The sequence below is a fragment of the Bifidobacterium sp. LH_389 genome (genome assembly GCF_056357235.1).
In genome coordinates this window covers 459072-516742 of the sequence record NZ_JBKEVR010000001.1, presented here as the reverse complement: position 1 = coordinate 516742, position 57671 = coordinate 459072, and the positions used below count along the sequence as shown (strand labels likewise).

At 66.6% G+C, this 57671-nt stretch carries 47 protein-coding genes and 1 pseudogene (1 of these 48 only partly in view); 38 read left to right on the top strand and 10 right to left on the bottom strand.

Translation table 11 applies throughout. The features are described 5' to 3' along the window. From AC1AZA_RS02280 to pyrE, 16 genes and pseudogenes are all read left to right on the top strand, one after another. On the top strand, positions 1–1720 hold the 3' portion of the coding sequence (locus tag AC1AZA_RS02280; RefSeq protein ID WP_476513108.1) for a hypothetical protein. The gene continues 47 nt to the left of window position 1, outside the view; only the last 1720 of its 1767 coding nucleotides appear in the window; the start codon falls outside the window, past its left edge; the stop codon is at positions 1718–1720. Between the two features lie 274 nt (positions 1721–1994). Continuing rightward, a complete protein-coding gene (locus AC1AZA_RS02275; RefSeq protein WP_476513107.1) occupies positions 1995–4121 on the top strand; it encodes a DUF2075 domain-containing protein in 2127 nt (708 codons plus the stop codon). A gap of 227 nt (positions 4122–4348) precedes the next feature. After that, positions 4349–5383: pseudogene (locus AC1AZA_RS02270) on the top strand (tRNA (adenine-N1)-methyltransferase); the annotation flags it as partial. Between the two features lie 182 nt (positions 5384–5565). Then, the gene (locus AC1AZA_RS02265) at positions 5566–6123 is read left to right on the top strand and encodes a SixA phosphatase family protein (RefSeq protein ID WP_476513106.1); all 558 of its coding nucleotides are present in this window, start codon (positions 5566–5568) and stop codon (positions 6121–6123) included. Between the two features lie 228 nt (positions 6124–6351). After that, positions 6352–6657 carry a type II toxin-antitoxin system RelE/ParE family toxin gene (locus tag AC1AZA_RS02260; RefSeq protein ID WP_476513105.1) on the top strand — a complete coding sequence of 102 codons (306 nt, stop codon included), beginning with the start codon at positions 6352–6354 and terminating at the stop codon, positions 6655–6657. Then, a complete protein-coding gene (locus tag AC1AZA_RS02255; RefSeq protein WP_476513104.1) occupies positions 6654–6938 on the top strand; it encodes an addiction module antidote protein in 285 nt (94 codons plus the stop codon). Before AC1AZA_RS02260 ends, AC1AZA_RS02255 begins: the two co-directional genes overlap by 4 nt. 234 nt (positions 6939–7172) lie before the next feature. Beyond that, entirely contained in the window at positions 7173–9485 is a 2313-nt protein-coding gene (gene metE, locus AC1AZA_RS02250; RefSeq protein ID WP_476513103.1) for a 5-methyltetrahydropteroyltriglutamate--homocysteine S-methyltransferase, read from the top strand. A 101-nt stretch (positions 9486–9586) separates the two neighbouring features. After that, the gene (gene metF / locus AC1AZA_RS02245; RefSeq protein ID WP_476513102.1) at positions 9587–10432 is read left to right on the top strand and encodes a methylenetetrahydrofolate reductase [NAD(P)H]; all 846 of its coding nucleotides are present in this window, start codon (positions 9587–9589) and stop codon (positions 10430–10432) included. Positions 10433–10458: 26 nt separating this feature from the next. Further along, a complete protein-coding gene (locus AC1AZA_RS02240) occupies positions 10459–13671 on the top strand; it encodes a bifunctional [glutamine synthetase] adenylyltransferase/[glutamine synthetase]-adenylyl-L-tyrosine phosphorylase (RefSeq protein ID WP_476513101.1) in 3213 nt (1070 codons plus the stop codon). Positions 13672–13825: 154 nt separating this feature from the next. Then, entirely contained in the window at positions 13826–14812 is a 987-nt protein-coding gene (gene pyrB, locus AC1AZA_RS02235; protein ID WP_476513100.1) for an aspartate carbamoyltransferase, read from the top strand. Beyond that, complete coding sequence (locus tag AC1AZA_RS02230) at positions 14812–15231, top strand: aspartate carbamoyltransferase regulatory subunit (RefSeq protein ID WP_476513099.1); 420 nt, start codon at positions 14812–14814, stop codon at positions 15229–15231. Before pyrB ends, AC1AZA_RS02230 begins: the two co-directional genes overlap by 1 nt. A 53-nt stretch (positions 15232–15284) precedes the next feature. Continuing rightward, positions 15285–16808: a dihydroorotase gene (locus tag AC1AZA_RS02225; protein ID WP_476513098.1), complete on the top strand. Its 1524-nt coding sequence runs from the start codon at positions 15285–15287 to the stop codon at positions 16806–16808. Positions 16809–16895: 87 nt separating this feature from the next. Beyond that, positions 16896–17849 (top strand): orotidine-5'-phosphate decarboxylase, encoded by a 954-nt coding sequence (gene pyrF / locus AC1AZA_RS02220; RefSeq protein WP_476513097.1) that lies wholly within the window; start codon positions 16896–16898, stop codon positions 17847–17849. Between the two features lie 89 nt (positions 17850–17938). Beyond that, complete coding sequence (locus tag AC1AZA_RS02215) at positions 17939–18787, top strand: dihydroorotate dehydrogenase electron transfer subunit (protein ID WP_476513096.1); 849 nt, start codon at positions 17939–17941, stop codon at positions 18785–18787. Continuing rightward, positions 18778–19764, top strand: coding sequence for a dihydroorotate dehydrogenase (locus tag AC1AZA_RS02210; protein ID WP_476513095.1), 987 nt, complete (start codon positions 18778–18780; stop codon positions 19762–19764). Before AC1AZA_RS02215 ends, AC1AZA_RS02210 begins: the two co-directional genes overlap by 10 nt. A 67-nt stretch (positions 19765–19831) precedes the next feature. Continuing rightward, on the top strand, positions 19832–20530 hold the full coding sequence (pyrE, locus tag AC1AZA_RS02205) for an orotate phosphoribosyltransferase (protein ID WP_476513094.1): 699 nt from the start codon (positions 19832–19834) through the stop codon (positions 20528–20530). A gap of 316 nt (positions 20531–20846) precedes the next feature. On the opposite strand, the gene AC1AZA_RS02200 is transcribed toward pyrE, so the two are convergent. From AC1AZA_RS02200 to AC1AZA_RS02185, 4 genes are all read right to left on the bottom strand, one after another. Next, on the bottom strand, positions 20847–21413 hold the full coding sequence (locus AC1AZA_RS02200) for an NADPH-dependent FMN reductase (protein ID WP_150353459.1): 567 nt from the start codon (positions 21411–21413) through the stop codon (positions 20847–20849). Between the two features lie 409 nt (positions 21414–21822). Then, the gene (locus tag AC1AZA_RS02195) at positions 21823–22746 is read right to left on the bottom strand and encodes a LysR family transcriptional regulator (RefSeq protein ID WP_476513093.1); all 924 of its coding nucleotides are present in this window, start codon (positions 22744–22746) and stop codon (positions 21823–21825) included. 102 nt (positions 22747–22848) lie between these two features. Beyond that, the gene (locus tag AC1AZA_RS02190) at positions 22849–23451 is read right to left on the bottom strand and encodes a TetR/AcrR family transcriptional regulator (protein WP_476513092.1); all 603 of its coding nucleotides are present in this window, start codon (positions 23449–23451) and stop codon (positions 22849–22851) included. A gap of 94 nt (positions 23452–23545) precedes the next feature. Beyond that, positions 23546–24961 carry an MATE family efflux transporter gene (locus tag AC1AZA_RS02185; RefSeq protein ID WP_476513091.1) on the bottom strand — a complete coding sequence of 472 codons (1416 nt, stop codon included), beginning with the start codon at positions 24959–24961 and terminating at the stop codon, positions 23546–23548. A 524-nt stretch (positions 24962–25485) separates the two neighbouring features. Here AC1AZA_RS02185 and AC1AZA_RS02180 point away from each other — a divergent pair. The 5 genes from AC1AZA_RS02180 (at position 25486) to AC1AZA_RS02160 (ending at position 29280) form a co-directional block, all read left to right on the top strand. Then, positions 25486–25785, top strand: a complete 300-nt coding sequence (locus AC1AZA_RS02180) for a DUF2316 family protein (RefSeq protein ID WP_476513090.1) — start codon at positions 25486–25488, stop codon at positions 25783–25785. A 145-nt stretch (positions 25786–25930) separates the two neighbouring features. Further along, on the top strand, positions 25931–26578 hold the full coding sequence (locus AC1AZA_RS02175; RefSeq protein ID WP_476513089.1) for a pyridoxamine 5'-phosphate oxidase family protein: 648 nt from the start codon (positions 25931–25933) through the stop codon (positions 26576–26578). After that, the gene (locus tag AC1AZA_RS02170; protein ID WP_476513088.1) at positions 26575–27501 is read left to right on the top strand and encodes a deoxyribonuclease IV; all 927 of its coding nucleotides are present in this window, start codon (positions 26575–26577) and stop codon (positions 27499–27501) included. The genes AC1AZA_RS02175 and AC1AZA_RS02170 overlap by 4 nt, the downstream gene beginning before the upstream one ends. A gap of 73 nt (positions 27502–27574) precedes the next feature. Beyond that, positions 27575–28024 (top strand): VOC family protein, encoded by a 450-nt coding sequence (locus tag AC1AZA_RS02165; RefSeq protein ID WP_476513087.1) that lies wholly within the window; start codon positions 27575–27577, stop codon positions 28022–28024. Between the two features lie 224 nt (positions 28025–28248). Then, positions 28249–29280, top strand: a complete 1032-nt coding sequence (locus AC1AZA_RS02160) for a VanZ family protein (protein WP_476513086.1) — start codon at positions 28249–28251, stop codon at positions 29278–29280. A 36-nt stretch (positions 29281–29316) separates the two neighbouring features. Here the strand turns inward: AC1AZA_RS02160 and AC1AZA_RS02155 are convergent, their stop codons facing one another. Continuing rightward, complete coding sequence (locus AC1AZA_RS02155) at positions 29317–30051, bottom strand: SOS response-associated peptidase (protein WP_476513085.1); 735 nt, start codon at positions 30049–30051, stop codon at positions 29317–29319. Between the two features lie 363 nt (positions 30052–30414). Here AC1AZA_RS02155 and AC1AZA_RS02150 point away from each other — a divergent pair, with 363 nt between their 5' ends. From AC1AZA_RS02150 to AC1AZA_RS02110, 9 genes are all read left to right on the top strand, one after another. Continuing rightward, entirely contained in the window at positions 30415–31956 is a 1542-nt protein-coding gene (locus AC1AZA_RS02150) for a DUF3375 family protein (RefSeq protein WP_476513167.1), read from the top strand. Next, positions 31953–32624, top strand: a complete 672-nt coding sequence (locus AC1AZA_RS02145; RefSeq protein ID WP_476513084.1) for a DUF4194 domain-containing protein — start codon at positions 31953–31955, stop codon at positions 32622–32624. Before AC1AZA_RS02150 ends, AC1AZA_RS02145 begins: the two co-directional genes overlap by 4 nt. Further along, the gene (locus AC1AZA_RS02140) at positions 32608–36186 is read left to right on the top strand and encodes an ATP-binding protein (protein WP_476513083.1); all 3579 of its coding nucleotides are present in this window, start codon (positions 32608–32610) and stop codon (positions 36184–36186) included. Before AC1AZA_RS02145 ends, AC1AZA_RS02140 begins: the two co-directional genes overlap by 17 nt. A gap of 1 nt (position 36187) precedes the next feature. Further along, the gene (locus tag AC1AZA_RS02135) at positions 36188–36628 is read left to right on the top strand and encodes a cupin domain-containing protein (RefSeq protein WP_476513082.1); all 441 of its coding nucleotides are present in this window, start codon (positions 36188–36190) and stop codon (positions 36626–36628) included. A gap of 20 nt (positions 36629–36648) precedes the next feature. Beyond that, a complete protein-coding gene (locus tag AC1AZA_RS02130; protein WP_476513081.1) occupies positions 36649–37434 on the top strand; it encodes an SDR family oxidoreductase in 786 nt (261 codons plus the stop codon). Between the two features lie 150 nt (positions 37435–37584). Then, entirely contained in the window at positions 37585–38082 is a 498-nt protein-coding gene (locus AC1AZA_RS02125; protein WP_476513080.1) for a MerR family transcriptional regulator, read from the top strand. A 31-nt stretch (positions 38083–38113) separates the two neighbouring features. After that, positions 38114–38947, top strand: coding sequence for a carboxymuconolactone decarboxylase family protein (locus AC1AZA_RS02120; RefSeq protein WP_476513079.1), 834 nt, complete (start codon positions 38114–38116; stop codon positions 38945–38947). Between the two features lie 72 nt (positions 38948–39019). Then, on the top strand, positions 39020–39307 hold the full coding sequence (locus AC1AZA_RS02115) for a nucleotidyltransferase family protein (protein ID WP_476513166.1): 288 nt from the start codon (positions 39020–39022) through the stop codon (positions 39305–39307). After that, positions 39294–39695 carry an HI0074 family nucleotidyltransferase substrate-binding subunit gene (locus tag AC1AZA_RS02110; protein WP_476513078.1) on the top strand — a complete coding sequence of 134 codons (402 nt, stop codon included), beginning with the start codon at positions 39294–39296 and terminating at the stop codon, positions 39693–39695. Before AC1AZA_RS02115 ends, AC1AZA_RS02110 begins: the two co-directional genes overlap by 14 nt. A gap of 216 nt (positions 39696–39911) precedes the next feature. Here AC1AZA_RS02110 and AC1AZA_RS02105 read toward each other — a convergent pair whose 3' ends face one another. Next, a complete protein-coding gene (locus AC1AZA_RS02105) occupies positions 39912–41513 on the bottom strand; it encodes an ABC-F family ATP-binding cassette domain-containing protein (protein WP_476513077.1) in 1602 nt (533 codons plus the stop codon). Positions 41514–41653: 140 nt separating this feature from the next. Between AC1AZA_RS02105 and AC1AZA_RS02100 the strand changes: the two genes are divergently transcribed. Continuing rightward, positions 41654–42022 (top strand): metallopeptidase family protein, encoded by a 369-nt coding sequence (locus tag AC1AZA_RS02100; RefSeq protein WP_476513076.1) that lies wholly within the window; start codon positions 41654–41656, stop codon positions 42020–42022. 15 nt (positions 42023–42037) lie between these two features. Here the strand turns inward: AC1AZA_RS02100 and AC1AZA_RS02095 are convergent, their stop codons facing one another. Further along, positions 42038–43480, bottom strand: a complete 1443-nt coding sequence (locus AC1AZA_RS02095; RefSeq protein WP_476513075.1) for a sensor histidine kinase — start codon at positions 43478–43480, stop codon at positions 42038–42040. A 23-nt stretch (positions 43481–43503) separates the two neighbouring features. Continuing rightward, positions 43504–44202, bottom strand: a complete 699-nt coding sequence (locus tag AC1AZA_RS02090; RefSeq protein WP_476513074.1) for a response regulator transcription factor — start codon at positions 44200–44202, stop codon at positions 43504–43506. 157 nt (positions 44203–44359) lie between these two features. Here AC1AZA_RS02090 and AC1AZA_RS02085 point away from each other — a divergent pair, with 157 nt between their 5' ends. The 4 genes from AC1AZA_RS02085 (at position 44360) to AC1AZA_RS02070 (ending at position 48205) form a co-directional block, all read left to right on the top strand. Beyond that, positions 44360–45139: a hypothetical protein gene (locus AC1AZA_RS02085; RefSeq protein WP_476513073.1), complete on the top strand. Its 780-nt coding sequence runs from the start codon at positions 44360–44362 to the stop codon at positions 45137–45139. Next, a complete protein-coding gene (locus tag AC1AZA_RS02080; RefSeq protein WP_476513072.1) occupies positions 45136–46152 on the top strand; it encodes a peptidoglycan-binding protein in 1017 nt (338 codons plus the stop codon). Before AC1AZA_RS02085 ends, AC1AZA_RS02080 begins: the two co-directional genes overlap by 4 nt. Positions 46153–46235: 83 nt before the next feature. Beyond that, the gene (locus AC1AZA_RS02075) at positions 46236–47006 is read left to right on the top strand and encodes an ABC transporter ATP-binding protein (protein WP_476513071.1); all 771 of its coding nucleotides are present in this window, start codon (positions 46236–46238) and stop codon (positions 47004–47006) included. Then, a complete protein-coding gene (locus AC1AZA_RS02070) occupies positions 47003–48205 on the top strand; it encodes an ABC transporter permease (protein ID WP_476513070.1) in 1203 nt (400 codons plus the stop codon). The genes AC1AZA_RS02075 and AC1AZA_RS02070 overlap by 4 nt, the downstream gene beginning before the upstream one ends. A 284-nt stretch (positions 48206–48489) precedes the next feature. Here AC1AZA_RS02070 and AC1AZA_RS02065 read toward each other — a convergent pair whose 3' ends face one another. Beyond that, positions 48490–49971 carry an MATE family efflux transporter gene (locus tag AC1AZA_RS02065; protein ID WP_476513069.1) on the bottom strand — a complete coding sequence of 494 codons (1482 nt, stop codon included), beginning with the start codon at positions 49969–49971 and terminating at the stop codon, positions 48490–48492. 182 nt (positions 49972–50153) lie between these two features. Here AC1AZA_RS02065 and AC1AZA_RS02060 point away from each other — a divergent pair, with 182 nt between their 5' ends. Beyond that, on the top strand, positions 50154–50948 hold the full coding sequence (locus tag AC1AZA_RS02060) for a M15 family metallopeptidase (RefSeq protein WP_476513068.1): 795 nt from the start codon (positions 50154–50156) through the stop codon (positions 50946–50948). Here the strand turns inward: AC1AZA_RS02060 and AC1AZA_RS02055 are convergent. Next, on the bottom strand, positions 50945–51883 hold the full coding sequence (locus AC1AZA_RS02055) for an alpha/beta hydrolase (protein ID WP_476513067.1): 939 nt from the start codon (positions 51881–51883) through the stop codon (positions 50945–50947). The two genes, AC1AZA_RS02060 and AC1AZA_RS02055, sit on opposite strands and share 4 nt — an antisense overlap. A 271-nt stretch (positions 51884–52154) precedes the next feature. On the opposite strand from AC1AZA_RS02055, the gene uvrA reads away from it, so the two are divergent. Then, a complete protein-coding gene (gene uvrA / locus AC1AZA_RS02050) occupies positions 52155–55091 on the top strand; it encodes an excinuclease ABC subunit UvrA (protein WP_476513165.1) in 2937 nt (978 codons plus the stop codon). A 270-nt stretch (positions 55092–55361) separates the two neighbouring features. Further along, complete coding sequence (gene uvrC / locus AC1AZA_RS02045) at positions 55362–57629, top strand: excinuclease ABC subunit UvrC (RefSeq protein WP_476513164.1); 2268 nt, start codon at positions 55362–55364, stop codon at positions 57627–57629. Positions 57630–57671 lie beyond the last annotated feature (42 nt).

The window sequence follows — 57671 nt, the reverse complement described above, 5'->3', positions numbered from 1 at the left end:
GTTCTACGACCGTTCTCCTGCGCAACTGCATGCCGCGACCGAACGGTTCTTCGACGAGCTGCGCACTGAGGTGGACCCGACCGCTCCCACGTCGGAGGCGGACCATCTTCAGATGCTGTTCCACGAATGGTTCCTCTTCGACTACCGGCTCAGGGACGGCCGCACGCCTCTCGAGTTCGCCGCCGGCGTGGACGGCGGGCGAGCGATGGGACTGACGCGCAAACAGCGTGACGATCTGGCAGCGGCGGCACACTCGCAGGTGACGGCCGTGTTCTGGGTCGTGGGCGCATCGGCGGCCACCCATCTGGTGACGCTGGAAAACATCGAAACCGGCGAGCGCTACGACGTGTACGACGTGGCGTCCAGCGGCAGGCTCGACGGATGCTCGGACGGGATGATCGCCTGCCGTCTGGTGCACGTGCGCGGCCGATGGTACATGGCCGGCAATCCGGTGACGGAAATGCCCGTCAAGCCCACGGAACGTATGAGGCAGACTCTGCGGGAAGACGGTGGCCGCGGCGGGCATCCCATGAGTTTCATGGATCTTATTCGTATACGGTATGGCCGTAAGTCGGATGCCTCGGAGACTTCAGGGACGTCGGGGACTTCGGGCGCGCTGGGCACGTCCTACGAAACCATCCAGTCCATGACGCCGCAGGCCCTCGTCGAATTCAAGAACCGACTGCGCATGCGGTATTTGGAATACCGGACGCGATACCCTGAGCTTCCCGAATGGATTGAGGTATTCGATGCCATCGGAGAAGAGGACGGTCGCACACCGCCCATGGATGTCTTCCGGCAATTGTTCGGCAACGGTGGTAACGGCAAGGAAGAACTGCCCTTTGCCGGCGAACGTGAATTCCGTGATTTCACCTCCCTGTTCACGGATCTGTGGAATGTGCTGCCACACCGTGCGCTGGACGGATTGAGCCCCAACGAAGCGTTTGCGGGACAGCAGCGTATTGCCGCGTACCGGCATGCCCCCGACCATCCGCGCCCGTGGCTCGACCGACTGGATATGATCGCCGACCCGACGAGCTACGGTTTCGCCTTCGACGTGTTTCCCCGTGTGAAGCCTTACGCAATCATGGGCGTCGAACGCAAGGATCTGGAGGATTTCGCCAAGGATCTTGCGGCGGGGCAACGGCCCGAATTGGCACGCATGCGCGACGACTTCCTCGCCGATCTGCCGCACTTCTATTTCGAGGAGAATGCACTGCATGCCATGCTCATCGGCCGCATGGCGAAGGACCCGGACACGGCGTTCCGCATGCTTGACGCCTTCCTGCCGTACGTCAACAACCGCAAAATCTGCGAATGCCTGAAAGTTCCGGCATTGCACCGAGACCTGGCCGCAACGTACCGGAGGATTGAGCAATGGATCTTCTCCGCCCGGGCGTACACCGTGCGTTTCGCGATCATCACGCTCATGCGCGAATTCAAGGGAACCGACTTCGACGTAGCCCAGGCCTGGCTCGTGGCGGGCGTGACGCTGGGCAACGACGCGTCGACCTCCGATGTGGAGAACGACGTGAAGCTCGCCCGCGAATGGTACTTCGGCGTCAAGCTCGTGGAAGTCCCGGATGCGGTGATCCCGCTGTTCGAGGAGCACATGCTGCCGAAGGAAATCCACAACGCGGCATTGCGGCGTGCCATGAAGTCCAAGCGCATCGACAACGCGCTTCGGGAACGGCTGCGCGGGCTGATCATTGAAAAATGAACGGTTTTCTCCCGCTCAGTGCGGGTGAAAACCGGGCCTCGGAGAAAACTACGTCCCATATTTCCGAGTTGTGCGGTCGATTTCCGCGGAGTGACCGAGTATAAGGCTTCTCATTCCGGCCTTATTGCAATGACGATACTTGGGGGTACCCGCAGAATCGACCGCACAACTCGGAAATACAATCGTCCCGCCCGTCCGTGGCGGCCGAGGACCGCATAGTTGGCCCCATGGCAACGTAGATTGGTCGGTCCGCTTCGGCACGTATGGTTGGGCCATGAGCACAGCGGCTGAACCGATCGTCATCAACCTGCCATACGGCAAGCATTCCTTCAGGGATTTCGCTGAAGCGTACGGCATTGCCTATAACGGGTCGGATCCTGAGTCGGATGCGGGTCGCGGAATGACGTACCTCGAATGGGAGACGTTGGACTTCACACGGAAATCCGCATTGAAATACGTCATCGATTATCCGACGGTGTATGTGGTGTATTCCAATGCGGAGAACCGCTATTCGAAATGCGCCGAGTATACGGCGTACATCGGGGAGACCAACGACATCATCCGCCGTACCGCACAGCATCTGGACATCGACCCCCGCACGCGCGAGGACTGGAAGGTTGTCGCCGATGCGGTCATCCGGAATCCTGACGCGTTCTGCCAGTTTGTCATCGGGCATCCGCTGTTCAACAAGTCGATGACCTTGGATGTGGAGAACCGGCTGATGCACTACATGTCCAGCGTGGAATCGGTCAAGAGGCTCAACAACCGTAGAACGAACGCGCAGGGCGAGTACTACACGTCGGACCGGTTCGACGGCATCTTCTCCGACATCTGGCTGGAACTGCACAGGGAGGATCCGGCCCTGTTCCCGGCGGAGGAGATCATCCGGGACTCCGCACTGTTCAAGGCGTCCCCGTTCCATAGGTTGGGCCCGGGGCAGCTCGATGCCGAGGAGGCCGTCCTGACGCAGGTCGCGGCGCTGTCCGCGCATCCGACGGCGGCCGACCGACCCAGACTGATCTTCGTGCAGGGAGCCGCGGGAACCGGCAAGACCGTACTGCTCAGCCACCTGTTCTACCGGATCGCCACTGAGTTGGGCGAGCCGGACACCCGTGAGACCCCGAACTCCGTGTCATCTGGTCTGGCCTCCTACATTCTGGTCAATCACAATGAGCAGGTGAACGTCTACAACCAGATCGCCACGAAGCTCGGCCTGCAGAAAGAGTCCGGGGAAGTGGTGATGCTTCCCAGCCAGTTCGTCAACCGGTACAGCGAGACCAACGGGCGCGGCCGCGGCATTCCGGACAGGCCCCAGGGATGCGCCGACATCGTGATGGTGGACGAGGCCCATCTGCTCGCCACCCAGGGCAATCAGGGCTATTCGGGCAAGAACCAGCTGTACGACATCCTGCGCCGGGCGCGCATGGTGATCGCGGTGTTCGATCCCGAACAGATTCTGCAGACGCGGCAGCAGTGGCGGCCGGATGTGCTGGAAAGGCTGTTCCCCGAAGGGTTTTCGGGGCATGGTTCAGAGGCCGGCGCGATCGATGGTTTCCGCACGGTGGAGTTGGGCGGAGAGGACGGTCTGGAACCCGTCGAATGCGATGTCGCGCACATTCGGCTGGACAGGCAGTTCCGCATCGCGGCCAGCGAGCAGGTCATTCAATGGCTCGACGATTTCACGGCAGGGCGAGGAATCGGCGTGCTACCCGAGGACCGCGGCGAGCGGAACCCCGACAACACGTTCTCTCGCAGACCTTACGAGGTCAAGGTGTTCGATTCGCCTGTGGATCTGTGGAATGCCATTCGTGCGAAGGCGACGGCCGAGTCCGGCGGGTGGAACGGCGTCGGTCTTTCCCGGTTGCTGGCCACCTACGACTGGCACTATTCCTCCAAAGCGAAAAATCCGGAGGATCCGCACGGATACTGGAACGTGGCGTTGCATTGTGATGCACAGGGCGATTGGTGCATGGGATTGGACGAGAGAGACAGTCGCGGCTATGATCCGGGTGCCGCAGCCGATCCCGACCGATTCTGCCTGCCATGGAACTACCAGCTGCCGGACGCCGACTCCGGTAGGATCGACAAGGATCTGGCTTGGGCAGAGAAGCCCCACACCGTCAACGAGGTCGGCTCGACCTTCACCATTCAGGGATTCGACCTGAACTATGCCGGCGTCATCATCGGGCCGTCCGTGAAGTATCGCGAGGGGCGTCTGGTCTTCGATCCCTCCGCAAGCGAGAACAAACTGGCGACGAACAGGCGCAGGGACCTCGGCGACTTCTCGCAGGACAATCTTCGCCACGAACTGAACGTGCTGCTCAAGCGCGGCGTGCACGGCCTGTTCCTGTTTGCGGTGGATCCGGCGTTGCAACGACGGCTGAAGGAATGCTGCGGCTGAGAGCGTGCTGCCGTGCGCCTGCCGAGCCGAACGTTACGTTTTTGGCGATTCTAAGCGTCAAATGATCGCTGAGGCGATAGATTGACGCTTGGAATTTCGGATTTCGCGACGTTCGGCTTCGCGCAGTGCCAAATGCAACCCGAATGGTAGACTTCACCCGTTTGCAGGACTTGCAGGATTTTACAGGACGTCACGCAGCGAATGCGGGGAAGGAAACCGGGGCGAACATGCGACGCGGACCACTTACGGCGGGCGAGAAGGTGCAGTTCACCGACCGCAGGGGCAAGATGATCACGGACCAGCTCGTGCCCGGCGGCTCCACGCAGACCGAGCACGGGCTCATTCTGCACGATGAGGTGATCGGGCGGACCGAGGGCGTGGTGGTGACCACCGTGCACGCCAAGCGCGAGGCACAGGTGAACCCGGAGCATCCGGAGCGGGACGCCGGCAAGCCGTGGAAGTCGGCGCGGGCGATCGGCGGATGGGACTACGCGGTCATGCGCCCCCGGCTCGCGGATTACGTGCTGTCCATGCCGCGCGGCGCGCAGATCATGTATCCCAAGGACATTGCGCAGGTGCTCTCGCTGGGTGACATTCGCCGCGGCATGCGCGTGCTCGAATCCGGAGCGGGTTCCGGAGCGATGAGCCTGCATCTGCTGGACGCGGTGGGGGAGAAGGGCAACCTCACCACCATCGAGCTGCGTCCGCAGTTCGCGCATGTGGCGCAGGCCAACGCCACCGTGTACTTCGGCGGCATGCCGGACTGGTGGGATCTGAAAACCGGCGATTTCGACTCGGTGGCCGCCACGCTGCCCGAACACTGGTTCGACCGGATCATGCTGGACATGCTCGATCCGTGGAACCGGCTCGGTCAGGCGCATCGCGTGATTGCCCCGGGCGGCGTGCTCGTGGCGTACGTGACCACCACCACGCAGCTGAGCCGCATGGCCGAGGCGTTGCGCGAGAGCCTTCAATGGACCGAGCCGCAGGTGACCGAGACGCTGGAGCGCACGTGGAAGGTGCAGGGCCTTGCCGTGCGGCCCGACCATACGATGGTGGGCCACACCGGATTCCTGCTGGTCTCCCGCGCGATGGCGGACGGCGTGGAGCCGCTGCGCAAGCGGGACCGCGCCACCAAGGACACGTACACCGATGTGGATTCCGAGTCCGCCGAGCAGCGCGACCTCATGGAGCTCGAACTGCGGGACATCTCCGACCGCAAGCTGTCCAAGGTGATTCGCGACCTCGACCGGCAGGTGGCCGCGGTCGGCGCCGCCGGTACCGTTGACTCCGCCGCCGGTGCGCCCTCACCTTCAGCGGCGTCCGGCGATCCGACGGTCCGCGTATCGGACGCGCAACGCCCGGACGATGGCGGTTCCTGCCGTGCCGATGCCGCAGCGACTACACTGGAAGGGTAAAAATCGCACAGGCAGGGGGACCGACGATGGGCGTCAATCTCAAGAAACTCGCCAAGAGGGTGGCCGACCACAAGTACATCCTGATCGTGATGCGCCACGCGAAGGCCGAATCCTTCAGCGCACAGGGCGACCGCGGACGGGAACTGACGGACAAGGGCGTCAAGCAGGCGAAGACCGTGGGCCGCGGGCTTACCGAACTCGGCTTGGTGCCCGACCGGATAGCCGTCTCCGGGGCCACGCGCGCCCAGCAGACGCTCGAACCCATGCTCAAGCTCTTCGGCGACAAGCCCAAGGTGGACAACCGCCAGAGCCTGTACGACGGCGGCGTGCAGGCCGTGCTCGACGAGCTGGCCCACACGCACGGCAAGGACCGCGTGCTCATGGTCCTCGGCCACGAGCCGACCGTGTCGATCAGCAGCCAGTGGCTTGCCTCCTCGGACTCCGACTCGGAACGGCTTGACCTGCTCACGCTTGGCATGCCCACGGCGGGACTGGCGATCTTCGGAGCGGAGAAGCCGTTCGACCAGTGGCAGGTGCATTCGGGCAAACTGCTGGCGGTGCTCAACCCGAAGGACTTCGACTGAGCCGACTGACTGGGCGGACGTGCGGTGGCGTGGGGCGGCGCGTTCAGGGGCACGAGGGGGATTGACCCGGCCCCCGCGACCGGCCGGAGACGGTGGATCGAGGCGAACGTCCGCATCCGACCAATGCATCTCGGAAGAGTGAGGGCGCGAGATGGTTCCGGAATGGTCTTCCCGTTCCTTGCTGGCGATCTCTTGCCCTATTGTATTCCATAGGATACAATAGGGGTCATGGAGATCAAGCAGTCCGCCGAATACGCCAAGTGGTTCCGCAAACTCAGGGACCGGCAGGCGAAGGCCGCCATCGCCGCCCGTCTTGACGCCAGCATTCTCGCCGGACGCCCGGTCGGCGACATCAAGCCTGTCGGAGGGCCGGTCAGCGAGATGCGGTTCCACATCGGAGCCGGATACCGCGTCTACTACGCCATGCAGGGCAGGGTGCTCATGCTGCTGCTCGCGGGCGGCGACAAAAGCACCCAGCAGACCGACATCAGGCGGGCGCACGAGATCCTCGGCGACTACAAGGAGCAGCAATGAGCACTGAATTCACCGACTACGACACCAGCGAATACCTCGAGGACGAGCAGGACGCCATCGCCTACCTCAACGCCGTCGCCGAATATGGCGACCCGAAGCTCATGCAGGTCGCGATCGGCAACGTCGCCAAGGCCCGCGGCATGGGCCAGATCGCCAAGGAAGCCGGCGTCGGGCGCGAAAGCCTGTACAAGAGCCTCAGCCACGACGGCAACCCCAGCTTCGCGACCATCCTCAAGGTCGTCCACGCGCTCGGCGGCCGCATCAGCATCCAACCCGCCTGACCGACGGGAGAGGGTCGGCTTTTCCGTTGCATGGTTCGGGGTAGATTGACGGTATCACTCCGAAATAGAGTGCACTTAGAGTGGACTGCCGTGAGGGAACGGCATGATTCCAACGGTGGCGGCACGGCTTGGTATAAGCAATGCTTATACCGACATGCAAGTTCGTCTGATGAGCGGCAGTTCGGCCATCCGTGGTAGGTTAGCCGGGTTAAGACTGTTCGTTCAGGAGGAAGCATGTCCGTTCTCACCTCGGTTTCCGGATTCCCGCGCATCGGCCAGAACCGCGAGCTGAAGAAGATCATCGAAGGCTATTGGAAGGGCGCCAACGACATCGACGCCGTGCGCGCCACCGCCAAGGAGCTGCGCGCCAAGCACTGGAAGCTGCAGCGGGAAGCCGGCATCGACCTGATTCCGAGCAACGACTTCAGCTACTACGACCAGATGCTGGACACCGCCACCCTGCTCAACGTGGTCCCGCAGCGCTACCAGCGCCTCGGTCTCGACGAGGAGGGCACCCTGTTCGCCATGGCCCGCGGCTACCAGGGCGAGGCCGGCGACGTGACCGCCCTGCCGATGAAGAAGTGGTTCACCACCAACTACCACTACCTGGTGCCCGAATTCGACGCCGCCACCGACGTGAAGCTCAACTCAACCAAGGCGTTCGACGAGTTCGCCGAGGCGAAGGCGCTGGGCATCGACACCAAGCCGGTGTTCATCGGCCCGTACACGTTCCTCAAGCTCGCCCGCAACTCCGAGGCGCAGGAGCTTCAGTTCGACAAGGGCCTTGTGCAGGCCGTGGCCGCCGTGTACGCGCAGGTGCTTGCACGCTTCGCCGAGCTGGGCGCCGCATGGGTGCAGTTCGACGAGCCGTATCTGGTGCTGGACAAGGAGCCGGGCGACGTGGAGCTCTTCAAGACTCTGTACGCCAAGATCCTGCCCGCCCGCGAGTCCGACGGCAAGCGCGTCAGGCTGCTGCTCAACACGTACTTCGGCCACATCGCCGACGTGTACGAGACCGTGAACCTGCTCGGCTTCGACGGCGTGGGCCTCGACCTCAACGAGGGCCGCGAGGAGAACCTCGCCGCCGTGGAGCGCTTCGGCGTCAACGAGGCCACCACCCTCTTCGCCGGCGTGGTCAACGGCCGCAACATCTGGCGTAACAACTATGCCGTGAGCCTCGGGCTCATCGACGCGCTGAAGCAGAAGACCGCCAACGTGGCCGTGGCCACCGCCAGCTCTCTGCTGCACGTGCCGTTCAGCACCGAGGGCGAGACCGGCATCGACCAGGACAAGCTCAGGCACTTCGCGTTCGCCGTGGAGAAGCTCGGCGAGCTCAAGGAGATCGCCGCCCTGGCCGAGGAGGACGACGAGGCGCTCAAGGCCGACGCCGCGCTGGCCGCCAACCAGGCGCTGTTCGACGGCACCCGCACCCTGGCGGATCCGGCCGTGGCCGAGCGCATCGCGGGGCTCACCGACGCCGACTTCACCCGCCAGCCCGCCCGCGCCGAGCGCCAGAAGCTCCAGCGCGAGGCCCTCGGCCTGCCGCTGCTGCCCACCACCACCATCGGCTCCTTCCCGCAGACGCGCGAGATCCGCGCCGAACGCGCCCGGTTCCGCAAGGGCGAGATCACCAAGGAAGCGTACGACGAGTTCATCAAGGCGCAGATCGACGCGTGCATCAGGCATCAGGAGGAGATCGGCCTCGACGTGCTGGTCCACGGCGAGTTCGAGCGCAACGACATGGTCGAGTACTTCGGCCAGAACCTCAATGGCTTCCTGTTCACCAAGAACGCGTGGGTGCAGTCCTACGGCACCCGCTGCGTGAAGCCCCCGATTGTGTGGGGCGACGTCTCCCGCGCCAAGCCGATCACCGTGGAGTGGTCCGCGTACGCGCAGAGCCGCACCGAGCACGTGATGAAGGGCATGCTCACCGGCCCGGTCACCATCCTCAACTGGTCGTGGCCGCGCGAGGACATCACCCACGAGCAGCAGACCCAGCAGCTGGCCCTTGCCATCCGCGACGAGGTGCTCGATCTCGAGGCCGCCGGCATCAAGGTCATCCAGATCGACGAGGCCGCCCTGCGCGAGAAGCTGCCGCTCAGGAAGTCCGACTGGCACGCCAAGTACCTCGACTGGGCCGTCCCCGCGTTCCGTCTGGTGCATTCCGCCGTCAAGCCCACCACACAGATCCACACGCACATGTGCTACTCGGAGTTCAACGACATCATCCGCGACATTGACGCGATGGACGCGGATGTGATCTCCTTCGAGGCGTCCCGTGGCGATCTGGTGGTGCTCGACGCCATCCACGAGGCCAACTTCGAGACCGAGGCCGGTCCGGGCGTGTACGACATCCACTCCCCGCGCATCCCCAGCGAGCAGGAGATCGAGGAGCGCATCTACGAGATCCTCAGGAAGATGGACGTGCAGAAGGTCTGGATCAACCCCGACTGCGGCCTCAAGACCCGCGGCGATGCGGAGACCTGGCCGAGCCTCGAGCATCTGGTGGCCGCCGCCAAGGCCGTGCGCGCCAAGCTCGCCAAGTAACCAACGCATCCAAGCAGCAAGGGCGGTTCCTTCCGAGTGAGGGAGCCGCCCTTGGCTTCCACGGTCCAGCACAGTCCAGCACGGTTCCAAGGAGCAGCACCATGACCACCCCCATGTTTTCCCTCGAAGTCTTCCCGCCCAAGCGCAACGCGCCCGTCGGCACCATCTATGACACGCTCGACGGGCTCGAGGGCCTCAAGCCCGACTTCATCTCCGTCACCTACGGGCACGGCACCGCGTCCGACCGCACGGCCACTGCGCGCATCGCCCACACCATCCGCACCGAGTACGGCATTCCCACCGTCGCCCATCTGACGGCCCTGTACGCGGATCGGGAGGTGATCGACCATGCGCTGGACATGTTCGACGAGGCGGGCGTCACGGCCGTGCTCGCCCTGCGTGGCGACGAACTGCCTGACCGCGAACCCGTGGGCGTGTTCCCGCACGCCAGCGATCTGGTGGCCTACATCCGCGAGAAGCGCCCGAATCTCAAGATCTTCGGCGCCTGCTACCCGGAGGGCCATTACGAGGCCGCGTCGTTGGACGAGGACATCGTCCATCTCAAGGCCAAGGTGGACGCGGGGGCGAGCCACCTGATCTCCCAACTGTTCTACGACAACGACGACTTCTACCGCTTCCTCGACAAGGCGCACGCGGCCGGCATCGACGTACCGATCGAGGCGGGCATCATGCCTGTGCGCGGCGCCAAGTCCGTGCGCCGCATGGCCGAACGCAACGCCTCACGCATCCCCGCCGGGCTCGACCGCATGCTCGATCGCTGGGCGGACGACGCTGAGGCCCTGCGCGCGGCTGGCATCAACTATGCGTCCGGGCAGATCACCGATCTGGTGGCCCACGGCGTGGACGGCATCCACCTGTACACCATGAACCATCCGGGCGGCACCCGCCGCATATGGCAGAATGTGGGACCGCTGTTCACGCGCTGAGACGGCTTCGGGTACCATGTGAGACTATGCCCCAATTCCACGAAGGCGCGGTCAGCGCGCGCGAACTCATCCATGCCGGTCTCCTCGATCTTGACGAGGCGAAACGCCAGTTCGACCAGCTCGCGCAGGCGGGCATGACCCCGGACCAGCTCGCCGTGGTGCTGTCCGCGCTGGAACGCGCCTGCGACCCGGACGTGGCCCTGCGCAACCTCAGGAGCATCGTGGACGCGCTGCCCAGCCGGCGTACGTCGCTGGAGGAGCTCGCCCCCGGCGAGGAGGACCGCCGCCGGCTCATCGCCGTGCTCGGCGCCTCCGACGAAATGGGCAAGCTCATGCGCATTCGTCCTGCGCTCGTGGCCGCCGCGGCCGCCGACCCGTGCCGCAGCAGCCGGCTCACTGCAGCCGAGCGACGGGCGAGCATCCTCAGGGCCGTCGGCGCGGACCCGGATGCGTCCGCGCCCGAGGCCGCGCTCGATCTTGCGGACGCCACGACGGAACTGCGGCGCACCTACCGCCGCCACTTGGCCGCGATCATGGCCATGGACGTGACCGCCAAGGACCCGCTGTACGTGCAGCCGGCCGTCAGCCGCATGCTCTCCGACCTTGCGGACGCCGCACTCGAAGGCGCGCTGGCCGTCGCCCGGCACGAGGTGGAGGGTGCCGATCGCGTCCGGTTCGCGATCATCGGCATGGGCAAGCTGGGCGCGCAGGAACTGAACTACGTGTCCGACGTGGACCTCATCTACGTAGTCGAACCGGTCAAGGCCGCGGGCACGGGCGAGGCCGCGATCGACCACCAGATGCTCATCCGCGTGGGCACGAAGATGGGCACGCTGCTGCAGCGCGTGTGCCAGTCGGTCATCATGGGTTGCGCGGAACCGACCCTGTGGCAGATCGACGGCGGCCTGCGCCCGGAAGGCAAGGACGGCCCGCTGGTGCGCACGCTCGACTCGCACAAGGGTTATTACGAGCATTGGGCGGAAAGCTGGGAGTTTCAGGCCCTGCTCAAGGCCCGTCCGGTGGCCGGCGACCGGGAGCTCGGCCTCGCCTACCGGGATATGACCCGCCCGTTCGTCTGGTCCGCCTCCCAGCGCAAGAACTTCGTGTACGACTGTCAGCAGATGCGCAAGCGCGTGGAGGACCTCATCCCCGCGGCGTTGAAGGACCGCGAGATCAAGCTCGGGCGCGGCGGTCTGCGCGACGTGGAGTTCACCGTGCAGATGCTCCAGCTCGTCCACGGGCGCACCGACGAATCGCTGCGCACCGCGTCCACACTTGAATCCCTGCAGGCCCTGTCCGACGGCGGCTACGTGTCCCGCAAACAGGCGGCGAAGCTCTCCGAGGACTACCGGTTCGAGCGTGTGCTCGAACACCGCCAGCAGATGTGGGCCCTGAAACGCACCCACCTGTTCCCGGACCTTGGCTCCGCCGGCAACGCGGGCGGTATGGAACGCAAACGGCAGGTGGACCGCGAGGCCCTGCAGAGCAACGCGGAGCTGCGCCGGCTCGCCCACGCGTTCGGCATGCACCCCGAGGAGCTCGTGGACCGCTTCGACGCAGTGCGCCGCGAGGTGCGCCACCTGCATCAGGACATCTACTTCCGCCCCATGCTGCCCATCAGCGCGCAGCTCGACTCCGGCGAGATCTCGCTGAGCAGCGCCGCCGCCAAGACGCGGTTCGCCTCCATCGGATTCGCGGACCCGGACGCGGCCATGCGCCACGTGGAGGCGCTGACCAGCGGCGTGTCCCGCGCGGCCAAGATCAACCGGATCATTCTGCCCGCCGTGCTCGAATGGCTCGGCAACGGCCAGAACCCGGACATGGGCCTCTTGGGCTGGCGCAGGCTCGAGGAGCGCTTCGGCACCGAAAGCGAGTACCTTGGCTTCCTGCGAGACTCGCCGAACGCCGCGCAGCGCCTGTGCCACGTGCTGTCCAACTCGCGCTATCTGGGCGACGCGCTGGGCAAGTCCGTCGAATCGGTCACCTGGCTCGGCAACGACGAGGCGCTCAACGCGCGCGGGCGCGCCAGTCTGGACACGCAGTGCACCGCCACGCTGGAACGCTACGCGGACGCCGTGAACGACTTTGCCACGTCGTTGCGCGCCATGCGCCGCCATGAGATCGAGCGCATCGGTCTGGGATGGATGAACGGGCTCATCGACGATGCGACGAGCCTTACGGGCATGACCGACGTATATGATGCGATCATTCAGTCCGCACTCGAATGGTCCGTGGGCCACCGGATGCGCGAGCTGGGGCTTTCTTCCGGTTCCCAGGCTCCGGCAGCGCTCGCCGTGATCGGCATGGGACGCTATGGCGGCGGAGAGGTCAACTTCAGCTCCGACGCGGATGCGATCCTTGTCTACCGGCCGCAGGGCGAGGCGGCGGATGCGGATGCCGGCGCGTTCGCCAAGGCCGTGGTGGACGACATGCGCCAGATCCTCTCCGGACCCGTCACCGTGGAGGCGAAGATCGAACTCGATCTGGACCTGCGCCCCGAAGGCAAGAACGGGCCGATCGTGCGCTCGTTCGCCTCCTGCCGCGAATACTACGCGTCCTGGGCCAGCACGTGGGAACGTCAGGCCCTGCTGCGCGCCCGGTTCGCCGCCGGCGACGAGACGCTGGGGCGCGACTTCCTGCGCCAGATCGCCGACCCGTTGCGCTATGCGGCCACGCCGCTCACCGCGGGCCAGCTGTCGGACATCCGCAAGCTCAAGGCGCGCATGGAGGCCGAACGCCTGCCGCGCGGCGTGCGCCGGGACCGGCATTTGAAGCTTGGCAAGGGCGGATTGTCCGATGTGGAATGGACCGTGCAGCTCCTGCAGCTCCAGCACGCCGGCGAGCATGCGTCGCTGCGCGTGGGCGGCACGCTCGAGGCGCTCGGCCAGCTGGTGAAGCTCGGATTCCTCGAGCAGGGCGACGCGAAGATCCTCGAACATGCGTGGCGCATGTGCACGGCCGCCCGCAACGGCAACTACCTGTGGAACGGGCGGGCGAACCAGGCGGACGTGCTGCCGGATGACATGTATTCGCTCGGCGGCATAGCCGTGTACCTCGGGCACAGCGCCCACCGCGGCCAGCAGTTCGATAACGAGCTCATGGGTGCCATGCGCAAGTGCCGCGAAGTGGTGGAACGCCTGTTCTACGGCATCTCCAAGACCAAGCCCGCCGAGCCGAAGGTACCGCCGCGCGTGCTGTCCGTACGCCCCGGCCGGCGGTACTCGCGGTTCGCGCGGTAGCAAGAGGCGGGAACCGTTTACCCCGGCGTCGCAGAGATGCGACGCCGGGGTAAACGGCGCATGTCGGGCAAGTAGCGTATCCTTGACAAGGTCACATCAACGTGGCCGCCTTGTGAACAACACATTTGTGAACAACACAACTGAAAGGTGAGCCGTGTCAGAACAACCTGAGGTCCCGCTCAAGGGTCGCAGTCTGGTCACTCTTGACGACATTTCTACCCATCAGATCGAGGAATTGCTCCATAAGGCCGCATACATCGACTCGCATCGCCGCGAAGTCGCGCACACCTGCGACGGGCGGGTGCTGGCCACACTGTTCTACGAGCCGTCCACCCGCACGCGCCTGAGCTTCGAAACCGCCATGCTGCGCCTCGGCGGCAGCGTGATCGGCTTCGCCGGCGCCCAGCTGAGCTCCGTTTCCAAGGGTGAATCCATCTCGGACACGCTCAAGACCGTGTCCAACTACGTGGACATCGTCGCCATGCGCCACCCCAAGGAGGGCGCCGCGCTGGTTGCCTCCCGCGCCGCAAGCGTGCCGGTCATCAACGCCGGCGACGGCGGCCACATGCACCCCACGCAGACGCTGGCTGATCTCGCCACGATCATGAGCCGCTTCGGGCGCATCACCGACCTGACCGTCGGCCTGTGCGGCGACCTCACCTTCGGCCGCACGGTCCACTCGCTCATCGAAACCCTGTGCCGTTTCGGCAACGTGCGCTTCGTGCTCATCAGCCCGGACGAGCTCAAGACCCCGCAGTACGTGATCGACCGCATCAAGGCCACGCCGAACTGCTCCTACGAGGAGGTGCGCGACCTCAACGCCGTGATAGGCGATCTGGACGTGCTGTACATGACCCGCGTGCAGCAGGAGCGCTTCTTCAACGAGGACGACTACCTGCGCCTGAGGGACACGTACATCCTCGACGAGGAGAAGCTCTCGCGCGCCAAGGCGGACATGGCCGTGCTCCACCCGCTGCCGCGCATCAACGAGATCGCCGTCGAAGTGGACAACGACCCGCGCGCCGCCTATTTCGAGCAGGTGCGCAACGGCATGCTCATGCGCATGGCGCTCGAAAGCTCGCTGCTCGGCGACGAGCTGCCCGGATACGTTCCGCTCACGCCCAAGGAGGTTCAGGCCTGATGGAAGTCACCAGCATCCAAAACGGCATCATCATCGATCACGTGCCCGCCGGCACCGCGCTCAAGGTGCTCGCGTACCTCAACATCGACCCGGCCACCACCAAGCTGGCGCTCATCATGAACACCGACAGCCAGCTGTACGGCTCCAAGGACATCATCAAGATCGAGGACGCCGAGGACGTGAATCTGGACGTGCTCGGCTTCGTGGCGCGCCAGGCCACCATCGACGTGGTGCGCGGCGGCAGGATCGTGGAGAAGATCAAGCCGAACCTGCCCGAGCACATGGTCAACGTCATCACCTGCGTGAATCCGCGCTGCGTGACCAAGACCGAACGCGGCATCGACCAGATGTTCCACCTCGCCCACACCGCCAAGCAGGAGTACCGCTGCGACTACTGCGACGAGGAAGCCAAGCTGTAGGCCCGCGGGCCGAACGCCGTCCGGGCAGGCACCCGAAGCCCAAGGAGGAACGCATGCTGACCCTGCGCAACATCAAGGTATGGGATACGGACGAGGTGATCGACCTCGCGCTCCCGCTCACACCCGCCGATCGCTCCGGGCGCGAACTGATCGACGAGACCGGCAGGCTGGCCGCCGCCCTCGCCGCCGGCTCGGATACCACGGTGGAGATCGACGCCACGGGCCTGACGCTCGCCCCGGGATTCGCCGACCCGCACGTGCACTTCCGCGACCCCGGGCAGACCACCAAGGAGACCATGGTCACCGGCGCACGGGCGGCCGTCTCCGGCGGGTACACGAACGTGCTCATCATGCCCAACACCGTGCCCGCGATGGACGGCGAACCGGTCACGGCCGGCGAACCCGGAGCGAACGAGGTGCTGGACGCCGGCTACGGGACGGTCATCGACTACCTGCAGCACTACGCCGAGGCGCACGGCACGGGCGAGCTGCCGGTGCGCTACGACCTGTGCGTGTGCGCCTCCAAGGGCCGCGCCGGCCACGAGGCCACCCAGCTGGACCGCTGGCGCCGCTACATGCCCGGCGATCCGTCCGGCGCGGACGACGCGTCCAAGGATGCGGCGCAGCTCGCCCACCCGGTGACCGCGATCAGCGACGACGGTTCGGCCGTCACCCCGGAGACACTGGATGCGGTCTTCGCGCTGGCCAAGGCATCCGGTCTGCCGCTCATCGAGCACTGCGAGCACCACGAGACCGGAGCCGTGAACGAAGGACCCGTCTCCCGCGAACTCGGCGTGCCCGGCATCCCCGAGGACACGGAGCTGAAGATCGTGGCGCGGGACATCGCCAAGGCGCGCGAAACCGGCGTGCACGTGCATTTCCAGCACGTGAGCACGGCCGTGAGCTTCGACGCGATCCGCAAGGCCAAGGCCGAAGGGCTGCCCGTCACCTGCGAAACCGCGCCGCACTACCTGGCGCTGAGCGACCGGGCGCTCCTCGAATACGGCACGCTCGCCAAGATGAACCCGCCCCTGAGGAGCGAGGAGGACCGGCTGACCACCATCGAGGCCATAGCCGACGGCACGGTGGACATGATCGCCACCGACCACGCCCCGCACACCCTCGAGGAGAAGGAGCGCGGATTCCTCGAGGCGCCCAACGGCATCATCGGACTGGAATGCGCGTACGGCGTGTGCCACAGGGTGCTCGTGGACGGCGGGCACATCTCCGACCGCCGGCTCATCGAGCTCATGTCCGTGGCGCCTGAGCGGCTCATGGGCCACGAGGCCACCGACGTGGCCGCGCTCGTGGAGGCGTTCTCCGAGCCCGCGCCCAACGAGACCGACGCCCCGGACGGCAACGCGACGCAGGGACGCAACCGCCTGCTGGACCTGACCCGCGTGGACGACCCGGACGCCGTGGACCTCGTGGTGCTCGGCACGGACGAAGCCTGGAAGGTGGACCCGGAGCGCTTCCACTCCAAGGCGCGCAACACGCCGTTCGGCGGGTGGGACGTGACCGGTCGGCCCCTCGCCACGATCGTCGGATCCCGGGTGGTCTTCAGCCGGCTGCGGTAGCGAGCGCGGCGGCCCGGCCATGCCGTGGCCCGGCGGCAGTGCAAGATACGTCAATTCGAATACGCGGAGCAGAGGAAAGGAACCGAGATGGACCGTCTGATCGAAGCGATCAACGCCAAGGAGAACCCCAGCGTGGTGGGCCTCGACCCCACCGAGGCGCTCGTGCCGCCCCAGGTGGTGGCCGGATTCGCCGATGAGGTGCGCGACGAAGTGGAGACCCCCGAGGAGATCCCGGCCGCACAGCTCGCCGTCGCCTTCTACGAATTCAACCGCACGATCATCGACGCCGTGGCGGGCATCGTGCCGGCCGTCAAGCCGCAGATCGCCATGTACGAGGCGCTCGGCACCAACGGCGTGGACGTGTACGCCATGACGTGCGAGTACGCCGCCGAGCAGGGCCTGTACGTGCTGGGGGACGTCAAGCGCGGGGACATCGGCTCCACCGCCGCCGCCTATGCGCGCCACCTGAGCGGCGTGGGCGATTTCGACCCGTGGCACGAGGACGCCGTCACCGTGAACCCATACCTCGGCACCGACGGCATCACCCCGTTCGTGGAGGCCGCCGCGGCAGCGGACAAGGATATCTTCGCGCTGGTGCGCACCTCCAACCCGTCGTCCAGCGAACTGCAGGAGCTTGAACTCGCCGACGGCGGCCGCGTGTACGAGCATGTGGCGGACCTCGTGGAACGCTGGGGTGCTGAAACCGTGGGCGAACACGGCTATTCGCGCGTCGGCGCGGTCGTGGGCGCCACCCATCCCGAGGAGGGCCGCGCCCTGCGCGAACGCATGCCCCATACGTTCTTCCTCGTGCCCGGCTACGGAGCCCAGGGTGGCACCGCGGCCGACGTGGCCGGCATGTTCGGCCCGGACGGCACGGGCGCGATCGTCAACTCGTCGCGCGGGATCATCGGCGCGTGGAGGAAGTCCGGCGAATACCGCGAATCCATGAGCGCGGACGAAGCGCTGGACCTCGTCGCTGCCTCCGCCCGCGCCGCCGCGGAGGCCATGCGCGACGACCTGAGGGCCGCCGTCTACCGCTGAGCGTCCGGCTGCCTGAGTCTCGGCTGTCTGAGTCTCGGCTCGGATGGCCGGTCCCACCGCTCGCAACCGCTTTTCGAGAAGGGAAACACATGACATCCATTGCAACCGCGCCGGGTGCGCGGGCCGCACAGGCCGCGCCGGCGACCGACATCGTCGCGCAGGCCGTGGCCGCCGGGTTCTTCCCGCCGCGCCACCCGGTCGACGTGACCGACGTGACCGAACTGACCGCGGGAGTGGTGCGCCTCACGTTCCGCGACCCGTACGTGGCCGCACACGCCAGACCCGCCCAGTTCGTCGACCTGTTCAGCCCCGATCCTCTGAAGCCCATGCCCCGGCCGTTCGGCGTGAGCGAGGTGGACGGCGATCTGGTCAGCGTGATCTTCGCCGTGATCGGCAAGGGCACCGCGGACTTCGCGGCGCTCGAGGCCGGCGACCGCATCGACGTGCTCGGCCCGCTCGGCCGCCCGTTCGACGTCAAGGCGCCCGCCCACTACGTACTCGTGGGCGGCGGACTCGGTGTGCCGCCGCTCATCTACACGGCCCAGCGGCTCGCCTCCCGCGACGATGTGACCTGCACCGCCGTGTTCGGCTACCGCAACGAGCGATTCGCCGATCGGTACGTGGGCCGGTATGCGGACACCACGCTGTCCATCAGCGACGCGGACGGCAACGTGGTCACCCTGCTCGACCGGCACGAGGAGGCGCTGCTCGGCGCCGCGGGGAACGTGACGATCCTCTCGTGCGGTCCGCTGCCCATGATGAAGGCCGTCGCGCACTGGGCCTCCGAGCGTGACCTGCCCTGCCAGCTGAGCATGGAGCAACGCATGGGCTGCGGCTACGGCACCTGCGTGCTGTGCACGGTGGACACCGTGGACAGCCGGCTCAAGGTGTGCTCCGACGGACCCGTATTCACCCGCGAACGACTGGGATGGGAGTGACGGCAATGGCGAACGTGACCTCGACGGCAACCATGGAGAAGCCGGCGATCAACCTGTACGAACCCCACGAGTGGAAGCATCCGACCGTGGTGGCGGGCGTGAAGTGGAAGAACCCGGTCGGCACCGCGTCCGGCACCTTCCAGTATGCGGCCGTGCGCTGGTTCTACGACGTCTCCCAGCTTGGCGCGGTATGCACCAAGGGCGTCTCGCCCGTGCCATGGGAGGGCAACCCCGGCGTACGCACCGCGGAGGGCCCCGGCAGCAACATCAACGCAGTCGGCCTGCAGAACCCCGGCGTGGACCACTACCTCGTGGACGACCTGCCCAAGCTCAAGGCCATCGGCGCGAACGTGATCTCCAACGTGGCCGGCCACAGCGACGACGACTACGCCGAAGTGGTGGAAAAGCTCGCCGACTCGCCCGCGGACATGCTGGAGATCAACGTGAGCTGTCCCAACGTGAGCCACGGCGGCATGAGCGTGGGCGCCGACCCGGACGCCCTGTACCGCCTCATCTCCCGCCTCCGCGCGCTCACCGACAAGCCCATGATCGTCAAGCTCACCCCGAACGTGACCGACATCACCCTGCCGGCCCGGGCCGCCGTGGAGGCGGGTGCGGACGCGCTGAGCCTCATCAACACGATCGTCGGCATGCGCATCAGCACGCGCACGGGCAAGCCGATCATCGACCACGTGACCGGCGGCGTGTCCGGACCGGCCGTGCTGCCCATCGCGCTGGCCCGCGTGTGGCAGGTGCGCACCGCGCTGCCGGACATCCCGATCATCGGGCTCGGCGGCATCGACTCGGGGGAGAAGGCCCTCGAATACCTGTATGCCGGCGCCAACGCCGTGGAGGTGGGCGCGGCCGCCCTGTTCGACCCCGTCGCCCCGCTGCGCGTGGCCCGCGAACTCGACGACCTGCTCGACGACCGTCCGGAGCTCGCCGCCAAGCTCGCCGCCGGCAAGACCTGGCGCTGAGCCGGCGCAACCATCTGAGTACATCCATCCGAGCCATCCACCCGAACGTTAAGGAGAACCACCGCAGATGACCACTGCATCCCTCGACCACCGCTTCACCGAATTCCTGCTCGCCTCGAAGGCGCTCAAGTTCGGCGAATTCACTCTGAAGTCCGGCCGCAAGTCGCCGTACTTCATCAACGCCGGCGCCTTCGACGACGGCCGCAAGATCGCCACGCTCGGCGCGTTCTACGCGGAGAAGATCGCCGCCGAGATCGCCGCCGGCAACCTGCCCGCGCACATCGACACCGTGTTCGGCCCGGCCTACAAGGGCATCCCGCTGGCCGTGTCCACCGCCATTGCGCTCACCTCCGCGCACGGCATGGACGTTGGCTACACGTTCGACCGCAAGGAAAGGAAGGATCACGGCGACGGCGGCATGATGGTGGGCACCCAGCTCAAGGACGGCATGAAGGTGCTGCTCGTGGACGACGTGATGACCGCCGGCACCGCCGTGCGCGAGGTGATCCCCAAGCTCAAGGCCGAAGCGGACGTCGAGGTGGTGGGTCTCGTGCTGTCCGTGGACCGCATGGAGAAGACGAAGGACTCCGACGTTTCCGCCGTGAAGGCCGTGGAGGCGGAGTTCGGCTTCCCGGTGTTCGCCATCGCCAACGTGCGCGAGATCTTCGAGGCCGGCGAGCATATCGCCACCGCATCCGGCGAGCCGTACGTGACGCCGGAGATCAGGGCCGCCGCCGACGCATACCTCGCGCAGTACGGGGCCTGAGGCGCTTCTCCGGGTGCATCTGCCGGCCGGGGGAAGCGGAAATCTCCTTCCCCCATATTCCCCCATATAATATGACGCTGCCGCGGAGCCGGCCGACGAGCGTGCCGACGGTCCGGGGGCGACGGTGATGCAGAAGCGGCGAGCGGTTCACTCTTCCACACTATGAAATTGCCCACACTATGAAATTGCCCCGGAGCCGGTCGGCGGACGACTGCGGCTCCGGGGCAATTCAAGTCAAGTGCCGGGCTGGCGCGTACCGTCGTACCTACACCGGACTCGGCACGGCCGGTGTAGGCACGACGACCGATGGAATGAATCAGTCGGCGATGGCGGCCAGCAGGTCGTCGGCCTGCTTGGCAAGCTCCTGCTTGGTCTCCTCGGAGAACGTGTTCACGCCGGTGGTGAAGGCCTCGGGGGCAAGCTCGGCGCCGGTGCCCTGTCCGTCGACCAGCGTGTTGTGGGTGAACTCGAAGCTGAAGATCTCGGCCAGCTTGGCGCGCACGCCGGCGCCCTTGGACTTGCCGGCGATGGAGGCGAGGGCCACGGTCTTGCCGCTCAGTGCGGTCGGGCCGCCGAAGTCGTACTCCTTGAGCGGGCGGGACAGCCAGTCGAGCAGGTTCTTGAGCACGCCCGGGTAGCTGTAGTTGTATTCGGGGGAGAAGATCCAGATCGCGTCGGCGCCGTTGACCTCCTCGCGCACGCGGGCCACGGCGGCCGGGGTCGGATACTCGTCGTCCTGATCGAACAGCGGGACGTCGGCGTAGTCGAGGTAGGACACCTCGGCGCCCTTGGCCTTCAGCGCGTCCGCGGCGAAGACGGACAGCTCCTTGTTGAACGACTTCTCGCGCAGGGAGCCGACGATGAACACGATCTTCTTGGACATGATGTCTCCTTGATGGGTGTCTCCCGGCCTGTGCCGGGGCTTCCATGCCCGCCGTGCGGCGGACCTTCCATGAAGAAACATATCATAATGAGATATTCCGACACGACGGATACGCCCGTGGCGATTATCGGAATAATCTATGACGCGCTCAGTGGCGTGCCAAACGCAATTTGGAACAGCATGGCCGAAAACTACGTTGTTCCCAGTGATGATCTGCGATCATGGCGGATCCGGGAGGTCGGGCCCGTTCGCATTTTCGATTCGTGTGGTGGTTTTCGGACGGGAGGCCGGGTAGACCCTTTGGGAAACCGGGGGAACGGCGGTGTCCTTACTCGCGGGATCGCGAAAAACCACCACACGAATCGGAAATATGGTTGTAGTTTTGTCTGCAGGGCCCCGGAGACGGGAGTCAGTCGATGAGCGTGTAGCCGTGGTCGGCTACGACGGACCGGAGCTTGCCGAGGTAGGTTTCCGCAGCTGCGGAGAGCTTGGCGCGCTCGTTGGTGATCCAGCCCACCAGCATCGTCTCGTCCGATTCGAGCGGGACGGTGACGATCTTCTCGTTGTTGAGGTCGCCGTTGTCGATGCCGGTGCACACGGTGTAGCCGTTGAGCCCGATGATGAAGTTGAGGATGGTGGCGCGATCGGTCACGTTGATCTGCTTGGGGGAGTAGTCCGGCCAGACCGCCTCCTCGTAGAAGTAGAAGCTGCCCTCCTCGCCCTGCTCGTACTGGATGAACGGGTAGGGCTTGAGGTCCGCCATGGTGAGCCGCTTCTTGGAGGCGAGCGGGTTGGTGCGAGCCAGGAACACGTGCAGCGGGGCGCGGAACAGCGGATGGAACGCGAGGTGCTTCTCGCGCAGGAGTTTGCCGATCACGTCCTTGTTGAAGTCCGACAGGTAGATGATGCCGAGGTCCGACTGCATGTTGGCGGTCTGGTTGATGATGTCGCGCGTGCGGGTCTCGCGGATGGTGAATTCGTACTCGTCGGACTTGATGGAGTTGATCATCTCCACGAACGCCTCGACGGCGAACATGTAGTGCTGCGTGGAGACCGTGCACAGCTGCTTGCGCGGCTTGGCGTGCTTGTAGCGTTCCTCGAGCAGGTCGGCTTGGTCGAGCACCTGACGGGCGTAGGTGAGGAATTCGGCGCCGTCCACCGTCAGCGCGATGCCCTGCGAGTGGCGGGTGAAGATCTCGATGCCGAGTTCGTTCTCCAGTTCCTTGACCGACGAACTCAGCGCCGGCTGGGAGACGTACAGCTCGTGCGAGGCCTCGTTCATGGACCCGCATTCGACGATTTTTACGATGTAGCGCAGTTGCAGCAGTGTCATAAGGTGTATTTATACCACCGGGCATGGTCGGCGCATCGGGTTATAGCCAAGCGCGGTCCAAAGGGCGGACCCGGCGAGGGGCACGCGGCACCGGGGTCGCCGTCAGCGCATGAGGGCCATCGGGCTCATGCGCTTGCTGATCTCGATGTAGCGGGTGATCTCCTCGGGGGATTCCCTGAAGCCGCGGCGCGCCCACAGCCAGATGATCGACGTGATGCCGGAGACGACGATCTCGCCGCTGTACTCCGCGGGGATGCCGCCCGGCGAGGGGTGGATGCCCATGGCCTGCGCGCGTTCGGCGATGAGCTTCTTGAGGATCTTCTTCGTCTCGTTGTACATCTTCATGTTCTGGCCGCTCTGCGTGACCGCGTCGAAGAAGGCGGCGTCGGCGCGGATGTACAGCAATGCCTGCAACGTGGCCTGCGGGGCGATCACGTCCAGCACGCTGGCGCGCTGTGCACCGTCCGAAGAGATGCTCGGCGGATTGGCTCCCAGAATGCGGTGCAGGTCGAAGATCGCGTTGTCCAGAAGCTGCTGGCGAAGGTCGAATTTGTCCATGTAGTGCATGTAGAACGTGCCGCGGTTGATGCCGGCGATGCGCGCGATGTCGCTCACCGTCATGGCGTCGAAGCCCTTCTCCTTGAGCAGTTGGGTGAAGGCAGACTTAATCTTCGCCTCGGTGCCGGTGTTGCGTTTGCGTGCCATGGGGCCCTCCTTGGGTGACTCCGTTCCAGCGTCGGTGAACGCGTATCGCTCCCGGTATCCTATGTCCGGCGGTAACAGGAAGTCAACACCGTGTTCAGTCCACGGTGGCGGTCCGCATCGTGGAGGCCGGGCCGTTGCCGGAGCCGGTCCGGCCTCTACGCAACTCCGGCAGCATGCACCACAACAGCGCGAGCGCCATCACCGCCGTGATCAGGTCGGCCAACGCCTGTGCGGCGATCACGCCGTCGTACCCCGCCACGCGCGAGGCCACCGCAAGCACCGCGACCAGCACCACGCCCTGGCGGCTGATCGACAGGACGAACGCGCCCAGCGCCTTGCCGGTCGACTGGAACGTGCACGTGGTCACCATGACGATGCCGACGCACACCAGGCTGAGCAGCTGCACGCGCAGGATGCCCGCGCCGAGGTCGATGATGCGCGGGTCCGCGATGAAGAAGCCCATGAGCTCGCGGTCGAAGACGCTGAGCAGCACGGTCATCGCCAGCGCGAACCCGCTCAAAAACAGGTACGAGAACCGCAGGATCCCCGCCAGACGCGCCATGTTCCGCGCGCCATAGTTGTAGCCGATGAGCGCCTGCGCGCCGAATGCGAAGCCTACGAACACCGCGACGGCGATCATCACCACCTTCAGCGCGATGCCCATCGCCGCCACCGGATCGTTGCCGTACGGCAGCAGGTACAGGTTCACCATCACGATGCCGAAGCTCTGCGTGAGGTTCGTGACGGCGGCCGGAACGCCGATCACGAGGATGTCCCGCAGCTCGGCGCCCGTGATGTCCAGTCGGAGCGCCCCCGCGGCCCGCCGGAACATGAGCCGCGGGTCCACCGACAGGTTCTGGCTGCGGCGCAGCAGGAACCAGACCAGATACGCGTCCGTCAGCACGTTGGCCAGCACGGTGGCGCCCGCGGAGCCCGCCGCGCCCCAGCCGAACACGTGGATGAACAACGGGTTGAGAATGATGTTGAGCACGGTGCCGGCGATCTGGCCGATCATGGACGGCACGGCGTGGCCCTCGGTGCGCAGCTGGTTCACGGGCGTCATGGACACGATGATGAGCGGCGAACCGATGATGATCCACGTGTAGTAGGCGGAGGCGTGGGACCACGTGGCCTCGTCGGCACCCAGCATGGCGAGGATCGGCGTACGGAACACAAGGCCGAGCACGAGCACGGCGAGTCCTATGAGCGCTGACCCGTAGAAGCAAAAGACGCTCAGGCGCTTGCCGTCCGCATACCGGTGCCGGCCGAACAGGCGGGAGATGACCGAACTGCCTCCCAGGCCGAAGATGTCGCCGATGGCGATCATGACCATGAACACCGGGGCCGTCAGGGACACGCCAGCCACCATGGCGGTGTTCCCGGTGTGCGCGATGAAGTACGTGTCGACCATGTTGTACACCAGCGTGACCAGCATGCTCATCACCACCGGCATGGCCAGGCTGAAGTATGCCTTGGGGATCGGCGCCTTCTCGAAGAGTTCGTTGTTCATTGCCCGTTCCTCCCGCTTCGTGTGCCGTTGCGCCGCTTGCGCGCGGCCGCGGGAATTATAGGCGGAGCAGTGTGGACAAAACCGGCGTGCCCCCGGCGTGTTCCGCAGGCGCGTCCTTTTGCCTAGTATCTGCGTTCGTGGGGTAGGTTTTGGACTTTGCAAGGAGCTATCTGCGTTCTCGGGGTGCCGCAACGCCGTACGAGCCGCCATGGATTGCCGGAAATCCGTGGAATCGCAGGCCCCATATCCGGCATATCGCCGTTTCCGTACCCCACGAACGCAGATGGCATTTTGCAAAGCCCGAAATCTCCCCCACGAACGCAGATAGCCGGACGAACGGGTCGGACGGAGGCCGCGTGAACGTCACGGAGCACATTGGACTGCGTCGCAGAGGAACCAGATTCGCGTAGTGCACAGTCGACGGGCGGGACGCGGGTGGGCGGGTACAGTGGAATGGTGAAGGGACGGCAACGAGCCTATGTCCGATGCCGATGGTCGAATCCAAGGAAAGGGAATGACGAACCATGTCACTGACGAACGAACAGCGCGCGGCCACCATCCGCGAATTCAGGGAGAACATGCGGCTTCTGGGGCTGGATGCGCAGGCCGTCGGCAGGCACTTCGGCGTGGACGGCGCTACCGTGGAGCGCATCGTGAACCTCGAATCCGGCGTGCTCGAATACCCGTGGATCGTGCGCGGGTACCTGCTGGAGGAGGCCGCGGCCCGGGGCGTGGAGCCGGTCCCGTTCACCGCGCTGCGCGGGGATCCGCACGGCTACTGGTTCCTGGACGGCAGGGTGATCGACGCCGGACGGATCGGTTGACGGGCGGCCGTGCCGGTCGCGGAATGAGGCCGGTCGCGTCGCCCGTTGCGCTGGCCGGGACGGCGTGCAGTCAACGCGCGCGGATATGGTTGCGGAAGATCGCAAAGGACCGGCCTTGAGACGATCCTGACCGAAGGAGACGACCATGGCCACGGAACACGCGAAACGGCGGGACGACGAGCGAACCGTCGCGGGCGGACGCCGCAGGATGCGACGTGCCGACCGGGAAGTCACCGACACGGAGGAGATCGGCGGAATCATCGCCCGATGCGACATCGTCGACATGGCGTACGCGGACGCCGAGGGGATGACGATCGTGCCACTCAACTTCGGCTACGACTACGACGCGGGCACCGGACGGCTCACGCTGTGGATGCATTCGGCGCCGCGTGGACGCAAGATCGACGCGATCCGTGCCGCCGGCAACCGTCTTTCCGTCGCATTCGCCATGCGCGCCGACTGCGAGGTGACGGAAGGCCGCACCGCCTGCAACTGGGGCGAGGCGTTCACGTCCGTCGTCGGCAACGGCGTCGCGTCGATTGTCGACGATCTGGACGAGGCGCGGCACGGACTGCAGGCGCTCATGACCCATCAGGCGCACATGCCGCACGTGGTGTTCACCGATGCGCAGGTCAGGGCCGTGACCGTGTGGAAGATCGAATCGGAGCGCATCACCGCCAAGACGCGGCCCAGGCCGCAGGCCCATGCGTCGGGGCACAGGCTGGGGACGCATGGGGGAATGGACCGCGAATCCCAACAGATAGCAATCGCAGGAAAGGCAACGCAATCATGACGGAACGCACCGCGAACGGACACACGCTGCTCATCGGCTCGCACCTGTCCACTTCGGGCGGATGGAACGCCCTGATCGAACGCTCCCGAGCGGAAGACGGCACCACGTTCGCGTTCTTCCCGCGCTCGCCGTACGGCAGCCGTTCGAAGGCTCTCACGCCGGACGGGGCAGCGGCGTTCGGACGCGCGCTCAGGGATGCGGGATACGGGCCGATCGTGGTGCACGCGCCCTACGTGTACAACTTTGCGGCCAAGGACCCGGCCAAACGCGACTTTGCGGTGCGCGTCCTGGCGGAGGATCTGCGGCTGCTGGCGCCGGTGCGTGCGGCCGGTCAGGAAATCTACGTCAACATCCATCCCGGCTCGCACGTGGGGCAGGGCGCGGACGAAGGAATCCGGCTGATCGGCGAGGGGTTGAGCCGCGTGTTCGGGGAGGTGCTGTGCGGCGCCGATGCGGACGATTCCGCAGTGTCTCCGGTCGTGCCGGTCCTGCTCGAGACGATGGCCGGCAAGGGCACCGAATGCGGGCGCAGCTTCGAGGAGCTCGCCGCGATCATCGACCGGGTGGACGCCCCGCTGCGGGCCCACGTGGGCGTCACGCTGGACACCTGCCACGTGTTCGACGCCGGATACGATGTGCTCAACGACTTCGACGGCGTGCTGGACGCATTCAACCGGACGGTCGGACCGGACCGGCTCAGGGCCATCCACGCCAACGACTCGCAGTTCGGATTCGGCTCGCGCAAGGATCGCCACGCCAATATCGGCGAAGGCAAGCTGGGACTGCCGTTCTTCCGCCGGCTCGTCACCGACCCGCGCACGGCCGGCCTGCCGATGATCCTCGAGACCAAGGAGCTCACCGAGACCACGCATCGCGACGAGATCGCGCTGCTGCGACGGCTTGCGGCGGGCGGGACCGAGTGAATCGCATGATCGGCCCAACCTGTGCCGGAGGGACCGCAGATTGGACCGATCGGACGAAACGGAAGGTAGAGGCATGATCGACCATATGACGTTGCGGGTGCGGGACGTGACACGCAGCATCGAGTTCTACAGGCGGGCGCTGGCGCCGCTGGGGTACGTGGCCAAGGCGCATCACGAGCCGACCGTCGGGTTCGGCGTGGACGACGGGACGGCGCACTCCGACTTCTACGTGTCACCGGCCGGTGAGGCGAACAGGCAGCCGGACGGTTGTGCATGCCCGGTCACGCACATTGCGTTCCTCGCGCCGAGCAGGGAGGCCGTGCACGCGTTCTACGAGGCGGCGCTCGCGGCCGGCGGGCGGGACAACGGAGCTCCCGGCCCCCGGCCGTACCATCCCGGATACTGGTCGGCGTTCGTGCTGGATCCGGACGGCAACAACGTCGAGGCCGTGGTGGATTGGGCGCATGCCGGCAACACGGCGGAGGCCGGGCGGAAGGAGGATACCGGACAGGCCGGGGAGTAGCCGTTCCCATGCAGAGTCCGGATGCGTGATGCCGCCGGCTGCCCGGGCATCGTTCGGGCTGCGCTCGGGCGGTATTCGGGCGGCGCTCTGCCGGTACCCGGCCAATGTCCGGTGAATTCAGACCTGAGGATGATGCCGGTCTCGGGAACGGCGCGGTAGGCTGTCGCTGGGCCCGACGCACGGGCTCGTAAGACATACGGCGACCGGGGAGGATTCGGGACATCATGGCATTTGTGCGACAGTTCAGCATGTCGTTCGCGTTCGCGGTGGCGATGTGGCCGTTCGCATCCCTGCTGCTCACCCTGCCGGTGCTCGCCCTGCTGTACCGGCGCGACAACCGCCTGCGCTTCGCATCCGCGCTGGGCGCCTATCTGGTGGTGCTGTACCTGATCGCGCTTGCGTGCTTCACGCTTTACCCCATGCCGGACGATCCCGTCGCCTATTGCGCCGCGCACGTCTTCTCCCCGCAGCTCAACCCGCTGGGGTTCGTGGACGATCTGCGCTCCGGTGGCGTGACGGCCGTGCTGCAGATCGGCCTCAATGTGGTGTTCTTCCTGCCGCTCGGCTTCTTCATGGGGCGCACGTTCCGCTGGCCGCTGCGCGCGGCGCTGCCCGTGGGGTTCCTGACCTCGCTGCTCATCGAAACCGCGCAGCTGACCGGCGCGTTTGGCCTGGTCCCGTGCGCCTATCGGCTGTTCGACGTGGACGACCTGATCTGGAACACGTCCGGCGCAGTGATCGGATGGCTCGGCGCATGGATGCTCAACCGCCGGTTCCCGGTCGAAGTGCTGGACGAGTCGGTCATCACCAGGGAACCCGGGTTGGTGCGACGATTCGTGGCACTGACGATCGACATGGTCCTGATCACGGCGGCGTCCGCGCCGGTCGCGCTGGCGGTGCACGTCGCGGGCGCTTACCTGACCGCCGCGCCGGCGGGACCGGCGGGTGCGAGCGCTCCGGGCGCCCCGCAGACCGGCGTGTACTTCATCGTGCAGACGGTGATGTTCCTGCTGTTCGAGGGCGTGCTGCCGTGGCTGCGCCGCGGCCAGACATTGGGCGGCCGTTTCGTGCGCATGACGGTCGAGACCCGGCCGCGCACGCGATGGCGGCGGGCGGCCTTCTACGTGGCCCGGATTGCGGTGCTGTACGTGATCGTATTCGGCTCGCATTGGCGATCGCCGTGGCCGGGTCTGGTGCTCCTCGTGTGCGCGGCGTTCTGGCTGGCGAAGCGGCGCATGCCGTACGACCTGATCTGAGAGCGTTCCCCGCCGTTGCGGGAGGACGCCCGCCCGCTAGAACAGTGCCGGCTGCTCCGCTTCGGGTCGGTGCTCCGGACGCGTAACGGGTTCGATGAGTTGCGAACCGTCGCCGTCCGCGGGGGCGGTTTCGTGGAAGTCCAGCTGAGCGGACAGGTCGGGGCCCGCAGCACGCAGGTTGCGCAGCAGCGCCGCGCCATCCTGCGAACCGTCGAGCCACCGGCCGATCATGTCCGGCGGCACGAGCAGCGGCATGCGATCGTGGACCTTGGCGAATGCGTCCAGCGCCGGACAGGTCAGGACCGTCGCTGTCAGACGCCACGGCGAGGACGGTTCAGCGGACGGGTCGCGCCACCACGAATAGAGTCCGGCCATCGCCAGCGGCGAGCCGTCCTGCGAATGGAAGTAGAACGGACGGTCGCCCTTGAACTCGAAATAGCCGGTGGCGGGCACGATCGCGCGCATGGACCGCACGGAATCCGCGAACGTGGGCTTGTCGGCCGCCGATTCGGACCGGGCGTTGTACGTGGGAAAGGGCAGCTCGAAATCCCTGCTCCACCGCGGCACCAGCGACCAGTGGGCGGCGGCCAGCCGGTTGCGCCCGTCGCGGCCGCGGGCGATCACGCCGATCGTCCGCTTCGGCTCGAAACGGAAGCACGGCAGCGCAGGCAGCCCGTCCGCATCCCCGTCCGCCTGCGTGCCGTCGGCGGTCACCCCGAAACGCGCGGCCACGTCGTCCCAACTCAGGTCGAGCGCAAATCGTCTGCACATGGGTCCAACAGTGGCACCGCCGCCGGACGGATGGCTTCCCGGGCCGGGGACTCCGCCATGCCGTCGGGATATCCATGAAGGTTCGCGGATGGTTGGGGACAGTGTGCCCACGGCGTGTGCACAGCATGGGCACAATGTCCCCGGCGGCACGAAGCATCCGCCGGAAATCGTCCGAGCCGCATGTCGACCGGGGGCGGACCGGAGGGGCGGACCGGAGGATCCGAACGGTCTGGAAAGCCGGAATCCTAGGAACGGGAACCGTCCGGACGGCGGGCGGAGGCAGGAAGCCCGCTATTGAGGAGCCCATATGCTAGCGTGCTGTAGGTAAAAACGGGAATGGCAAGGCAGTGGAAAGAGGATGCGTTGGCCGATGTGAGACGGGAGATGGAGCGGCTTCGGCCGGTCTACGAGACGGGCGTGCTCCGTCTGCTGCTGCGGCAGAACTCCATGATGTACGTGGCCCTGCTGCGCTCCTCGTTCGATCCGCTGACCGGCGAGCTCACGCGCGAGGTGCTGGAGGAGCGGCTCGCGCAGGGTCTGCGCAGCCTCATCGACGCCGGCGACTACACGCTGCGCGACGACCAGACCTTGGCCGATGCGGCCCGCGGGGTGCTCGCCGAGCTCACCCGCGAGGGCGACGGCGACTACGCCTGGCTCGCCAACTCCCTCGACGTGGCATCCCACCGGTTCCTCTACCGGCTCACCGCCCGCGCCCACCGCGCGATCGAGGCCCTGTCCCGGTTTGAGGACACCACGCGCACGCTGTCTGGCGCACAGGCCAACTCCATCATCATGGAGATCGAGCACGCGCGCATACGACTCACCGAGGACCCTCTGGAGCGCATCGCGCTGCTCAACCGGGAGATCAAGGCCAACAAGCGCGAGATCAATCGGATCCTCAACGGCGAAGACGAGCGCAGCCTGAACGAAAGCCAGGTGGAGGACATCATCGCCGTGGTGCACAACACGCTGCGCGGCGTGCCGATCGACCTGCGCGAACTGGCCCTGACCGAGCGAGACAACGGCGATGCGCTGCGCCGGCGCATGCAGGCGGGGGACATGGGCGTGGATGACATCCTCACCGCCTACCATGACGACTACCGCCGCTCGTTCCGCGAGTCGGACGCCGGTCGCCGGTTCGAGGACGCCTTTCAGGTGATCGTTACCGATGAGGGCCGCAAGCAGATCGACGAGGCCATCCGCGACATCGCGCGCACCCCGTATCTGACGGGCGAGCCGGGCACGCTGCTGGGACAGGTGAAGGCCGAACTCGCGCGCATCTACGACGGCATCGAGGACGTGCGCCGCCAGATGCGCGCATCCGACGAGGCGGTCAGCCGGCTCGTGCGCCAGCAGACCGACACCCGCTACCGGACCATGCTCTCCACGCTGAACAGGCTGTTCGTCAAGCTCAACGCCGAGGCCCGCGCCCATCCGGACGCCCCCGAAGAACCGTACGGCACCGATGTGTCCTTCGCACGTCTGGGCGTACTGCCCACACGTCCCGCCAAATCCCTGACCCGTGACATCCCGCCCGGGCTGGACGACCGCAGCGGCGGGTCTGCCGAGGGGCTTGAGGACATCCGGTCCATGCTGGAGACGGGAGGCCCGCGTCTGGCGCGCATGGCGGGGCTGATCCGCCGCAATCCCGTGATGCGCGGCGGACTGGTGGACATGGCCGCGAGCTTCAACCGGCTGGCGGCGAAGGAACGGCGCGAAAGCGAGATCGTGGGCTTCCTGGAAGGGCTGGCGGTGGATGCGGGCGGCGACTACGTGGCATGGCGCTGCGTGTCGCTGGACGGCACGCCGCGCGTGTGGCTGACGCGGCCGGTGATGGCCACGACGGAGGAACTTGAGGACATCGTGCGCAACGGCACGACCGAGGATACGGAGGAACGGGCATGAGCGACATCGCCAATCCCAACGCCCTGTTCGAGGGCGACACCAGCGCCATGCCGGCCGCCGCACGCATGGCCGCCATCGCACTCAAACGCGACCGCTACATCACCGGCGACCTGTTCGAGGTGGTGGAGGACAACCGCGACGACGTGATCCGCTCGCTCAACAACGACATGCTCGAGCTGGTGGTGAACACGCGCTACCACGTCATGTACGCCACCCCGGCGGGCGGTTCCGACGCGCCGATCCGATCGCTCAAGACGCGTGCGAGCCTGACCCGCGAGGAGGCCGCCCTGCTCGCCTTCCTGCGCATCCGCGTGCTCGACTACGAGAACGTGCACGCGCAGCCGGCCGAATGGGTGGTCAGCTTTGAGGAGATCCGCGCCGCCCTGACCACGGGTGCCGGGTATCTGGCCGCGCGCAACGATGAGGAGGGCGTGGCCCGGAAGGTGGTGGCGGTCGTCTCCGTCGCCACGACCCACGGATATCTGGATCCGTCCGACGACGAGGAGGGCATGTTCCGCATCACGCCGCTCGTGCCGGTGGTGCTGGACCGCGCGCTGGCCGAGACATGGCTCGCCGCGAATACGGACGGTTCCGACGCGGTCGATGCGGCCGACGGCATGGAAAACGGCAAGGGAACGGGGGATGACGCCGATGGCGCAACGCGATGAGATGGCGATGATCGCCGACCGGTGGATGCTCTCCAGCCGCCGGATCGTCAACTGGGGCTCCTACGAGGGCTACCACGAATTCAAACCGTCCATGGACCGCACCATGCCGGTCACGCTGCTCGCCGGAGCCAGTGAATCGGGCAAGTCCACGCTCGTGGACGCGCAGATCTCCCTGCTGTACCCCACAGGCACGCCGTTCAACAAGGCCTCCAACTCCGGACGCTCCGAGCGCAGCGACTACACATACCTGCGCGGCATGCTCGGCTACGCCGACGGGGACAAGCCGGTCTTCCTCAGGGGCCGCGACGAGAACGGGGCCCCGCAGTCCGTGTGGGGCGCGATCGTGGACGTCTACTCGAACCGCACCACCGGCCAGACGCTCTCCTGCGGCAAATTCCTGTACCTGACGGCCGGCGACGGCCCCGGGGACGTGCGACGCCAGTACGCGGTGTGGGACCAACCGTTCGACCCGAGGGCCATGGACCGGTTCCGCGAGACGCACTTCACGCCCGCGCAGCTCAGGGCCGCATACCCCGGCTGCACCACCTTCCCCAACGCCGCCGCATTCCACGCGCACATCTGGGACGCAATGGGACTGAGCGAGGGCGCATGCAGGCTCCTGCACAAGATCCAGTCGGCCGACGCGCCATCCCGTCTGGACGACATCTTCAAGCAGGGCGTGCTCGGCGTGCCCGACGCGCTGGAACTCGCCCGCGCCGCGGTGGACGACTGGGACCGCTACGACGAGAACTTCCGGGCGATGGAGGAGAAGGCCAAGCGCATCGCGCGCCTGAAGGACATCCAGACCCGCTACGGCGACTACGCGGCCGCCCTCGAACGGCTGCACGCATACGAGCCGGTCGACCCGAACGGCGAAACGGGTGCGTCGACGATCCGCGCATGGGCGTTCGAATGCATGGCCGGCGAGGTGCGCGACCGCCTGCCGCTGGACGAGGCCGAGGCAAACCGACTGAAGGACGCGGAACGCGCCGCCGCCCGCAAGGCCGACGACCTGCGTGACCGCCTGGTGCAGATCGAGGCGCGGCTGCAGGGACACGACGGAGGCAGCCTGGCCCGGCTCGAAGCCCGGCTGGCACAGGAGAGGCGCCTGCTGGAGGAAACCCGCGCGCAACGGGAGCGCATGGATGCGCGATTCCGGGACGCCGGCGAAGCCACGCCCACGAACGAGACGTCATGGCAGGAGGCCCGCAGCCGCATGGCCGTGAACCTGGCCGACGCCGACCGTCGCATGGACGAGCTCGAAGCCGAGCGGGACGAGGCCGTGGGCCTGCGCTCGCAGGCCGACCGCGACCTGAAGACGCTCAAGCGCGACTACGAACGCCAAAGCCGCCAGCGCACGCGCATCTCCCAGTCCATGGACGAGGCAAGGGCGCTGCTCGCCAAGGCCACCGGACTGACCCCCGACGAACTGCCGTACGCGGCCGAACTCATGGACGTGCGTGAGGACGCCGAGGAATGGCGCGCCGCCATGAACGTGGTGTACGGTCAGCTGGCCCAGACCATTCTGGTGGACAAGCGGCACGAGCGTGGCTTCGCGCGCAAGGTCAGCGCCATCGACCCGAAGCTCATGACCCGCCGCACTTGGACGTTCGTGGACACCGACGCCCTGTATCAGGACGAACCGTACGACGGTTGGATGTCCGGCAAACTGCGATACCGCGAGGACTCCCCGTTCGCCGGATGGCTCAGATCGCAGACCTGCTCGGAGCGTCTGGACGCCGAATGCGTGGACGCGATCGACGATGCCGACCGCCAGACCCGACAGGTCCAACGCGACGGCCAGCTCAAATCCGGCAAACGCGGATGGCACGGCACCAGGGGCATCACCGCGGTGATCGGCTTCGCCAACGAGGCGTATCTGGCCGATCTGCGCGCTCAGGCCGACGATGCGCAGCGACGACTGCAGGAGGCGGACGAGCGCTACTGTGAAGCCAAGGCGGCGATCGAGACGCTGCACGCCCGGCGCGAACTGTCCGGCGCCCTTGCATACACGACTTGGGACAAGGTGGACGTGGAAGCTGCCGAATCCCGCGTTGCCGATGCGGGGCGGCGGATCGACGCCGCGCGCAACGACCCCGAACTCGCTGACCTGCTGGGCATGAAGCGCGAATTGACGGACACGATGACCGCCGCGCAGACCGAGGCGTCCCGGATCGCACTGTCCCGCACGGCCGCCGAGCGCACGATCGACGCCGAACGGACATGGCTCGAAACGCAGGGTGTGCAGACGGCCGACGGCACGGTCACGGCGGACGCGGACGTGGCGGACGATCTAGCTCAGGCCTACGAGCGCAACTTCGCCGGCGTGCTGCACCCAGAGGATCGAGCGCACGTGGTCGTCTCCGCGGCGAGCGCCGGCAACGGCACGACGGAACGGTTCGCCGATCGGGCCGTGGCGGCGATCTGCGCGGAGATCGGCCAGCGGATCGCCGCACTGCGCTCGCAGACGGATGCGGCCCGCGCGGCCGTGGAATCGAAGATGGCCGACTACATCGAGTGGTACGCGCCGGACGACGACGCCCTCACGGCCAGCGTGAAGGACTACAAGTACTACCTTGACGAGCTGGAGAGCCTCGCACGTCTGACTGCGGTGAACGCCACCGACGACGAGTACGCCAACTGCCTGGACAAGATGCTCATGGACTTCACGCAGCTGGGCCGCGCGATCGACACGGATGCGCGGGGCATAGGCGAGCAGCTGGAGCGCATCAACGCCATGCTCGACGGACAGTCGTTCGGCCCGCGGCACGGCAGGCTGTCCATCGGCGCCGACGTACGCGCGCCCGAGACCGCCTTCTCCGACCTGCTCAGGCGCACGATGCGCATGCTGTCCGACTGGAAGGCTGGACGTGGCGCCATGGGCGGCGGGGCGGCTGCGGACGCGGAGCATGCCGATGCGAACGACGCCCGCCGGATCTTCGCCAAGTGCAAGGGACTGGTGAGCCGCCTGCGTGAGGAGCTCGACCAGGTGCGCGACGCCAACGGCATCAAGAGCTACGGAGCGCGCAACCTCGATCCGCGCTGCCGTTCGCGGTTCTACGCCACCGTGCACCACGAGAACGGGCCCGACGAGCGCATCACTTCCACCGGCGGCAAGTCCGGCGGCGCCCTGCAGGAGCTCACGAGCTTCGTGTATGGCGCGGCGCTCATCTACCTGCTCGGCGGCGATGTGATCGGCCGACCCACCTACACCACGCTGTTTCTGGACGAGGCGCTCATCAAGGCCGACGGCCGGTACACGCAGCGCGCGCTGTCCGTGCTGCCCCGACTGGGCTTCCAGGTGATCGTATCCGCGCCGGAAAGCAAGACCGCGGAGATCCTCGAGGTGGCCACCAAGGCGTACGTCGCCCGACGCGATCCGGACACGAACCTGTCCGGCCTGCGCGAGGTGGTGCTTGACGGGCTTGATGAGGATTGCCCCGACGAGGACGGCGGCGATGCGGACGGTCCCGACGGTACAATGCAGGGGACGGATCATTCCGGTCATTCCGAGCATTCCGGGGCGGAACAGTCCGCGCCCGCGCGTTCCAAGGAGGTTTGACATGGCCAACGAACACGATCACCGCTGCGACGGCGCATGCGGATGCGGCCACGGTGAGCATGGCGGCCACGGGCCGGGCCAGGGGACGCCGGCTGCGGCTCCTGTGACGGCTGCCGCCGCGCCTCACATGGTCGACATCGCCGATCTGGCCTCGATGGTCGAAATCCAGACCGAGGCGACGGTCTCGCGCACCGTGCTCAAGGAGGACGGGCTGCGCACGGTCCTGTTCGCCTTCGACAGGGATCAGGTGCTCACCGAGCACACTGCCGCGATGCCGGTCATGATCCAGGTGCTTTCCGGCCTCCTGCGCATCGGCGCCGAGGGCCGTGAGGTGGAACTCGCGCCGGGCGGCGTGGTCTATCTCGGCACGCGTCTGCCGCATACGGTCTACGCGGTCGAGCCAAGCAAGATGGTCCTGTCCATGTTCGACAACCGGGGTTGAAAGTTGAATGGAGGTCTGCGATGGGTGATGTGAGCGAAGCGAATGCCGCGTCCGCAAGGCGTGCGGTGGTCACCGGCGCGTCCAGCGGCATCGGCGCGGCGAGTGTGCGCGCGTTGGCGAAGGCCGGGTGGAACGTGGTGGCGCTGGCCCGCCGCGAGGATCGGCTCAGGGAACTGGCCGATCAGGTGGGCCCGGCCGTGAGCTACTCGGTGTGCGACCTGACCGACGAGGCATCCACGCAGACCGCCGTGGACCGCGTGCTGGTCGGCGGACCGGTCAAGGCGCTCGTCAACTGCGCCGGCGCCGCGTTCGGCAAGGATCCGGTCGCCACGGCCAGTCTGGACGACTGGCGCGGCATGTACGAGCTCAACGTGCTCGGCACGCTGCGCATCACGCAGAAGCTTCTGCCGGCCCTGAAGCAGGCTCCCGGCGGCGGCACGGTGCTGGTCATCTCCTCCACGGCGGGCATCGAACCGTACGAGGGCGGTGCCGGCTACTGCGCCTCCAAGTTCGCCGAACGCGTGATGGCCCGCGTGCTGCGGCTCGAGCAGATCGGCGAACCGGTGCGCGTGATCGACATCGCGCCCGGCATGGTGCAGACCGAGGAGTTCTCCCTCAAGCGCTTCGGCGGGGATGCCGAGCGCGCGGCCGCCGTGTACGCCGGCGTGCCGGACCCCCTGAAGGCCGAAGACATCGCCGAGTGCGTGGCGTGGGCGCTCGACCAGCCGGACACCGTGGACGTGGACCAGATTGTGGTCCGTCCGCGCGCCGAGGGCTCGTACACCAAGGTGTACCGCGAGCGCTGAGGCGCAGCATACCAAGGATCTGCTCCACTGTCATGATTGACTGTATAACAGTGGGGCAGACTGTTCTACAGCTCGATAGAACAGCGGTTTCGCGATGCTCCGCGTGTCGGCGATTTACTTCAAGCGCTCGAAGTTCCTACAGTACGAACCATGACCACCGCAAAGCATGCCGCGGCACCCGCCGCCTGGCACACCATCCGCGAGGCGTCGATGATCTCCGGCCTGCCCGAATCGACCCTGCGCTACTACGAGCAGATCGGCATCATCGACCCCATCGCCCGCGACCCGAGCTCCGGCCACCGTGCCTACTCCGACGCGGATCTGGAGGCCCTGACCACCGTGTCCTGCCTTGCGGCGACGGGCATGCCGCTCGAGGCGATGCGCGCCTACCTCGCCAACCGGTTCGATGGGCCGGAGGGTGCGCGCCGGCAGATGGAACTGCTCGACGCGCAGGCCCTGCGACTCGCCGCCAAGGCCGAGGCCATCCGCATGCAGCAGGCGTACGTCTCATTCAAGACCCTGTACTGGCGGGCCATCGCCGAGAGCCGTGAGGAGGACGCCGAACGGCTGCTCGAGGAGAACCGCGACATTGTGGAGAAGGTCAAGCGCATGCAGGTGGGAGGCAAGGCCGGCGCCGCGGCGAAATAGCCGGCTGGAACGCTCACAGAAAGGAAACACCATGTTCGACGATCTCAGGTCCCGTATGAACAAATTCTGGAACAACGACAAAACCCTGCAGGAGACGGACCCGGAGTTCGTGGAGCTGTTCTCCCGCTTCGCCTACGACGAGGTGGTCAACGATCCGGGCGCCAACCATCCGGATCTGGACGACGCCACCCGTTCCATGGCGATCCTCGCCACTCTGATCGGCTGCCAGGGCATCGACGACTACGAGCTCATGCTCCCGGTCGCCTTCGAATCGGGCGTGACCGGCGTCGAAGCCAAGGAGATCGTCTATCAGGCGGTGGCATACCTCGGGTTCGGCCGCGTCCTGCCGTTCCTCAAGAAGACCAACGAAGTGCTCGAAGCGATGAACGTGTCCCTGCCCCTGCCCACGCAGGGCACCGTCACGCCGGAAACCCGGGCGACCGCCGGGGAGCAGGCGCAGATCGACATCTTCGGCGAGCACATGCGCGGATTCGCCCAATCCGGACCCGAGGAGACGCGCCACATCAACAGGTGGCTGGCCGACAACTGCTTCGGCGACTACTACACGCGCGGCGGTCTGGACGTGCGCCGGCGCGAAATGATCACGTTGTGCTTCCTCGCGGCGCAGGGCGGGTGCGAGCCGCAACTCACCGCGCATGCCGGCGCGAACATCCGGGTCGGCAACGGCAAGGCATTCCTCATCGCCGTGGTCTCCCAGTGCATGCCGTACATCGGCTACCCGCGTACGCTCAACGCGATCCGCTGCATCAACGAGGCCGCGAAGACCGCAGAACCCGCTGAGGACGCCAGACCCGCAGACGGCACAATGGACGCTGAAAACACGGCGGACGCCGGCGACCACTGACGGGGCAATCCACGCGAACCGGATAAGATGTACGGCAGGATGAACGATACGAGGAACGCGAAGGAGTCCGGCATGATTCCCATCGAGGACGTGTACGCGCAGATTCGTTCGTTCGCCGCCGCCGCGGGAGCGAGTAAGGTCATCCTGTTCGGTTCCCGCGCAAAGGGGACGAACCGGCCGAAAAGCGACATCGATCTCGCTGTGGCCGGATGCCCCGACTTCGATGCGCTCAAGGCCAGGTTACAGGACGATCTGTGGTCCCTGCTCAAGCTTGACGTGATCGATCTTGACGCGGACATCGATCCGGGGTTCCGCGATGAGATAGCCCGTACGGGGAAGGTGCTGTATGAGAAAGTATGACAACTATGCATCCGCGCTGGCTGCGCTGCGGCGGGCGCCCGAACAGGACCTGACCAACGAATTCGTGCAAAGCGGCATCATCGACAAGTTCGAGCTGCAATTCGAACTCGGGTGGAAGCTCTTCAAGGCGTTGCTCGCATACGAGGGCGACCCCGTCGGCGCGTCAGGATCGCCGCGCGACGTGATCAAGGCGGCATTCCAGTACTACGACTTCATGGATGAGTCGCTGTGGCTGCGCATGCTGCGCGACCGCAACGACTCGGCGCACATCTACGACGGGAACAAGGCCCTTGCATTGGTCGATGCCATTATCGACGATTACCTTCCGGAATTCGAGCGTGTACAGAGCGGTCTGATCGAGCGGTACGGCGGGCGACTGACCGAATAGCGCCGACGCTCCCCGACTCCGGCCGTGGCCGAGGAATAACGCGTGCGGCGGCAAGGCGCACCGAGGGAAGGCGTACGAAGGTACGTCGACCGAGGGGCAACGCCGCCGACATCCGGACACCGGCCGTGGCCGAGGAATAACGCGTGCGGCGGCAAGGCGCACCGAGGGAAGGCGTACGAAGGTACGTCGACCGAGGGCAACGCCGCCGACGCTCCGTTATTCCTCGGCCACCAGTTCGAGGTAGGAGTCGTTCCACAAATCCTCGTCCCCGTCGGGCATGAGCAGCACGCGTTCGGGGTTGAGGGCCTCAACGGCGCCTTCGTCGTGGGTGACGAGGACGATGGCGCCCTCGTACTTGGCGATGGCCTTGAGGATTTCGTCGCGGGAGGCGGGATCGAGGTTGTTGGTGGGCTCGTCAAGAAGCAGAACGTTGGCGCGGGAGGTGACCAGGGTGGCAAGGGCCAGACGGGTCTTCTCGCCGCCGGAGAGCACGCGGGCGGGCTTCATTGCGTCGTCGCCGGAGAACAGGAAGCTGCCGAGGATGGAACGGGCCTGCGTGTCGTTGAGCTCGGGGGCGACGTGCTGGAGGTTCTCGAGCACGGTGGAGTCGAGGTCCAGGGTGTCGTGCTCCTGGGCGAAGTAGCCGATCTTCGCGCCGTGACCGTACACGACCTCGCCGGTGTCCGGATCCTCCACGCCGGCGAGGATGCGCAGCGTGGTGGTCTTGCCGGCGCCGTTATAGCCCAGAATGACCACGCGGGAGCCTTTGTCGATGGCGAGGTTGATGCCGGCGAAGACGATGTTCGAGCCGAATGCCTTGGAGATGTCCTTGGCCATGATGGGTGTGCGGCCGCAGGGCGCGGGTTCGGGGAAGCGGATGTCCGCCACCTTCTCCTTCCTCTGCGCCTCGGACGTGTTCTCGAGCAGCTTCTCCGCGCGGCGCATCATGTTCTGCGCGGCCACGGCCTTGGTGGCCTTCGCATGCAGGCGGATGCCCTGCTTCATGAGGCGGTCGGCCTTCTTCTCCGCCACCTCGCGTTCGCGGCGGCGGCGTTCCTCGTCCACGGCGCGCTGGTGCAGGTACGCCTTCCAGCCGAGAGAGTACATGTCGATCTGGCCGAGCTGCGCGTCCAGATGCCACACCTTGTTCACCACTTCGTCCAGCAGTTCGGTGGAGTGGGAGATCACGAGGAAGCCGCCCTCGAAGCGCTTGAGGTAGCCGCGCAGCCATTCGATCGAGTCGGCGTCCAAGTGGTTCGTGGGCTCGTCGAGGATCAGCGTGTCCGCATCGGAGAAGAGGATGCGCGCCAGTTCGATGCGTCGGCGCTGGCCGCCGGAGAGCGTGCCGAGTTCCTGCTGCATGACCTCCTGCGGCAGACCCAGCGAACTGGCCATGGCGATCGCCTCGGACTGCGCCGCATAGCCGCCGGCCTTGTCGAAGTCCTGCATGGCCTTGTCGTAGCGGTTCATGGCACGGCTCATCACGTCCGGATCCGGGTCGGTCATCTCCTTTTCGGCCTTGCGGATGCGGCTGATGATCGTGGCGATGTCGCGCGCGCTCATCATGCGGTCGAGCGCGGACTGCGTCGGGTCCGCGGCGTGCGTGTCCTGCGGCAGGTAGCCGAGCTTGCCGGAGACGCGCACCTTGCCGGCGGAGGGGAGCATGTCCCCGGTGATGACGCGGGTGAGCGTGGTCTTGCCGGCGCCGTTGCGGCCCACCAGACCGATCTTGTCGCCCTTGGCGACGTGGAAGTCCGTGGGGTGCAGCAACGTGCGCGCGCCGATCTGAATCTCCAGACCCTGTGCCTCAATCGCCATAATCCGCCCTTCACTCCCGTCGTTTCCGTATGCGGTCACACTCCGGCCGTCATGCATGCCAACGGTCCATCATACCGAACCGTTCGACCGATGCGGAACGGCACTGCCGGTGAGGCCTGCGAGCGGCTATGATGGGCGCCATGCACATGACCGACGCCGAATTCGAATCTGCGGTGGGGGAGGCCCTTGCCGGGGTTCCCGAACGGTTCCGCGCCGCACTGGACAACGTGGGCGTGGCCGTGGCCGACGAGCCGAACGAACGGGAACGCGCCTCGATGTGCGACCCGGACGGCGAACTGCTCGGCCTGTACGAAGGCGTCCCGATCACCGAGCGCACCAGCGCATACGGCGGCGTGATGCCCGACGTGATCACCGTGTTCAAGGGACCGCACGAGCGCCTGTGCGCCACGCGCGCCGAAATGGTGGGCGAGATCCGCACCACGGTGCTGCACGAGCTCGGCCACTACTTCGGCTTCGACGACGACTACCTGCACGCGCACGGGTATTGAGCGATCCGGGCGGCACTAGTCCGCATGGCCGTCGTCATGGCCGTGCGTGACAGCGCGTGGGGAAGCGAAGCCCCCGAAGGTGATCTCGGCGCGGAATCGGCCACGCTCCGGCGAGGAGAGCCCGAGCGTGGCATTCATGGCATCGCATGATGCCGCGGCGATGGACAGTCCGAGTCCCGCGCCGGGCGAAGCGCTGATACGCGAATCCGCACCCCGGTGAAACGGCTGGAGAAGCTCGGCAAGATCGGCCGGCAGGATCGCATCGGTGCTGTTCTCCACGGTGAGTGTGACGGAACCGCCGCTCGCGCCGGCACGGCGTCCGATGGTCACGTTCAGCTCGCCGCCGTCCGGCACGTTGTGCACCACGGCATTGCGGATGACGTTGCCCACGGCCAGATCAAGCAATGGGCGCGGGGACGGGACCGTGCAGGGCAGGCCGTCCGACGGAACGCCCCTGTAGCGCAGGCGGACGCGGATGTGCCTTTCCTCGACGGCCTGACGGACATCGGCGAGTGCCTCGCTCACGCACGCGTTCAGGTCGGTGCTGCCGCGTGCCGCCGCGCGACCCGCGCCTCCGGCATCCGCAGGGCCGAGCGTTCCGCTCTGAATGCGCGACAGCGTCAGCAACGCCTCCACGAGCGCGGCTCCCCGCCGGTTCGCCGTCAGCGCCCGGCGTACGGACGGTTCCACATCGCCGGGAAACCGTCCCTGCGCGAGCGGGGCGTCGAGGTTGGTTTCCACGGCGGCGATCGGCGTGCGCAGCTCGTGCGATGCGTTGGACACGAACCGTCGTTCGGCCTCGGACGCGGCCTGGATGCGTTCCAGCATGCCGTTGATCGCGTTGCCGAGTCTGGTGATCTCCACGGCTCTGCGGCCGGGCCTACCGTCCCCCGTGTCGATGCGGGCGGCGGGATTCGACGGGTTCAGCGATGCGGTTTGGTCGCTGATGGATTGCAGCTGGCGGGACATGTGCAGGGTAACGATCCAGACGGCCAGAATGCTTGCCGCGCCGAATACCATGAACGTTGCCACCGCACTGAGCCGGAGCGAGGCGGCGACGGAATCCTGCTGCCAGATTATGGACCCGTCCGGCGCGCGCAGGACCGTAGCGCCGTTCGCATCCCAATCGATCCGGTACGGGACGTTGCTGCCGAGCTGCGCCGTGCCGTCGGCCGTAGTGCCCTGTGTCGCATACGAGCATGTGCCTGCCTCCTCGGGCGGCGTCCCGGATTGCGTGCCGCCACCAGACGTCGTGCCGCCTGCCGGGCTGTCGGCAGGCGCTCCTTGCGCACCTTGACGGCTGACAACGGCGCTCACCGCGGAGACCGCCACGTCGTTGGCGGTCACTGTCTGCACCACGGTGGCCAGTCCCATCGACGCGAGGAACACCAGACTGATGGCCAGGGTCAGTCTGCCGGCGAACGTCCGCGGTACCAGACGCCATGCTAGGGTGAACATCCGTGTCCATGCGCGCCGTGCCTTCATCGCAACCTATACCCTTCCCCTCGCATCGAGACGATCGCATCCCGGTGTGCAAGCTTGCGCCGCAGCGAGTATACGGTCGTTTTGACCACGTCTCCCGGTTCGGTTGCGGCATGCTCTTGCCAGACGGCGTCGTACAGTTCGCGCGCGTCCACGTAACCGCCGTCCGCACGCATGAGCTCGAGCAGTATGCCGTACTCCTTGGGCGTCAGCCTGACGAGCCGCTGATTGCGGTCACGCCCCTCGAACACGAGCCGGCGTACCGCATCCACGGTCAGATCGCCGCGCACCAGCACTCCGGCGCGCCCAGCCGCCCCGCCGCCATCGGACGGTCCTGCCGGTATCCTGCGCCGCACCGCGCGGATACGGGCCAGTAGCTCCGGATAGGCGAACGGCTTGGTCAGATAGTCGTCGGCACCCAGATCCAGCCCTCCGACCCTGTCGCCGATCCCCGAAGCCGCCGTCAGCATGATCACCGCGACCGGAATGCTCTGGGCGACGATCGTCTCCATCACCGCATCGCCGGACAGCACCGGCAGATCCCTGTCCAGCAGCACGATGTCCGTATCCTGCCCGCCCAGCATCTGCAGCGCCTGCATGCCGGTCGTCGCCACCGTCGTCGCATATCCCTCATGGCCGAGGGCGTCATCCAACGCGGCCGCCAGCTCGAGGTCGTCCTCCACGATCAGAATGCGCATCAGTCCAGCCTTTCCTCCGCCCCCATTATCACGCCGCATGCCGGTCCCAAGGTAAGGCGAGGGTAAGGCGTCAAGCCACCTACGGCTCACGCATGCCGAGGTTCCATGGAACCGTGCCCGCCGCCCAACGCCGCGGGCCCTGTCGAAAGGAACCATCATGGGCGCATCGAATCCCGTCCTCACCCGCCTGTCCTTCGCCGTAGCGGCCGTCTGCCTGCTCCCATTGGCCGCTTGCTCCGGCCCGTCCGCCACGAATGGCGACGGTTCGGCCGTCAACGGCGCCGGTACGCAAACCTCCTCGCAGACCACCGCGCAGCGCTTCGCCGCATGCCTGACGGGCAAGGGCTTCGACGCCCGTGCCGCGGCATCGGTTCCCTCGCAGGGCGGACAGGAAACGGGAATCGCCGTCGAACTGCGCATGATCGACAAGTCCGGCAACCCCATGACGCTGAACGGGGATTCGGCCGGCGTCTCCTCGTCCGGCGACCAGACGGGAGCCCAAAGCGACCCGTACGCAAACGCCGCCTACGTGTCCGTGGAGGGCAACGCCCGATGGGTGGTCTTCAAGGATTCCCGGTCCCTTGCCGGCTCGCCCTACGAATCCAAAAGGGAGGACTACGCAGCCTGCGAACGGGAGCATCCCGACTTCACGCAACCCGTACCGGACAACGGCCAGCCCTTCATCCCCGAAGCGGACAAGCAGACCGCACTCGACTATGCCAAGCAGGCCCGGAGCAAAGGCTTCGCCTGGGTCGCCGATCCCGACGCCGCCAACCCGACCACCATCATGATCCCCAGAACCGTCTCGGAAAGCGAATTCCGCCGCCTGCTCAGCGAAGTCCCGGACGCAACCGGCGTCATATCCTACGGCTTCGACGGCAGCGTCACCGACTACGGCTGGGACTACGACAGGGCGCTTGAGGAGGCATCCCGATGACGGCCCCGAACGGCAGGGGCAAGACGCGCAAGGCGCTGACCTGGCTGACCGCACTCGCGGCCGCGGCGGCGCTGACCCTCGCAGGCATCGCACTGCGGCCATGGACGCTCCTGCACGACGGCCCCGTTGCAGCCGGCCGCACCGCCGCCACGGACGTCAGTACATTGCGCACGCAGGAAGTCACGCGAGGATCGCTCGTCGCCGAGACCCGGCTCAACGGCCGGCTCTCCTACGACGAACCCTCCGACCTCGCCCCGGCAACCGGCATGATCACCCGGCTGCCGGACCCCGGTGCCCGGATCGATCTCGGAGAACAGGTTTACGAAAACGACGGCACGCCCGTACCGCTCTTTCAAGGGGATCGCCCGTTCTGGCGGACCATCGACGCCGACGCCACCGACGGGCCGGACATCCGTCAGCTCGAGGACAACCTGAAAGGCCTCGGATATTTCGCCGCAACGCCGGACAGCCACTACGACCTGCGGACATCCGGCGCCGTGAAGGCATGGCAGCGCAAAGCCCTCGGGCGACCGGCGGCGCTCGCGGACGGCATCTTCCGACCGGGATCGGTCGTCCTCGTGGCCAGTGCGCCGATCCGCATCACCATGCTGAAGGCGAAGACCGGCGATGTGAACGTCAGCCCGGCAAGCTATACCGGCACCGCCCTGCACGCTTCCGCAACGATCAGCGCCACCCAGGCCGCCACATTCAAGCCGGGAGACCGTGCGACCCTCACCCTTCCGGACAACGCCACGCTCGACGTGGCGCTCGCCGCAGTCGATCCGGGCGGGCAACCGACCGCCGACGGGCAAACGGCACAACCGTCCGTGCGCATCGATTTCACGGACCAGATGCAGGTGGCGAAATACGGCACGGCAGCCGTCGGCATCACCGTTCCGGGCGAAAAGACCGACGGCGAAACGCTGATCATACCGGTGACCGCACTGATCGCCGACTCGGACGGCGGGTACGCGATCGACGTAGTGCGCGGGGATACGGTCGAACGCGTGTGAGTGACGATAGGCCTCGTGGCCGGCGCCCGGGTGCAGCTCACCGAGGCCCACGGCGTCACGGTCGGCGACAGGGTGGTGATCGCATGAGCGCCTTCATCGAACTGACGGATGTCACCAAGACGTTCCCCGCTCCGGCGGGCGGCGGCATCGAAACGCTGCACCGCACGTCCCTGAGCATCGGGCACGGGGAGCGTCTGGCCATCGTGGGGCCGTCCGGCTCCGGCAAATCGACCCTCCTGTCCATCCTCGGCACGCTGGACGTGCCCACGAGCGGACGGCTCGGATACGACGGACGGGACGTGACGGGCATGGATGACCGTGCCCGAAGCCGTCTGCGCGCGGAACGCATCGGGTTCGTGTTCCAGCAGGGCCATCTGCTCAACTCCCTGTCGGCCTTGGACAACGTGACGGTTGGTCTGGAATATGCGGGAGTGCCCGCAAGACGCCGGCGCGACCTCGCCGCCGAGGCGTTGGGACGATTGGGCCTGGGAAACCGTCTGGGGCACCGGCCGTCGCAACTGTCCGGCGGAGAATGCCAGCGGGTGGCGATCGCCCGGGCGCTGGCCAAACGGCCGGAGGTGGTCTTCGCCGACGAGCCCACCGGGGCGCTCGATACGAACACCGGCCGCACGATCGTGAACCTGCTGTTCGCGATGTCCGGGGGCGGGGCGGACCGCGGAACGAGCCTGGTCGTCGTCACGCACGACCCGGCCGTGGCCGCGCGCTTCCCGCGCCGGCTACGCATCCGTGACGGCGTGGTGGAGGATGCGGCCTCGGAAGATTCCGATGACGGAACCGGCGGCGGAACCGACTGCAGTGCCGGCTGCGGGGAGGCGGGAAGGGGAGCGAGATGACCGATCTGCTGCGTGCCGCATGGCTTGGCATATCCGGCCGCGTGGCCCGGTCCCTGCTGGCCGGTCTCGCCGTGGCCGTGGGATTGGCAGCCACCGTGGCGCTGTCCGGAATCGCCGCGTCCAACCGCGCCGCGCTGCTCGCCCGGCTGGATGCCTTGGGAGCGAACCTGTCCGTGATCGAACCCGGCAAGGACGCGGCGGGCAGAAGCGTGCGGCTGCCCGACTGGTCGCCGCAGACGCTCGCCAGACAGCCCGGCGTGCAGCGGGTCGGCGTGTTCCGCACGGCACCCGAGGGCATGCAGGTGTTCCGCAACGATCTGGTTCCGAGGACCAACGGCAACGGACTGTCGGTCAACATAGCCTCCCCGGGCGTGCTCGAGGCGATCGGCGTGGCCTATGCCTCCGGGCATGGCTGGGAGGCATCCGTCCCGCCGGGCGGTGCGCTGCCCGTGGCGGTGCTGGGTTCGCAGGCCGCCTATCGGCTGGGCGTGCGCGAAGCCGGCGACCGCGTGCTCATCGATGGTGTCTGGTATGGGGTGACGGGTGTGCTGGACGACGTTCCGCAGGCTGCGGCGCTGAACACGGCCGTTGTGATCCCCGAATCGTGGGCGGCTTTCCAGTATCCGGATCTGACGGCATCGATCCATGCGATCAGTGCGATCTACGTGCGCACGACGTCCGAGGCCGCTGAGGAGCCCGGCACGACTGAACCAGTCCGCCGCATGCTTGCGCACGCGGCGAATCCCTCTGGAGGTGTCGTGTCCGTCACGGCGTCCGCGGACCTGTCGAAGGCGCGCGGGGAGGCGGACGGCTCACTCGCCTCACTCGGCATGCTGATCGGCGCGGTCTCTCTGGCGGTGGGCGGCATCGTCATCGCCAACACGATGGCGGCTGCAGTGATGGAACGCCGCGAGGAGATCGGGTTACGCCGATCCCTGGGCGCCACCGCAGCGCGCATCCGCCTTCAATTCGTCATCCAGTCAGCCATGCTTGCGGGGCTTTCGGGCGCCGTCGGGCTGGGCGTCGGCACCCTGACCGTCTGGCTGACGGCACGGCTGACGTCGCAGCCGTTCGTGCCGGATTGGCCTTTGCTGCCGGAGGTATGGGCCGTGGCTGTGCTGGCGGGCGTCGCGGCGGGACTTCGCCCGGCGGGGCGCGCCGCGCGGATGGCACCGATGGATGCGCTCCGGACTGACTAGGGCCGGAGCGCGTGCGGCGAATGTCGCCGCCGGTCGTAGGAGACGGTGGCAGGGGACGATGTGATGTTGGCTATTTCCACTCGTGGGGTAGATTTTCGTTTTTGCAGCATGCTATCTGCGTTCGTGGGGGAGCCCATTGGCGTCATTCGCATGAAATCGCGAAACCCTGCAGGAAGGAAACCGCGGAATTCCGGCATTTCTTTTACGGCTCTGCCGCGATTGACGAATGCCGAGATCCCCCAGGAACGCAGATGGCTTGCTGCACGACGCCGAATCTGCCCCGCCTACGCAGATACACTGTCGTCCGCACGTTCGTCCGTCCCCAACAACCGCCGCGACCACCACGCGAACAGCACCCCGGCCGTGAGCGCGGAGGTGGCGTCCGAGATCGGCTCGGCCACGAACACGCCGAACGTGCCGAGTCCCAGCTCGGGCAGGATCAACGCCAGGGGTACGAGCAGGATGAGCTTGCGGAAGACCGCCAGGAACAGGGACGGTTTCGCCTGCCCCATGCCCACGAACGCGCACTGCACCACGTTCTGGATGCCGAACAGTCCCATGCCGCATACGTAATAGGGCAGCGTGGCCGTCACCACGCCGGCGATCGCCGGATCCTGCGTGAACAGGGAGGCGAAGAACGCGGGGAAGAGGGCGAACAGCGTGGTCATCGTGCAGTTGATGGCCACCTGCACGGCCATGGTCCCGCGGTAGGCGCGGCGCACGCGGTCGTACGCTCCGGAGCCGTAGTTGTAGCCGATGATCGGCTGCACGCCCTGCGAAATGCCCTGCGAGAACACGAAGATGAGCTGCATGAGGCTCGTCATGATGGTCATGGCGCCCACGTAGGCGTCGCCGCCGTAGCGCTGCAGCGACGAGTTGAACACCACCTGGATCACGGATTCGGTGATCTGCATGATGAACGGCGAAACGCCCAGGAACAGCATGGGGCCAAGCAGCCGGGAGAGGCGTATGTTGCATGCCTTGAGACGGATCGCACTGGACGGGGAGGACAGGAAACGCAGCACCCACGCGGCGGACAGTCCCTGTGCGATCACGTTCGCCAGCGCCGCGCCGCGCACGCCCATATTGAGCGCGAAGATGAACAGCGGGTCGAGGGCCAGCGAACTCAGCGCGCCGATCATCACCGACCCCATGGCCACGCGCGCCCGCCCCTGCGCGGTGATGAACGTGTTGAGCCCCAGGGACAGCTGTACGAAGATGGTGCCGGACAGATAGACGGTGAGGAATTCGACGGCGTACGGCAACGTGGCGGGGCTCGCGCCGAAGAGGAGGAGGACCGGCTCCTTGAAGATCTGCAGCACGGTGGGCAGCACGAGCGCGATAACGATGATCGCCGCCACGGACGTGCCGAGATAGCGTTCCGCCAGCGCGCGGTCGCTGCGGCCCAGTGCGATGGAGGACAGAGGCCCGCCACCCATGCCGACGAGCATGGCAAATGCGGAGACCGCCACGAGGATGGGGAAGCAGATGCCCACGCCGGTCATGGCGAGACTGCCGACTCCGGGGATGTGGGCGAGGAAGAGCCGGTCGACGATGGTGTACAGCGCATTGCAGGCCTGCGCCACCACGGCGGGCAGGGCGAGCGAGACGGCGAGCCGGCCGATCGGCTTGGTGCCGAGGTCCCTGCCGGCGGTGTTCCCGCGGCCAGAGTGCGTCTGGTTCGCCGGTTGCGGATTCCGCCCAGGCTGCGTTGCCCGTTGCCCTGATGACGTCGATTGCGTCTGCGTTGATTGTGTCTGTGCCACGAAGGGCATTGTACGCGTGCCGCTTGTGCAGCAGGCGTTGCCCGTGCGGGAATCATCCCCGGGGATGAGCGGCAGATGGCGGGATGTGGCGGGATCATTCCGCCGGCCGATGGCCTCGCACGGCGGACTGCCGATAGCGTGGAGGCATCACGGAGGCGGCGGATCGAGAGAAAGGAACCGGGATGCGCTCGCGGGACATCAACGAGAATGCGGCGGCGAATGCGATGGCAAGACCCGCCGCAGGGGGCGACGTGCGGTCGTTCGCCGTCTTCCGCATGCGCCGCGCGTGGATCGCAATGCTCAAGCGCGCGGCCGTGCTTGTCGTGTGCGTGGCGGCGGTGGTTCTGGCGGCGTCGGGCGCTGGTCGCCTCATGCACTGGGCGCCGTTCGTGCAGGATCGGTCCGCCGCCGCATACGATTCCACGCGGTGGAATCTGATCGTGGTGAACCGATGGCGTGCGATTCCCTCCGGCTACCCGAAGCCGGAGTTGACGATGCTGCGCAACGGGCAGCAGGTCGATGCGCGCATCTACCCGGATCTGCAGCGCATGTTCGACGCCATGCGCTCGGACGGGCTCGATCCGGAGGTGACGGCAGGCTTTCGCACGCGTGACGTGCAGCAGCGCCTGATGGACGAGAAGATCGCCGAGTACCGTGGCGGCGGCATGCCGGCCGACGAGGCGAAGGCCCGTGCGGAACAGTGGGTGGCGGTTCCGGGAACGAGCGAGCATGAGATCGGTCTGGCCGTGGATGTCAACGCGCGGGGCAGGGCGACCGACGCCAACTGGACCGTATACCGCTGGCTGGCGGCGAACGCGCATCGCTACGGGTTCATCCTGCGCTATCCGGATGGCCGCACCGCGGTGACTGGCAACGGGTACGAGCCGTGGCATTACCGGTACGTCGGAGTCGATGCGGCGGCGGCAATGCACGTCAGCGGGCAGACGCTCGAAGAGTACTCCGGCTCCGGCCGCTAGGCCATGTGACGCGCGAAGAAGTCGCACATGGCGTCGTTGGTGCGCCGGCTTTCCTCCCAATCCACCTCGGTGATGTTGAACACGTGGCCGAGACGGCGATCGTCGGGCCAGACCATGCGTTCGGTTTCCACGTCCCGGGCCTTGAGCCAGCGCAGCAGGCGGCGGCTTTGGTCGTAGAACGGGTCCGCCACTCCGGTCATGACGAACGTGGGCGGCAGAGCGACACCGGCCGCGAACCGTTCGTACGAACGGTAGGAGCGCCACGGGGCGTTCGGGTCGCCGCCGCACATCACCTTGAGCAGGGCTCGGTCGGCCATGGCGAGCAGGGGACTGGGCGGGGCCACACGGTACGTGCCCTCAACCACGCCGTTGACGAGACCGATCGCGCGAACCGTGATCCGCGGTTCGGACTCGACGCCGAAGATGCGCTGCAATGCCGCGGATCCGTTGACGCAGTGGATGAGCAGGGCGAGATGGGCGCCGGCGGAGTCTCCGGTCAGGAACACGTTGCGCAGGTCAAGGCGTTCCGCCGCGGCATGGTCCGCAAGCCAATGCAGGGCGGCGAACAGGTCGCGCACCTGCCCGGCAAGGTCGGTGTCCGGCTGGTTGCGGTAGTCCACGTTCGCCACGGCGAAACCGTGCTCCGCCAGCCGCGAACAGTAGAAGCGGTTGACGTCGAGATGGCCGTGTATCCAGCCGCCGCCGTGGATGTCCACGATCAGTGATGCCGGGGCATGCCGCGGGGCGTCGGTGCGGCGCATGAGCTCGAGTCGGTGGGACGGGTCACCGTCGGGCAGGTAGGGCACGGGAGATTCGCACCTCACGTCGGCCGGCAGTTCGAGCCTCGCCGCCCGCTCGTGCACGCCGCTGTCCACTACGTATGCAAAGGCGCGGATCGCCGCGTTACGAACCCAATCCGGAGCGTCAATCGCCATGCTGTACCTCCTGACTGCCACTGTAGTCCGATTTCATGGGGAGAGGAGTTCTGGCGCGGGGTGGCCGTGGAGCGGGGCCGGGCGCTCCTGGCAGGAGCGACGCGCCCGAGGAGAATTGTCGAACAGGTGTTCTAAATTATGATGCATTCGGACGTTCCGGGCCGGATGGGAACCGGAGCGGCCGCGCAATACGGCAGCGAGACGGACGACGGGAGGAATCGTGGCTGGCGGACGAACGGGCAGGAAGGGCGACGTGGTGGTGGAGCGCGTGATGACCAGCGACTCGTTCCTTGCGCGCGAGATCAGGAAGGCACCCATGAAGCGCGTGGGTGATTCGCTCGTGGCGGACATATCGCACATTCCCAACGATCTCAAGATCACCATCCAGGGCGCGCGCGAGCACAACCTCAAAAATGTGGACCTTGCCGTGCCGCGCAACCGCATGGTGGTGTTCACCGGGCTGTCCGGGTCCGGCAAGTCGTCGCTCGCATTCGACACGCTGTTCGCCGAGGGACAGCGCCGGTATGTGGAATCGCTGTCCGCCTACGCCCGGCAGTTTCTGGGTCAGATGGACAAGCCGGACGTGGACTTCATCGAGGGGCTGAGCCCGGCCGTGTCCATCGACCAGAAGACCACGAACCGCAACCCGCGCTCCACCGTGGGCACCATCACCGAGATCTACGACTACCTGCGTCTGCTGTTCGCGCGCACCGGCGTGCCGCACTGCCCCGAATGTGGGGAGCCGGTCGCCTCGCAGACCCCGCAGCAGATCGTGGATGCCTTGCTCGCCATGCCCGAGCGCACGCGATTCCAGATCCTCGCGCCCGTGGCCAAGGGGCGCAAGGGAGAATTCGTGGAGCTGCTGGACCTGCTGCGCTCGGACGGCTATTCGCGCGCGCTCATCGACGGCGAAATGCACCAGCTCGGCGACGACATCAAGCTTGCCAAGCAGAAGAAGCACACCATCGAAGTGGTGGTGGACCGTCTCGTCGTCAGGGACGGCATCCGCCAGCGCCTCACCGACTCGGTGGAGACCGCGCTGAAGCTCGCCAACGGCAGCGTCGTCGCGGACTTCGTGGACGAACCGGAGGACTCCCCGAACCGCCGCCGGCCGTTCTCCGAGCACCGCAGCTGCCCGAACGGGCACACGCTGGAACTCGACGAGATCGAACCGCGTACGTTCTCCTTCAATGCGCCCTACGGCGCCTGCCCGGTGTGCACCGGTCTCGGGTTCAAGCTGGAGATCGACCCGGAGCTCGTCATCTCCGATCCGGAGAAGTCGCTGGCCCAGGGCGTGATCGAACCGTGGGGCAACACCAAGATGACGTCCCAGTACTACGGGCACATCCTCGAGGGGTTGGCGCGGGACATGGGCTTTTCGATGGACACCCCGTGGAAGGACCTGCCCGCGGACGTGCGCAAGGCCATCATGTACGGGCGCGACTTCGAGGTGCAGGTCTCGTACCGCAACCGGTGGGGGCGTCTGCGCGAATACTCCACGGGCTTCGAGGGCGTGATCCGCACGCTCATGCGCCGGCATGACGAGACCGACTCCGAATCCATGAAGGAGTACTACGAGTCGTACATGCGCGAGGTGCCGTGTCAGGCTTGCCAGGGGCGCAGGCTCAAGCCCGAAGTGCTCGCCGTGACCGTGGACGGCCGGTCCATCGCGGACGTGTGCGACATGTCCGTATCCCGCGCGCTCGAATGGGTCAACGGGCTGAAACTGGAGGGATCGGCCGCGAAGATCGCCGGCGAGGTGCTCAAGGAGATCCGGGCGCGTCTCGGCTTCCTCAACGACGTCGGCCTCGACTATCTCACCCTCTCGCGCGCCGCGGCCACGCTGTCCGGCGGCGAGGCGCAGCGCATCAGACTCGCTACGCAGATCGGCTCCGGTCTGGTGGGCGTGATGTACGTGCTGGACGAGCCGTCCATCGGCCTGCACCAGCGGGACAACGAGCGACTCATCGAGACGCTGCACCACCTGCGCGATCTCGGCAACACGCTGATCGTCGTCGAACATGACGAGGAGACCATCGAGAAGGCCGACTGGGTGGTGGACATCGGCCCCGGCGCGGGCGAGCACGGCGGCGAGGTCATCTATTCCGGCCCCGCAGCGAAGCTCGTGGACGCCCCGCGGTCCATCACCGGGGACTACATCGCCGGGCGACGCAGGATCGCCGTGCCGGATCACCGGCGCAAGGTACGCATGACCCACCGGCTGCGCGTGGTGGGCGCACGGGAGAACAACCTGAAAAACATCACCGTGGACTTCCCGCTCGGCGTGATGACCGTCGTCACCGGCGTCTCCGGCTCCGGCAAGTCCACGCTCGTCAACACCATCCTCTACCCGGTGCTCGCGGACCGGCTCAACGGGGCCCGCATCGTGCCCGGCAAGCATACGCGCGTGGAGGGTGTGGATCAGGTGCGCAAGGTCATCCACGTGGATCAGAACCCGATCGGCCGCACCCCGCGCTCCAACCCCGCCACCTACACCGGCGTATGGGACAAGATCCGCACCCTGTTCGCCAAGACCCCCGAGGCGCAGGTGCGCGGCTACGGGCCCGGAAGGTTTTCGTTCAACGTCAAAGGCGGGCGATGCGAGGCGTGCCACGGGGACGGCACCATCAAGATCGAGATGAATTTCCTGCCCGATGTGTACGTGGACTGCGAAACCTGCCACGGCAAGCGCTACAACCGCGAAACGCTTGAAGTGAAGTACAACGGCAAGACCGTCTCCGACATCCTCGACATGCCCATCGAGGAGGCGGCGGACTTCTTCAAGGCATATCCGGCCATCTCCCGCTATCTCAAGACCCTAGTGGACGTGGGACTCGGCTACATCCGTCTCGGCCAGCCCGCGCCCACGCTCTCCGGCGGCGAATCGCAACGCGTCAAGCTCGCCACCGAACTGCAGCGACGCTCCGACGGCAAGACCGTGTACATTCTCGACGAGCCGACCACCGGCCTGCACTTCGAGGATGTGAACAAGCTGCTCAAGGTGCTTGAAGGGCTCGTGGACAAAGGCAACACGGTGATCGTGATCGAACACAACCTCGACGTGATCAAGACCGCCGACTGGCTCATCGACCTCGGCCCGGAAGGCGGGGACGGCGGCGGCACGATCGTCACCGAGGGCACGCCCGAGCAGGTGGCCGAATGCGACGAATCCTGGACGGGCAAATTCCTGAAGCCCATGCTCGTCTGACATGCCGCATCGCCAGACGGACAGTAATGACGGAAGGCGGCGACGGACGATCCAGCAACGTAACGCGTGAACCCATAGGGAATCGAGGTGACCATGAACGCCGGTATGCTCGAACGCCACGCTCCGGAAACATGGCGCAAAACCGCCGAGGGGCTGCGGAAGGCGGCCGCAGGGATCGATGCGTCCGACGCGCTCGATGAGGCAACCGTGGCGGCGGGGACTGCGCCCGATGACGAAACCGCCGACTCCGACCGATCCGTCGGCAGGGCCGTGAACCGGAACGGCGCCCCGCTGCTCGGCGACTCGCGCGACCTGTTCCGCCCCAAGACCGGCGACATCCCGGCGCTGCCCGGCGTCTACAAGTGGCGTGATGGCGATGGGCGCGTAATCTACGTAGGCAAGGCCAAAAGCCTGCGCAACCGGCTGACGAATTACTTCCAGCCGCTCTACCTGCTGCACCCGCGCACGCAGACCATGGTGCTCACCGCCCGCAGCCTCGAATGGACCGTGGTCGGCACCGAACTGGAGGCGCTCACCCTCGAATACACATGGATCAAGGAGTTCGACCCCCGGTTCAACGTGCAGTTCCGCGACGACAAGACCTACCCGTATCTGGCCATCTCGGCGGGGGAGGACTATCCGCGTGTGTGGGTGACCCGCAGCCGCAAGCGCCGCGACACCCGGTACTTCGGCCCGTACGCGAAGGTCTGGGAGCTCAGACAGTCGCTGGACAAGCTGCTGCGCACCTTTCCCGTGCGCACCTGCACCCAGTCCGTATTCCACAAGGCACAGGTGACCGGACGGCCGTGCCTGTTCGCCTCGATCGGCAAATGCTCGGCGCCCTGCGTGAACCGCATCGACCCCGCCGAGCACCGGCGCATGTGCGAGCGGCTCGTAGGCGTGATGACCGGCAGACTCGGCAAATCCTACGTGGCACAGCTCACGCGGGACATGAAGGCCGCCAGCGCCGAACTCGAATTCGAGAAGGCGGCCCGCCTGCGTGATGAAATCCAGATGCTGCAGACCGTCATGCAGCAGAACGCGGTCGTGTTCGACCAGGACGTGGACGCCGATGTGTTCGGCCTCGCCTCCGATGAGCTGGAGGCCTCCGTGCATGCGTTCTTCGTGCGCGACGGATCGATCCGCGGCGAACGCAACTGGAGCGTGGATCGCGTGGAGGATGTGACCGACGCCGAACTCATCGCGGACCTCATCGTGCAGGTGTATGCGGACGCCGACGGTACGACCCGGCGAGACGAAACGCGGTTCGACGACGTCTCCACCGCCATCCGTGAGCAGCGGGATGCGATCGGATCCACGCAGAGCCTGACCGCCGTGGACGCCACGGCCCGCGCGCAGGCCACGCGCGAACGGCACGAGCGACAGGAGCAGACCGGACGCGCCGACCTGCTCGCTCCCATCGCTCCCGTACCGCGCGAGGTCATCGTGCCCGTCGAGCCCGCGCGCCGCGAAGAGCTCGAGGAATGGCTGTCCGGGCTGCGCGGCGCCGCCGTCACCATTCGTGTGGCCAGCCGCGGCGAGAAGAAGACGCTCATGGACCGTGCCACGGACAACGCCAACCAGGCGCTGCAACGGGCCAAGATGAGCCGCATCAGTGACATGGGCGCACGTACCGCCGCCATGAACGACGTAGCCAAGGCGTTGGGCCTCGCCCAGGCGCCGCTCCGCATCGAATGCTACGACATTTCCAACACCGTGGGCGGCGCATTCCAGGTCGCCTCCATGGTGGTGTTCGAGGACGCCATCGCCAAACGCAGCGAATACCGGCGCTTCGCCATCCGCGGCAAGGACGGTCAGGGCGCGCTCGACGATCTGAGTGCCCTGTACGAGACGCTCACCCGACGATTCCGGCACGGTAACATCGCCGGAGACACGGGCGAAAGCATGGACAACGAACGGCGGGCGGAACGGGTCGAACAGGCTGAACAGTCCGAACAGCCGGGGGCGACCACCGTCGCTTCCGCCGCGGGGGAGAGCGTAGAGCCGGTCGTGCAGCAGAACACGGACCGCCACCGCTTCGCCTACAAGCCGAACCTCATCGTGGTCGACGGCGGCAAGCCGCAGGTGATGGCCGCTGCCAAGGCGCTCGAGGACTGCGGCGTGGACGACGTGGCCCTCTGCGGCCTCGCCAAACGCCTCGAGGAGGTCTGGGTGCCGGACGACGACTACCCGATCATCCTCAAACGCCAGTCCGAAGGCATGTATCTGCTGCAGCGCGTGCGCGACGAATCCCACCGGTTCGCCATCACCTACCACCGTCAGACCCGGCGCAAGGGAGCCCTTCGTTCCGCGTTGGACGGGATTCCCGGCGTGGGCGAAGCCTACCAGAAACGCCTGCTCAGGCATTTCGGCTCGGTGCGTGCCATGCGTGAGGCGAGCGTGGAGGACCTCATGCAGGTCAAGGGCGTCGGCGAAGCAAAGGCCAAGGCCATCTACGACGCCCTCCATGCGCAAGATGCAACGGCATCGGCGGGCGCCACGGACGCAGCGGCAGGCAACGGAACCGTGCGCGCGTAGCTTTCGCCCGCGCCGCGATCTGCATAGCCGTGTCGCGGGCGC

Excerpts from the sequence above, each read along its gene's own strand:
- metE (WP_476513103.1), top strand. The coding sequence starts at position 7,173 with ATGTCCGTTCTCACCTCGGTTTCCGGATTCCCGCGCATCGGCCAGAAC.
- uvrA (WP_476513165.1), top strand. The coding sequence starts at position 52,155 with ATGACCAGCGACTCGTTCCTTGCGCGCGAGATCAGGAAGGCACCCATG.
- pyrE (WP_476513094.1), top strand. The coding sequence starts at position 19,832 with ATGACCACTGCATCCCTCGACCACCGCTTCACCGAATTCCTGCTCGCC.
- AC1AZA_RS02185 (WP_476513091.1), bottom strand. The coding sequence starts at position 24,961 with ATGAACAACGAACTCTTCGAGAAGGCGCCGATCCCCAAGGCATACTTC.
- AC1AZA_RS02055 (WP_476513067.1), bottom strand. The coding sequence starts at position 51,883 with ATGGCGATTGACGCTCCGGATTGGGTTCGTAACGCGGCGATCCGCGCC.
- AC1AZA_RS02265 (WP_476513106.1), top strand. The coding sequence starts at position 5,566 with ATGGGCGTCAATCTCAAGAAACTCGCCAAGAGGGTGGCCGACCACAAG.
- AC1AZA_RS02210 (WP_476513095.1), top strand. The coding sequence starts at position 18,778 with ATGGGAGTGACGGCAATGGCGAACGTGACCTCGACGGCAACCATGGAG.
- AC1AZA_RS02120 (WP_476513079.1), top strand. The coding sequence starts at position 38,114 with ATGTTCGACGATCTCAGGTCCCGTATGAACAAATTCTGGAACAACGAC.
- AC1AZA_RS02195 (WP_476513093.1), bottom strand. The coding sequence starts at position 22,746 with ATGACACTGCTGCAACTGCGCTACATCGTAAAAATCGTCGAATGCGGG.
- AC1AZA_RS02155 (WP_476513085.1), bottom strand. The coding sequence starts at position 30,051 with ATGTGCAGACGATTTGCGCTCGACCTGAGTTGGGACGACGTGGCCGCG.
- metF (WP_476513102.1), top strand. The coding sequence starts at position 9,587 with ATGACCACCCCCATGTTTTCCCTCGAAGTCTTCCCGCCCAAGCGCAAC.
- AC1AZA_RS02230 (WP_476513099.1), top strand. The coding sequence starts at position 14,812 with ATGGAAGTCACCAGCATCCAAAACGGCATCATCATCGATCACGTGCCC.
- AC1AZA_RS02275 (WP_476513107.1), top strand. The coding sequence starts at position 1,995 with ATGAGCACAGCGGCTGAACCGATCGTCATCAACCTGCCATACGGCAAG.
- AC1AZA_RS02060 (WP_476513068.1), top strand. The coding sequence starts at position 50,154 with ATGCGCTCGCGGGACATCAACGAGAATGCGGCGGCGAATGCGATGGCA.
- AC1AZA_RS02170 (WP_476513088.1), top strand. The coding sequence starts at position 26,575 with ATGACGGAACGCACCGCGAACGGACACACGCTGCTCATCGGCTCGCAC.
- AC1AZA_RS02175 (WP_476513089.1), top strand. The coding sequence starts at position 25,931 with ATGGCCACGGAACACGCGAAACGGCGGGACGACGAGCGAACCGTCGCG.
- AC1AZA_RS02145 (WP_476513084.1), top strand. The coding sequence starts at position 31,953 with ATGAGCGACATCGCCAATCCCAACGCCCTGTTCGAGGGCGACACCAGC.
- AC1AZA_RS02105 (WP_476513077.1), bottom strand. The coding sequence starts at position 41,513 with ATGGCGATTGAGGCACAGGGTCTGGAGATTCAGATCGGCGCGCGCACG.
- AC1AZA_RS02240 (WP_476513101.1), top strand. The coding sequence starts at position 10,459 with ATGCCCCAATTCCACGAAGGCGCGGTCAGCGCGCGCGAACTCATCCAT.
- AC1AZA_RS02160 (WP_476513086.1), top strand. The coding sequence starts at position 28,249 with ATGGCATTTGTGCGACAGTTCAGCATGTCGTTCGCGTTCGCGGTGGCG.
- AC1AZA_RS02115 (WP_476513166.1), top strand. The coding sequence starts at position 39,020 with ATGATTCCCATCGAGGACGTGTACGCGCAGATTCGTTCGTTCGCCGCC.
- AC1AZA_RS02110 (WP_476513078.1), top strand. The coding sequence starts at position 39,294 with ATGAGAAAGTATGACAACTATGCATCCGCGCTGGCTGCGCTGCGGCGG.
- AC1AZA_RS02085 (WP_476513073.1), top strand. The coding sequence starts at position 44,360 with ATGGGCGCATCGAATCCCGTCCTCACCCGCCTGTCCTTCGCCGTAGCG.
- AC1AZA_RS02140 (WP_476513083.1), top strand. The coding sequence starts at position 32,608 with ATGGCGCAACGCGATGAGATGGCGATGATCGCCGACCGGTGGATGCTC.
- AC1AZA_RS02180 (WP_476513090.1), top strand. The coding sequence starts at position 25,486 with ATGTCACTGACGAACGAACAGCGCGCGGCCACCATCCGCGAATTCAGG.
- AC1AZA_RS02080 (WP_476513072.1), top strand. The coding sequence starts at position 45,136 with ATGACGGCCCCGAACGGCAGGGGCAAGACGCGCAAGGCGCTGACCTGG.
- AC1AZA_RS02255 (WP_476513104.1), top strand. The coding sequence starts at position 6,654 with ATGAGCACTGAATTCACCGACTACGACACCAGCGAATACCTCGAGGAC.
- AC1AZA_RS02215 (WP_476513096.1), top strand. The coding sequence starts at position 17,939 with ATGACATCCATTGCAACCGCGCCGGGTGCGCGGGCCGCACAGGCCGCG.
- AC1AZA_RS02200 (WP_150353459.1), bottom strand. The coding sequence starts at position 21,413 with ATGTCCAAGAAGATCGTGTTCATCGTCGGCTCCCTGCGCGAGAAGTCG.
- AC1AZA_RS02125 (WP_476513080.1), top strand. The coding sequence starts at position 37,585 with ATGACCACCGCAAAGCATGCCGCGGCACCCGCCGCCTGGCACACCATC.
- AC1AZA_RS02100 (WP_476513076.1), top strand. The coding sequence starts at position 41,654 with ATGCACATGACCGACGCCGAATTCGAATCTGCGGTGGGGGAGGCCCTT.
- AC1AZA_RS02165 (WP_476513087.1), top strand. The coding sequence starts at position 27,575 with ATGATCGACCATATGACGTTGCGGGTGCGGGACGTGACACGCAGCATC.
- AC1AZA_RS02225 (WP_476513098.1), top strand. The coding sequence starts at position 15,285 with ATGCTGACCCTGCGCAACATCAAGGTATGGGATACGGACGAGGTGATC.
- AC1AZA_RS02130 (WP_476513081.1), top strand. The coding sequence starts at position 36,649 with ATGGGTGATGTGAGCGAAGCGAATGCCGCGTCCGCAAGGCGTGCGGTG.
- AC1AZA_RS02135 (WP_476513082.1), top strand. The coding sequence starts at position 36,188 with ATGGCCAACGAACACGATCACCGCTGCGACGGCGCATGCGGATGCGGC.
- AC1AZA_RS02075 (WP_476513071.1), top strand. The coding sequence starts at position 46,236 with ATGAGCGCCTTCATCGAACTGACGGATGTCACCAAGACGTTCCCCGCT.
- AC1AZA_RS02190 (WP_476513092.1), bottom strand. The coding sequence starts at position 23,451 with ATGGCACGCAAACGCAACACCGGCACCGAGGCGAAGATTAAGTCTGCC.
- AC1AZA_RS02095 (WP_476513075.1), bottom strand. The coding sequence starts at position 43,480 with ATGTTCACCCTAGCATGGCGTCTGGTACCGCGGACGTTCGCCGGCAGA.
- AC1AZA_RS02260 (WP_476513105.1), top strand. The coding sequence starts at position 6,352 with ATGGAGATCAAGCAGTCCGCCGAATACGCCAAGTGGTTCCGCAAACTC.
- pyrF (WP_476513097.1), top strand. The coding sequence starts at position 16,896 with ATGGACCGTCTGATCGAAGCGATCAACGCCAAGGAGAACCCCAGCGTG.
- AC1AZA_RS02090 (WP_476513074.1), bottom strand. The coding sequence starts at position 44,202 with ATGCGCATTCTGATCGTGGAGGACGACCTCGAGCTGGCGGCCGCGTTG.
- AC1AZA_RS02070 (WP_476513070.1), top strand. The coding sequence starts at position 47,003 with ATGACCGATCTGCTGCGTGCCGCATGGCTTGGCATATCCGGCCGCGTG.